We start from the raw sequence: 57,671 nt of genomic DNA, 5'->3' as shown, positions 1-57,671 counted from the left end.
ATTGAATACGTTGGAAACCGGATACCAGAACATTCATCAGCCAATAATAGACCGTTGCTTGTTAGGAGACAGAGCAGCGCAATACGAGTTGTACAAGCTTTACTCAAAGGCTATGTACAATACCGCCTTGCGTATTACGGGCAATCAAATGGATGCTGAAGATGTGCTGCAAGAGTCTTTTGTAAATGCATTTAGAAAGTTGAAGTCTTACAAAGGAACGGCCTCTTTTGGTAGTTGGCTAAAAAGAATTGTGGTGAACAATGCCATTAACTTGGTGAATAAGAGAAGGCTTGAAGTTGAGCCTTTGGAGAGCCATGGGGTCGAAGAAGAGCTGGTAGAGCAACAAAACGATAGAGATTTAACTTACGATGTGACAATGGTTAATCAGGGTATTATGCTTTTGCCAGAAGGTTATAGAATGGTTTTAAGCCTTTATTTACTTGAGGGCTACGACCACAAAGAAATAGGAGAGGTGTTGGGAATAACGGAGTCTACTTCTAAGTCCCAGTTCAACCGATCTAAAAAGAAGTTAAGAGAGATTTTGAAGGAGGAATTGAAGTATGCAGGATAAGGATGAATTAGAACAGTTTGTAACTGCGAATAAAGAACAATTCGATTTAGCAGAGCCAAATGATAAAATTTGGGGTGGCATCGCCAATGAGCTGGAGCCTGTAGCGACAAAAAAGGATGCTCCTCAGATGCTGTGGTATTGGAAGGCCGCGGTAGTCGTATTGCTTGCTGCCGTTACTTTTTTAATGGTAGATAAATTCACGGCTAGCGGAGGTTTGATTGAAGAACCATTAGCCGAAGAAATGAGCCAGGTGGATACCTTTAAAGACATGGAGGTTTTTTATACCTCTATAATTAATAAAAAGAAAGAACGCCTAAACGAAGAATTGAAGGGGCAAGAAGCGCTGAATTATTTGGAGGCTGATATTGCCGAGTTGGACAAACTGTATCAGGAAATGCGCGAGTTCTTTCTGGAAAATCAATCATCGCCAGAGGTAATGGACAGGCTTATGCACTTGCTACGCCAAAGGCTCCACCTCATCAATAGTCAGCTCGATATTTTGGAGAAGAATAAGCTGCCGGAAGAGATCAAAAACAACAACGTGGAGTTGAGTATGTGATCTCATCATTGTTTACAATGAGTATGTGCGAATGGTCGATTTCTCGCCTTTGTTGGTGTTGTCACCAACAAATCTCGAGGGATATGTTTAATTGGTTTTGTACCTAAAGGCACAACGGTTGTTGTACGATTTTAGGCTACCCATGGCTAGTCCCTACGGGACAAGTTTGAGTGGGAGGTTACAGTATTCTCATCCTCGTTTGTAACGAGGATGTACGAATGGTAGATTTGCAATTGACATTTAGCTGTTGGTTGCTGACTCCTGTTTTCTGGTTAACTGATATACCGATAACTAATTCACGTATCAACCAACTGCTAATTAGTTGCAAGGCCGATGGGGGATACCCTGCCTTTGGCAGGCAAGCTCGCTGCGCTCTGAATAACGAGGTGTGATTGGCTTAGGCTGTTACCGCAGCAGAGTCTTCTAGCTGCCCGTTAATGCAAGTGATTGTACGCTTCGGATAGTTTTCTATTAACTTAAAATCATGTGTAGCCATCAATATGGCTGTTCCACTATTGTTAATAGATTCGAAGGTTTTAAAGATACCATCCGACACTTCAGGGTCCAGATTTCCTGTTGGCTCATCGGCTATCAGTAGGGTCGGTTCGTTCACCAAGGCTCTGGCAATTACTACACGCTGCTGCTCGCCACCCGAAAGCTGGTGCGGATATTTAGTTGAAACAGCACCTAGTCCCACTTTCATAAGCAATTCTTGCATACGCGATTTCATCTTTGCCCTGTCTTTCCAGCCGGTGGCTTTCATTACAAAAAAGATGTTTTCGGCTACAGTTCTGTCGGGTAGCAATTGAAAGTCTTGAAAAACAATGCCCAGTTTTCTACGCAGCATGGGCACATCTTTACGCTTAATGGACTCTATTTGAAAGCCTGTGATTTTAATACTCCCCATTCTAAGTGGCAGGTCACAATAAAGTGTTTTCAGCAATGAGCTTTTACCACTTCCGGTTCGTCCCACTAGGTAAACAAATTCACCTTTGCCTACTTGCAAATTGATGTTGCTGAGTACGGTATTCGCTTCCTGAAAAATGCTGGCATCGCGAATATCTAAAATGGGTTCTCCGGAAAATGACATTAAAGTTCTAGTTTTTGAAGTTTACCAAAAGGCAAGTTATCGATTACTTCTTTCAACGCAACTTCCTTTCCGTCTAGTCCATATTTTTCTAGTTTTTTCAATGGACGGTCAGCTCTGAAATAGGCTATCAGCACAAAATTCTCATCTCGTAACTGAATATAATCTGGGATTTTAGCCTTTCCTTTTACCTTGATGATATACATTTTGTCAAAAAGCTTCGAGTTAGTTGAATAACCCGAAGCTTCTGTTAATGTTTTATCCATTTGCCTTTGCGTGATCAGCCAAGAATTGCGCTAATCCTTTATCGGTTAACGGATGGTTCAATAATCCGGTAATTACTTTTAGTGGGCAAGTCACCACGTCAGATCCAATTTCGGCACACTGAATGAGGTGCATGGTGTGGCGAATAGAAGCTGCCAATACTTCGGTTAAGAAACCGTAGTTGTCATAAATCTCTACAATCTGCTCAATCAACTGAAGGCCATCGTAAGAGATATCGTCTAAACGGCCAATGAATGGTGAAACGTAAGAGGCACCTGCTTTAGCAGCTAGCAAAGCTTGGCCAGCAGAGAATACCAAGGTACAGTTGGTTCTGATTCCTTCGTTGGTAAAGTACTTAATTGCCTTAACCCCATCTTTAATCATCGGAATTTTCACTACAATCTTATCATCGATTTTGGCTAGTTCAGTTCCTTCTTTAATCATGCCTTCGTAGTCCGTAGCAATAACTTCGGCACTTACGTTGTCATCTACAATATCGCAAATGGCTTTGTAGTGTGCCATTACGTTTGCTTGGCCGGCAATGCCCTCTTTGGCCATTAACGATGGGTTGGTGGTTACACCATCCAAAACTCCTAAATCGTAAGCTTCTTGAATCTCACTTAAGTTGGCGGTATCAATAAAGAATTTCATGATTTGCTCCTGGGTTTATGTTTATCACAAAGCTAGTGTTTTTTGTCATTTTCAGGCAGTACTGTAGCATATGTTTGAATCGTAAGATTTATGTGTTTAAACCTCAAATTTGTGATTGTATAAAAACAATAAAAAATTATACTAAACAATGATTGTTGCGTAATTTAGTATTGAATAAAATGGGTTGGAATGGCAGCGATTCGAGTAAGCCTGAAGAGGCGGTTGAAGGCTTTTAGAGAGCCAGATACCAGAAAGAGAAGCGTTGGGTATGCAGAGGGTACTTATGTTATTCATGATAAGCGCAGGAATTACCCGACCGAAGACACTGATTATGTACAGATTGAACACCCCGATTTAGGAGAGGTGTGGCTTTGTACAAGATGGATGCAGACAAGCTATGCTGAGTTTCAGGAGATAGCCAGGAATAGCAAAGTAGAAAACTCTATATCGAAGGCTATTAGCCAGGCGCTGGGTCAGATTGGCGCAAATGATACCAGCCACGAGGGAAAGCTCTGTATTGAGGAGCGAATGATAACTGACCTACTGCCAAATTTTGGAGCCTTCGTTCATAACCTATCGAATACCACTTATCCTTTTCCTATCAATGGGCTAAACATCAAGGTCGGTCCACCTTACCTTAACAACTGCTGTGCGTTTGTAGAGGCTTTGTTGGTGCAGGCTTGGAGTGCCAATTGTGCTGGTTTTAAATGGAGCGCAAGTAGACATGCGCAAATGATGATCCTTTCCGATTCGGATTTCTTTTCTCCAGTGTCTGCCGCGGTAGAAAGCGGTATGGCTAGGTTGAACCCAAACTTTGGTGTTTACCCAGCTCCGTGGAGTTTGTTGCAGGTTTGGCGAGAGAAGTGGAGCGAAGGCCAGACCATGCTGATAGTGGATTGTCATTTAGAAAGTGGTAAAGTGTTGGTGCTAGAGTCTAATGATAAGTATGGTTTGAACGGTGTTGGTTTTAGGGGGATTGGAATGCTGCGGGATATGGATTCCCGTCCGCCAACTAATTGGTGGCAATTGCCAGATGTTTGGACATGGGATCAATTAAAGGCTGCTTACCCGCTCAGGAAAATGGCAGCTTTAAAAGTGAAAGACCGAAGTTGGTCGGGCTTATAAAGTTTCTTCCTTTCTTTTTACCAAAACGAAGTAATCGTTTTCTAATGGTAGGTATCCGTATTCATAGCAGAAGTAATAAACAGCACCAGCTTTGGTGGTATAGGTACTGGTGTGGTAGGTAAAGTCGAACCCCTTTTCTAGTAATCTTGCGCGAGTTGTTTTGGACTTGCCATCGGGGTTTAACTCTTCCAAAATCCTTCGGTTCTTCCTCAAAAGGTTATGCACATTCCTAATCAGGTTATTGCTATCTGCATTTTGTTTGTTGTTGAAGGCGTTGCGGCACTGGTCATCGCAAAACTTTTTATCGCTACGACCTACCACTGTTTTACCGCACTCTAAGCATGTTTTTTCTTCCATAGCGTGTGTTTTTGTAAAGTAATATACACAATTGTAAGCGTTTACAAATGGATAATAAACGACTACAACTGCTTATAAACCGACTTTCGATTTAGCAACCCGCTTACTTTGCTACTGTCGATTTGGAAATGCAATCGGCTGAAAATCAGAAATGTTAAACTAAAAAATCATAGTCATGCAAAATTTAAGAAACCGCGTACAGTTAATCGGAAGATTAGGTCAAGATCCAGAAGTAAGAACGCTAACAAGTGGAAAGAAGCTCACCACATTTTCAATTGCTACTACAGATAGCTATCGCAATGCGGCTGGTGATAAAGTGGAAGAAACACAATGGCACAATATTGTGGCATGGGGAAAAGTGGGCGAGATAGCCGGAGAGTACTTAACAAAGGGGCAGGAGGTTGCGCTTGAAGGTAAGCTCACACATCGTTCTTACGAAACCAATGCAGGCGAAAAGCGCTACGTTACAGAAATTAACCTGAATGAATTGCTAATGGTTGGGGGTAAGAAGTAGACCCTGCTTTCAATAGACAAAAAAATGAGGCTCTCAAATGCTGGCTGTCATTCCCGACACCGATCGGGAATCCCTTTAATTGGCTCTTAAGTCCGATAGAGATTCCCAGTCAAGCTGAGAATGACGAAGTTGATAGCATTTGAGACAGCCTTATTTTTGTTATGATTATGGAGTATAGTCTACCTCCATTTACTCATTACGGTCACCCAAGCACCGTCTCCATGAGTAACACAGTCGAGCTTGAGGTCTTCATTGTCGTTCTTAATCAGTTTGTCCATTGGAAAATCAGCCGTTTTATTCCAGCGTTGCATGTAGTTGCTAGAGTTTCGATCTTCATACTCTGTCATAACCAAAAGCCACTGACCGTTTAGGTATTTTAAGGTGGTTATAAACCAGTCTTTGTCCCAGTATTCTTTGATTTTGTCCTTCGGAAATTCATCGTACTGACCGTACATTTGATTGGTAAATGGCTCGTAATTACCTGTTTTGTTAAAGATAATGGCCCACTTTCCATCACCATAGGCTGCCTCGGTTATGTAGTAGTCTTCCTCCCACGATTCTTTAATCTTGTCTTTCGGAAACTCACTGTTGGTGGTCCAGCGTTGTTGAATAAACTTGTCGTCAAACGATGTCATGGTAAGGTTCCACTCCCCATCAAAGTAATCTAAACTGGTGATGATTGAATTTTTTTCGTCCCAAAGTTCAGATATCTCATCTTTAGGGAATTCTTCGCGCCTTCTGTAGGCTTGCCAGCCACCAAAGCTTTCGCGCATAAAAACGTACCAGTGGTCATAATCATAAACTGCAGCCTTGTAGTTATAGCCAGCACTCCAAGAGTCGGCAAGTGTTGGAAAATCATCAGACTGAATAACATCGTGATAGTCCATTGATACGGCATCTGAAATCTCCACATCAAGAGAAGCCACATCAATACGTTCTGTTCTTTCTGGTTCAGGGGTCGAGGTTGGTGCGTTGTTTACTCCGGCAGCATCGTTCCATCCTTCTTTAATTGCATTCAGCCTTTTCCATTTGGCTGGATGGCTTGAATAGCGATCGTCTTCTGGGTGGCCAAGGGCATTCATGGCCGCTTGGGAGTCATTGAGCGTTGCACCTAATTTTTGCAGTACAAAACCAGAAAACCTATCCGCTTCTAGTTCCATTTTTCTAGACTCTTCGTTGTCGGTTCTTCTAAGCGTATGTCCTTGAAGGTGGTGCCCAATTTCGTGAGCGAGAATACTTATAGAGGTCCAGTCGTTGCTAGCCGTATTCGAGATTTGCTGCATAAAGTCCTGGTCGTAAACGATGTAGCGAAATCCGTCATTCAAGGTAACAGCAGCACAATTGTCTATATTTGGACAAGGAACCATTACAAAGTTTGGCGCCAAGCCTAGCACACTCAAAATCTTTTTAGTAGCACCACTGGCATCTGCTGAGCTGGAAAACGAGCGCTGCATGTCCATGCATAGCAAATCTGGCGTGCCTCCTTCTCCATAAGTACATACAAATTGCGTTTCCAAAGCCGATTTGGATACACGTTGTGGTTGTTGTACAGGAGTGGTCTTAGATGTTGGCTTTCGCATTTGCTGTGAAAATGCAGAGAAGCTCAAAAGCAGAAGAAAGGGTAGGATAATACGTTTCATACCGGACTTTTTTTGATGTTTAAAAAATCAAAATTGTAATCCAATGGGTAGTTGAGTCTGCGATTCAGTTCTTCCGAGGGGTAGTTTTATTCGGATTAACTAAAGCTAATATACGAAACCGAAATCAATTTATTTCCAGACTCTTACATTTATCCAGAAACTTCCTGTCAACTTCCAAACCAAGGCCTGGGCTTTCCGGAATTCTTATTTCCCAATCATGCTGATATTCCATTCCGCCAATTACCGGATCGGTTTCGTGAAAGAGGGCACTATCGAAATCGTAGTGTTTAACAAGGTCCGAAGTATGGGCCAAGTGGCAGTTGGCGGTAAATAAAATGCGCGACTCTAAAAAGCCACCAATCTGCATGGCAATGTTAGCCGCCTCAGCTTCTTGAATGATTTTTTGCGCTTTTACAAGTCCGCTAGATTTACCCAGCTTGATATTAAAGTAGTCCACGTGGTCTCCCTTTACTAGCTTTCTTGCATCGTAGTGGTCGTGCAGGCATTCATCTGCCATTATTTTAATAGGGCTGCTCTTTCTTACCTTCTTTAGTTTAAAGTAGTTGTGCTTGTTGATAGGCTCTTCGCAATACTGAATATTGGCGCCATTAATTGCCTGAAGCGTGGCAATGGCCTCCTTTACTTTCCATCCTTGGTTAGCGTCTATTCTTATGCCTATATCATTGCCAACAGCTTCGCGAATGGCTTCAATCCGTTTTACATCTTGAGGGCCACCATCTCCCAACTTTACCTTTATTACAGGAAAACCTCGCTCTTTCACTTCTATGGCATCTTCTACCATTTGTTCAATGGTGTTAATACTTACCGTATAGTCTGTGTATATCTTCTTGTTGATTTTTCCGCCTAAATGAAGGTAAAGAGGTTCATCGCAGCTTTTGGCGGCCAGGTCGTGGCAGGCTATGTCTATGGCCGATTTTATGCTTGTGTTGGCATAAATGGTTTTGTCCATAAGAGCGGAAAGTTCTGCTGTTTCGCGCGGGTCTTCACCAATAAGCCTTTGTGCCAGCATTTTGCCTACCACAAAACAAGTGTCTACCGTTTCGCCATTTATCAATGGATATGGAGAACATTCGCCCCAACCGGTAAGGCCAACATTGGTATTTATTTCAACAAAGATATTGTTGGCGTGGTCGCGAAAGCCTAGGGAAGTAATAAACGGCTTTCTGAGTTTTAACTGGGCGTGGTAAAACTTAATGGAGGTAATTTTCATCGGTTAGCAGGGTGTAGTGTTAAGCCCTTCAATATAGAAAATTGTAGAGATGAGTAGGTGACAGCGGAGCTTTTTCATTGTACAAATTTAGAGGGGTATTAGGAGTCTAGGTATTTGATGCAAAGTAGCGGGGTGTTAAACGCTATTGTGTTTTTGGGTTGTTTACCTCTAATAGTATGCTGAAAGATTATAGACCTTAGCAATGTAAAAAAGGAATAAGGAAGCAACCGATAAACACGATAAAGAGGTTCTTCTGAGTTCTGGTAAATAATTTTTAAAAACTATAAACACACACAATTATGGGACAAGTAAATGTTTTAATCGCTGTTGATGGGCAGAAGCTCGCACAACAGGTTCAAGATGGTTCTTTAAGTGCTGGTTCAGAATCGGCACCAACCAGTCTAGGGTCTTATGGAGAGTCTGATGTTTTCATATCAATGATCGCGCAGCATGGTATTGCGACCAACGAGCAAGGGAAATCGGAGCTAAGTATTAATGTGGCCTCAAATGATGAGATTATTTGGACAATGACCACATTTGGGAACAATACTGATTATACGGCTTATTTGTATGCCAGTCAGTTTCATCCGAATGACATTACAGGGCCACTTTTTTCCAACTCGGAAGTAGAAGTGTTCTTGCCGCCATCAAGTACGCCAACGGCAACTCCTCAAGGCTTTACCAATACACTTTATACGGTTACAGGTATTGTAAACAAGGTAAATGTAAATATGCAGTACACTTTGAGCTTTATTTTGGCTGATAACAAGAATAATGGTGCCGTGATCGGTTACTTCACTTGGGATCCGTTTATCAATGTAAATGGATAAGATGTTTTAGTCAGCATTTTGACACTTATAAAAAGGAGGGAGCTTAGCTTTCTCCTTTTTTTGTTTAACCGTTAAAGGTTTGGGGGCGTTAGTAATATTATACGAGTAGAAAAATGAGGTCTGCGATTACCAGAACCTGAAAAACAAACGCCAATGTGCTAATCTTCTTTTTGTACTTAAATGCAGCTGCAAAAACAATAATGGCAAGCAGTGGAAGCACTAGCCCAGAAACGAGCCTCAAAGAATATATGGATCTGTTGTTAGCGGAGGGGATTTTGTACCAGTTTACCTCTTTAAAAATGCTGGAAACCGAGTATTCGATCTTTTGATTGACTTGTACGGACTGAGCAAATGCTTCGGTAACCGGAAAGGTGTGTGCATTGGTGGTTATGGCGTAGGAATAATGGGAATTGCCACCGGCATTATAATACTGTTGGTGCGCACTTTGAATGTCTACAATTTTATGGCTTACCAATTTACCAGGCAGCGCAAAATCTATGAGTATAAGCAATGCGGCTAATGAAAATATGGCATTGAATATCGTGAAAGGTGTTGGATTGGTCATTTTAACATTAGCTATGCGCCACTGTGGTGGCAGTTATAAATGATATATCTAATAAAAACCTCCTGATAGCCCTGAGTTTCCCAATGCTATCAGGAGGTTTGCAGGTTAAATTGTATAATCCAATTTATCTAGTGAGGATTGTGTTTTTTCTATCCTTTGTGTGTAATATGAGTATAAATTTTCACAAACTCGTTAGTATTGTTTACCAACGAGTTTGTGAAAAGTAGTAGCTGTTAATCAAGGGCGCAACAGTGGTACAAAGCGATGTATCTCTCTCTCGTGATTTCCATAGGCCCCATTGGAAACGGCTCTGAATACCTTGCTTTAGTAATGACTTACTACTTTTACTCCGCTCTAAGGCTATCCACAGGATTTTGTCTGGCTGCTTTTAAGGTCTGTATGCCAACGGTTAACCAAGCCAAAAGCATGGCAGAAATAGCTGCAACAGCGAATATCCACCAGCTGAGTTCTGTGCTGTAAGCGAAATTCTGAAGCCAATTGTTTGCTACGTAATACCCAATTGGCACAGATGTGAGAATGGCAATAGCCACCGTTTTGGTAAAGACATTTGTCAGTAATTGGAAAATAATCAGTTGGCTTGCACCAAGTATTTTGCGGATTCCTATTTCCTTGGTTTTTCTTTCGGCTGTAAAAGCGGCTAAACCAAAGAGACCCAAGCAGGAAATGATAATGGCAATTCCGGCCATGTAGTTCGAAAGGTCAGCCACTTTGTTCTCAGAATCATACAGGGACTTATAATCGTCAGCCAATAGAGTTGGGCTGAAAATCTGACCGGGAAATATACCCTGAAATACCTTTTCAATCTGAGCGATGGTTTCTGTCTCCGAACCTGGTCTGAGCTTTACAAAATATTGCTTTCCTCTTTCTCTGAACTGAATAATGAGTGGTTCAATTTTCTTGTGTAGCGAGCCATATTGAAAGTCTTTAATCACTCCAATTACTTCCATTTCACGGTCATCGCCCCAGTCAATCTTAGTTCCAATAGGGTTTTCAAGCTCCATATATTCAACTGCCGCCTCATTTAAAATGATGCTGCCTACACCATCATTGAAGTCTCTGGAGAATGATCTTCCTTCAACTATTTCGAGACCAAGTGTTTCAATAAAGTTGTAGCCTACTTTGGGTGAGTCGAAGAGGTGGTTATCGTCATCTTCTGTGCCTTCGATCCATGAAAAACCACTATTGTTATCATCGGCTGCTAAAAAGTCACCCGACATGTTGGCTGTACTGAGCACTCCCGGAATCTTCATCAGTTCATCGAAGAAGGGTTGTGGACTACTATAGTCAGAACCTCCTTCTCTGAAAGTAATTATTGCATCCCTTTCATAGCCTAATGACTTTTTCTGGGTGAAATCGATTTGCTTATTGATGACAATGACACCAATAATAAAGATAACCGAAAGGCTAAACTGCACAATTACCAACCCTTTTCTAATCCACTCTTCGCCCTTCAAATTAGATACTTTGCCTTTGAGCACCGCAACAGGCTTAAATCTGGACAAGTAAAAGGCAGGGTAGCTTCCCGCCACAAAACCAGTCAACAGAACAAGTAACAGAGTTGGCAAAATGTACTCTTTCCAGCTTAATACTAATTCTTTGCCGGAGATAGTATTGAACTGCGGCAATACAAGCTTCACCAAACCAACGGCTATAACAAGTGCTATGATAGAAAGAAGGATAGATTCACTTAAAAATTGAAATATCAAAGCAGTTCTATTGGCTCCAATGGCCTTTTTTACTCCAACTTCTTTAACTTTTTTGGATGCCTGAGCCGTAGAAAGGTTCATGAAGTTGATGCAGGCAATGGCCAAAATGAATATGGCGATATAGGTAAAAAGTCGAACGTTTTCTATTCTTCCCCCAGTCTGAATGCCGCTTTCATACTTTCCGTAGAGATAGTTTTTAGAGTATTGCTGAACGAACAAATGGAATCTGTCGCTGTCAGTGTTGATGGTTAAGTAGTCAGCTATTTTAGCATTGAATGCGTCAATGTCCGTTCCTTCCTTGAGGACTACATAAGTCTGTGCATAACCACCATTCCAGTGATCGGCCCAACGGTCTGCTTCGATTAAGTTGTCATAATTGAGCACCACATTGAACCTCTTAGAAGCATTTTTTGGAGGTGCTTTGAAGACTCCCGTAACAATGAATTCTTTGCTAAAGATTCTATTGTCCCAGGAGATGGTTTTTCCCACCGCATTTTCAATGGTACCGAAAATGCTTTGGGCATATTCATCAGAAATGACAACTAAACCCTTATCGGTAATTACGTTTGCAGGACTGCCAATAAGCATCTCATAGGTCATTACTTCAAAGAAGTTCGGACTAGCGAAAAGTCCGTTTGCTTCAAAATAGTACTCATCAAACTTAATAGTACCTCTGGGGCGAAAGAAGCCATTGCCAACTCGTACAGCATCTTCAACTTCTGGAAAGTCATTTAGCAGGGCTTCGGCCAATTTGCCGGAGGTATAGTCCCATGTATTCACATCATTGTTAATGGAGAAATTCGACATCACCCAATACAGTTGATCGTCTTTTTCATGAAAGGTGTCAACCGACTTTTCGTCTTCTACCCACAGGAAGATTAATAATGCTGCAGCAAGGCCAGTAGAAAGCCCTAAAAGATTGATTAGAAAAGTGGTTTTGTATCGCTTAAAACTGCGAATTGAGATTAATAAGTTGTGTTTTAACATGCCGAAGTTGTTGAGTTTTTGACTACCAGAGAATTTTCTGACTAGAGAAGGCCTGATCAGTTTCAGTACTTCCAAATGATATAATCTGCTGGCTTTTGACTTTGAATATTTACTGAGCAAGTCGTGATAGACTTCCTCTAAATCGCCCTCGATTTCCTCTAAATATTGACCTCTTAGGAAATATTTTAGCAATCTGGTTGACCACTTGGGTGGGCCAATATGTGCCTCGTGACTACTCATTAGGCAATGGAAGCCCAAAGTAGGGTTCGAACCTCTTTTATTTCTTCCAATGTTTGAATGGCCAGGGGAGTCGCTGTATAGATTCTTTTTCTCTTTCCACCCCTTACCGCAGTAGCTTCTCCAAACTCAGACTTTAGAAAGCCTTTTTCTTCCATACGCTTAAGAGCCGATTGAATGGAACCAACGCTGAGAGTTTCATTGAGCCTTTCCTCAAGCTCACGTTTAATTTCCACACCATAGGCTTCCTCCTTCAAAACAATGACTGTGAGCAGAACCAACTCTTCAAGCTCACCCAGTTTGGTTTTCTTCATGATGATTAAATTCGTAATTGCAGTAAATATAGAGAAATATATTATTCGTAATTGCAGTTTTTATTGAAAAGTTGCAAGTCGGAAGACCGAAGACGGGAGTGAGGAAGCATTATCTTTAACTATATAGTCTATTAGAGGATGATTTTTGACTACATGTTCAAGGTTTTGCTATAATTCCTGAATCTGAATTTTCAAGTGGGTTAATTCCTTATAAACATTGAAGACTTTAGTTAATGGTAGAAACAAAAAAAACCAACCTGAATGATCAAGTTGGTTTTATTAAGTCTATCGTCTAATATCTAAACTCTCTCAGCTACCCAATCCTTAGCATTCACAAATGCCTGAATCCACGGGCTCAATAGGTCAGCCTTTTGTTCTGCAGGGTAGTTACCCCAGTTCCAAGGGAAGATTGAACGCTCAAAGTGAGGCATAATCGCTAAGTGACGTCCGTCCTTGCTGGCCAAACCGGCTACGTGGTAGTCAGATCCGTTTGGCGATGCTGGGTAAGCCTCGTAACTGTACTTGGCAATTACATGGTAATCACTCTCAGCTTCTGGTAGTCTGAAACGACCTTCACCGTGAGCAACCCAAATCCCTAATCTCGTGCCTGACAATGAGCCAAGCATTACCGAGTTGTTTTCAGGAACAGTCACGTTCACAAAACCCGACTCGAATTTATGGGCAATGTTATGGTCTAATTTCGGGTGTACTTTGTGCTCAGGGTAAAGCAAACCAAGTTCGCCCATTAGCTGACATCCGTTACAGATACCTAATGAAATAGTGTCTTCACGAGCGTAGAAGTTATCTAGCGCTGCTTTTGCTTTTTCGTTATAAAGGAATGCACCGGCCCAACCTTTGGCTGAACCCAAAACGTCTGAGTTTGAGAATCCACCTACAAAAGCAATGAAGTTTACATCGCTCAAGTCCTCACGGCCTGAGATCAGATCAGTCATGTGAACATCTTTTACATCAAAGCCGGCTAGGTGCATGGCATAAGCCATTTCTCTATCGCCATTTACGCCTTTCTCACGAATAATGGCTGCTTTGATTCCCGTAGGCGTTTTTCTGTTCGGGTCAAGCCCTAGCGCCTCATACTGACCGCTGAATCCTTCAGGGAATTTGAATGCTAGTGGCTGCTTCTTATAGTTTTCGAAACGTGCTTTGGCCAATTCCTCACCCGACTGTTTTTGGTCTAGTAAGTAAGAGGTTTTGTACCAGGTGTCTCTTAGGCTAGCAATGTCGAGCAGGTAACTTTGCGTATTGGTTTGAACCGAAAGAATTGGCTCTCCAATCGGGCTGCCTATTGCATAGTAGTTCGCTCCCAAACCTTCAAGGTTAGCCATTACGGTTGGAATGTCCGTGTTTTCAATTTGAAGCACCAACGCTGGCTTTTCAGAGAAGAATACCGAAATATCATCCGCACCAGTAATGTCTTTCAAGTCTGCTGAAATACCTAAATCTACCTGAGCGAAGGTCATTTCTAACAAGGCCGTGATCAAACCACCGGCAGAAACATCGTGTCCGGCTAGTACTTTTCCTTTCTTAATAAGGTCTTGCACATAATCGAAAGTAGCCGCAAAGTTTGAAGCACTTTTAATGGTAGGTGCGCTTGTACCAATTTTGCCAAGTACTTGAGCGAATGATGATCCGCCCAACTTAAAGTCATCTCCGGAAAGATCGATGTACAATAAAGTTGAATCAAAGTTTGGCTGAAGCACAGGCTCCACCACTTGCTTCAGGTTGCTTACTTCGCCAACGGCAGAAACAATCACTGTACCTGGTGCATACACCACATCGTCTTTGTATTTCTGCGTCATCGACATGGAATCTTTTCCAGTCGGAACGTTAATACCTAATTCGCAAACAAAGTCAGAAAGTCCTTTTACAGCATCGTACAAACGAGCGTTTTCGCCTTCGTTTTTCGCAGGCCACATCCAGTTGGCTGAAAGTGAAATTCCTTTCAAACCATCGCTAATTGGCGCGAAGATCATGTTGGTCAATGATTCCGCAACAGATAGCTGCGAACCTGCCACTGGGTCGATCAGTGCCGAAACAGGCGCGTGACCAATTGTAGTGGCGATACCTTTTTCGCCACGATAATCCATAGCCATTACGCCCACATTGTTCAATGGCAATTGAATAGGCCCTGCAGTTTGCTGCTTAGCCACACGGCCAGTTACACAGCGGTCAACTTTGTTGGTTAACCAGTCTTTACATGCCACAGCTTCTAGCTGAAGCACAGCATTTAGGTATTGCTGAAGCTGTTTTATGTCGTAAGAAACATCGTCATATTGGGCTTGTGCCGATTTATCTTCCAAAATGGTTTTTGGAGATGAACCAAACATATGCGCCAAGTCCCAATCCATTGAGTGCTGATTGGTTTCTTTGTTTTCAAATTTGAAGTGATTATCTCCGGTAATGTCGCCTACTACATACATTGGTGCGCGCTCACGCTCGGCCACCTTTTTCATGTAGTCAATGTCTTTTTGCTTCATTACCATTCCCATTCTCTCTTGAGATTCGTTACCGATAATCTCTTTGTCGGAAAGGGTAGGATCGCCCACAGGTAGTTTCTTTACGTCTATGGTTCCACCAGTTTCTTCTACCAATTCTGATAGACAGTTAAGGTGGCCACCAGCACCGTGATCGTGGATAGAAACGATTGGGTTTTTGTCCATTTCGGCCATGGCACGAACGGCATTATAAACCCTTTTCTGCATTTCTGGGTTAGAACGCTGAATGGCGTTCAGCTCAATGCCAGAAGAAAACTCGCCAGTATCAACAGAAGACACTGCACCACCGCCCATTCCAATGCGGTAGTTGTCACCTCCCATCACTACTACTTTATCGCCAGTTTCAGGCGTGTCCTTTAGGGCATCGGCTTTTTTACCGTAGCCAATACCACCAGCCATCATAATCACTTTGTCGAAGCCGTGTTTCTTACCGCCTTCTTCGTGCTCGAAAGTAAGTACCGAACCAGCGATTAGCGGCTGGCCAAATTTGTTACCAAAGTCAGAAGCACCGTTAGATGCTTTGATAAGGATGTCCATTGGTGTTTGGTATAACCACTTGCGCTCAGGCATGTTGGCCTCCCAAGTTCTGCCATCTTCCAAACGAGAGTAAGAGGTCATGTAAACGGCTGTTCCGGCCAAAGGCATAGAACCTTTTCCACCTGCCATTCTATCTCTAATTTCTCCCCCTGAACCGGTTGCTGCACCATTGAAAGGCTCTACAGTGGTAGGGAAGTTATGAGTTTCGGCTTTCAGTGAAATTACCGATTCAAAGTCTTTCGTTTCGAACCAATCGGCTTTGTCTTGCGACTTTTGTGCGAATTGTTCTACAACAGGGCCTTCAATAAAGGCTACGTTGTCTTTGTAAGCAGAAACTAGCTTGTTTGGATGTTCCTCGGAGGTTTTGCGAATTAGCTTAAATAGGGATGAAGGCATTTCTTGCCCATCGATAATAAATACTCCGTTGAAGATTTTGTGTCGGCAGTGTTCAGAGTTTACCTGCGAAAAGCCAAATACTTCGCCATCGGTAAGGTTTCTGCCTAGCTTTAAGCTTACTTCTTTTAGATAGTCAATTTCTTCCTCGCTAAGGGCTAGGCCCTCTACCATATTAAAGGTAGCAATGTCTTCAATGTACTTTACAGGCTCAGGTGCAGCATTAATTGTAAACAAATCCTGATCTAGGCTTTTGTAAAGCACCTGTAGCATTGGGTCGTAAGCTACATTTTCGCTTGCAGCTTGCTCAAATTCCTCAATGCGGGTAATGCCTTCAATACCCATGTTTTGAGTAATTTCTACGGCATTGGTACTCCACGGAGTAATCATTTCCTTACGAGGGCCAACAAAAAAGCCCTTCAGTTCACTGCCTTCTATAAGAGAAGCATTTCCGAAGAGCCACTGTAGTTTAGGTAGGTCAGCCTCTTTTACTGCAGATGAGCTGCTTACCGCATAAATTTTGCCTGAACCGGCATCGAAGAATTGAATCATTAGAACGTACGTATTTGGGTACTACTTACGGCCGCAAAATTAGTAAAAGATTTGGGTTTGAATGGTAGAAAGCTGCTTACAATATGAAGTAAAAATTAGAAACGTTACTTGACAGCTGATTTATGTTGAAAAACGAGTTGTTCTACGTGCCTTTAGGTGTAAACCACTATTTATAAAACCACTACTAATTACGCTTCATATTAATGTGTGTTTGATGCACATTTGTAGTGTTATTTGGAAAGACAAATAATGTTTAGGTATTCTCTTGCTATTGTAAACACACACTGCCTTAACCTGGCTAAAAACTCGAGACAGCAAGAGTATCGGAAGCCCTGGTCTTGATTGGTCAGGGCTTTTCATTTTGTGGCTGACATGCTAATGCGTAAAAATACGTGTTTGCCAAAAACCAGCATTACCACGCTAGTAGCCCAGTGAGTAACCCGCCATCTTTACATCATAATCATACACGATACACGCAATAGACACCAGCCAGCTGAAGTGTTGCGCACACAGCACTTTGGCGGACGCGCCTACAAAGTCTTGAAAATATTGTAGGAGAACCACACACAATGTAATTCCCTGTTTGGCAGGGGTTGATTAGTAGAGGTCGGGGAGGCCCGACCTCTTATTTTGAATTATCCAGATTAAGATTACATAATTCAATAGGGTTTATAAGAACGGATTATTTAGCTTTAGACTGACCAATTAAAAACTTAAGAATAATAAACTGATCAACCATGCAACTTATAGCAATTGATACGGCCAAAGAGCAAATGCTGAATTGGCAAAAACTCCAACAAGCAGCCATTCCTTCCATGATGGAGGTGTTTGTAGAAAACCCAATTGACAAGATGGGTGAGTATAACAGAATTACCTATTTGGATTTCGGAACTGCTAATAAAGAAATCGCAGAAAAAATTAGACAAGTAGATACTTCTAAAGGTGACTCAATGAACCTTTGCTTAGGTATTAAGCGATTAGATGAATTTGATTGTGATGCCTTTACCTTATTTTTTGAAGTGACCCTAGGAGGTGAAGAGTTCTATTTTGAAGCTGAAAAGTATGGTTTCGATACGATAATTAGCCCAATTGACGGGCGATTCAAGCCACATGTTGGTGTTTCTGTAGAATACAAAAATGAAGTTTGTGCTGACTGGGCGACAGCGCCTTTTTTTGAATTGAACGAAGCGTTTTATAGCACCACCGATATGAAAACACAAGGTAATGGAGGTGTTGAATACCATGTGAAACCAAGAAGAGTAAGGAAGTTCATCCTTCCAGAAGATGATATTTCTGCCATAAAAGGAGTTATAGAAAGTAACTCACATTTGCACGTGCACTTTGGTATTAACTATAGCCATGTAGTGCGCAATATGGCAGGTTTTACGCCAGTGTTAGAAGTTAAGAATATAGCGCAGGGTAAGGTTGGCTATGCTGACGGTGAGGAAGATGATACTTACTTAGACTTTGTAGTGCCTTGTCCACCAGAGTGCAATCCAGGAGGGAACAATAACAATTAATTTGATTCATATTGGATTTAAAAACACTTTCTTCTTTAAGCATCGTTGCTCCGGCTATTGTTGCCATTGTAGCTTTTAAAAGACTACCCAAGGAAGCTAAATACTTGGCATGGCTAACAATAATATCGGCCGTTGTAAATCTCATTGCCAATTACAAATTGAACTTCTTTGTTAATGAAGTTGACAGGATGAACGTGCAGTATTTTAACCTATTCGCCATAGCACAATATGTTTTGTTGAATAGGTTATTTTTCTTGATACTTAAAAGGGGAGCTTGGAAGAAAGTGTTAAATGGGCTTTTAGTCCTTTTTTTAATTTTTGCTGTAGTAAATATCATTTTATGGCAACCATTCAATACATTTGGTTCAAATGTTATATGGGTAGGGAACATTAGTTTTGTAGGTTTTTCTCTCCTGTATTTTAGTCAGTTGTTAAGCAGTGAGAGGTATCATAATCTTACACAAGACTGGGTGTTTTGGTTAAGTGCTGGTTTATTGTTGTACAATGCTAGTGCTTTCGTACTTTTTTTAATGACCAGTTATATTGTAGAGGCGAATAGGGATATTTATTATGCGTCTAATCGTTTAAATGCGATATTTAACTTAGTGCTTACCGGGTTCTATTTTGTGTCCTTATTTGTTGCAGCAAAACGGTACAAATTGTCTCAGGTTGATGATGCTTAGCCGTTATTTCCTAGTTTCGTATTGAATGGAAGATTTTGCATTAACGGAGTTAATCGTAGGAGGCATGTCTATGATGTTTCTTGCTGCGGGTGGAGTTATCGCCTTTTTTATTACTTACCAAAAACGACTGCTTAATCAGCAATTGAAACATAGGGAGGCTGAAAAAGCACACCAGCTGGAGCTGCTAAATGCCAACTTTCAGAGCCAAGAAAGAGAACGTAACCGCATTGGTAGAGACTTGCATGATGAGGTAGGGGCTCTTTTAACTACAGCGAAGCTTTATTTTAGGTACCTAGATGCAGCCCAATCTTCAGAAAAGTTCGAAGAACTTAAGGATAAGGCCATGGATGTTTTGGAAGAAACCATAGCTAGCGTTAGACGTGTATCGCACGATATGCGCCCTGTAGTGCTCGAGCGATTAGGCTTGGTAGACGCCATAGTGGATATGGCCGATAAAATCAACGATTCGGGCGAAGTGAAGATTGTGTTTGAGCATAACCTTACACAAAAGCTTGATTTCGAAATGCAGCTGAACTGGTACAGGATTACACAAGAGCTTATAAACAATGCTTTAAAGCATGCTAATGCCAGTGTAATTACAATTCGATTTCATGAAAAGGGCAACACCTTGATAATGGACTATAAAGACGATGGTGTTGGCCTGAAAAACAATGCGGTTAAAAGCGGTATTGGATTGCAGAATATTGAGAGTAGGTTGAGTTTGATGAAAGGTAAAATGGAATTTCCGAAAGGGGAGAGCAAAGGCCTTGCATTGAGTTTGACCTCCAAAATTGCTTTGAATAAAACTAAAGAAAATGATTAAAGTAGCGTTAGCAGACGACCACAAACTTTTTAGAGAAGGAATAAGGTTTATACTCGGGCAAATGGAGGGGTTAGAAGTGCTCTTTGAGGTGTCGAATGGTGCTGAATTGCTAGAGACGTTAACCGAGGAAACTCCAGATGTGGTGTTGCTAGACCTAGATATGCCTGAGTTAGATGGTATTGAGGTACTTAAGAGTTTGCGACCTGAGAGGACTGATATTAAGATAATTATTCTGTCTATGCACAGCGATCAGAAAATGGTGGCGCATTTAATGGAGTTAGGGGCTAATGCTTACTTGTTGAAGGATACAACGCATGAAGAATTAGAAAAGGCAATTAAGTCTGTAGATGCAGAAGGTCACTATTTTAATGAGTTTGTCTCTCAGGCTATGTTGAAAGGGTTAATGAGTAAGACTAAAACTAAGCCAACCCTTAAATACAATGTAGATCTTACTCCTAGAGAAATTGAGGTTCTTGAATTGATATGTCAAGAGTTTACAGCTAAGGAGATTGCTGACAAACTATTTATCAGCCACAGAACCGCTGAAGGGCATAGGAAAAACTTAATTGATAAGCTCGGGGTAAAAAATACTGCCGGACTTGTAATGAAGGCTATTAAAGAAGGAATTATTTCCGTTTGATGCGGACCGAATTGAAAAAGGGAGGTTGATCAACCTCCCTTTTTTTATGCCTTAGTCTTTTTTAGTAGTAGGATAACTAATGCCAAGTTGCTCCAAATATGTGCTGTACTTGGTCTCATCGTAATAGAACTTCTTCATCTCAGGGCGAAACTGCTCCATAATGCCTTTGTTAAGATAAGTTGGTGGCATATCATCTTTACCAATCATAGGCTGGTACTTTGTTTCTTTACTTTGAACATTGTTAAAGTAATCCCAAGCTTGGTCAACCAATTCTGGTTTAAGAAAGAAGTCCAAGATGGTCATGGCTTCGGCACGAGCGCCTGCCGTTGCTCCTTTATGGGCTATAGGTGTGGCCATGGCAATGGCATTGCTCCAGTGGTGGCCTTGTAGTCCCGGAATATTAGATGGGAACCTCATTGTTACAGTAGGTACAACCCAGCTAACATCGCCAATATCATCAGAACCGCCACTGCGAGGGGTAGTTACCGGAAGCCCAAGGCTAGAAAGATCGGTAGCAAGTCCGCGAGGGTTGGAGCCTACTTCTTGCTGAACGGCTTTTGCCAATGTTTGGTCATCTTCGGACCATTCTGGCAAGCCAACTTGCTTAATGTTTTCATACATGGTTTCAGCGATCACTTTATTAAAGTGGCGTGGCCAGGCGGTACCCAGAATGCGAGAAGTCATTTTGGTATCGGTCATTAATGCGGCTCCAGCTGCTATGTTGTTAGCGTCTTCGTACATTTCCATAATGCCCTCATAGGTTACATCTCTAAAATAGTACCATATAGATGCTTTTGACGGCACAACATTAGGCTGATCGCCAGCATCGGTAAAAATTGAATGAGACCTTTTTAAGGGGTGCAAATGTTCTCTTTTGTAGTTCCAGCCAACATTCATTAGCTCAGCCGCATCAAGGGCGCTTCGGCCTCTCCATGGTGAGCCAGCCGAATGGGCCGCTTCTCCTTCAAACGAATATTCAACAGAAATAAGTCCTGTTCCACTTGCCTGACCGTACGATACGGATAGGTTGCTGCTTACGTGTGTAAAAATGCATAGGTCAATATCATCGAAAACGCCATCGCGAGCGTACCATGCTTTGGCTGCAACGAGTTCTTCAGCGATTCCAGGCCAGAGTATTAAAGTGCCGCCAATGTTTTCACGCTCCATTATTTCCTTTACCGCCAAGGCTGCGCTAATATTAAGTGGAATACCTGCATTGTGACCTTCTCCATGGCCTGGTGCACCTTCAACCATTGGTTTGTGGTAGGCTACCCCAGGGTATTGCGATGCTTTCGGTATGCAGTCTACATCGCTACCAAGGGCAATGGTAGGGCCTTCTCCGTTGTTCCAGGTAGCCAACCAAGCGGTAGGGATACCTGAAATGCCTGTTTTTATTTCAAACCCGTTTTGTTCTAACAGCTCGGTAAGGTATTTGGAAGATTCGTATTCTTGAAAACCCAATTCGGCAAAGCTGAAGATCTTATCGACCATTACTTGGGTTTGTTTGTGGTTGTTCAGCACGATTTCTGAAACCTCATTTTTGAGCTTCTCAATTTGCTTTTTGCTGTATTTTTTTTGGCCAAATGCCATTCCACTAATGAAAAGCATGGCCACAAAGAAAGTGGTTGTTTGTAGTAGTTTTTTCATGATTAATTCGGTTCTAACTCAAAATATGAAAAACATGAGTGGAATGAGTTGTCTTTTATAACAGTGGTCCAAAACCTATTCAATGCTGTTTTAACCTATGTGTTTGCTGGATTGATATAACTGAAATTCAGCATAAAAACTGGTTAATTCTGTTGTAGTAGCTTGTGCTAAACCACTCGTCCTTTGTGGTGTAATTGGAAGGAAATGAAAAAGATTATTCTTTTTATAATGGACAAACAGAGTAGGGCTGTGGGGACGGTTTTTATGACCATGGCCATAATGTTTGGAGCTTGGGTGGCCAGGTTGCCCGAGATCAAAGATCAATTGGGTTTGAGTGAAGGACAGTTAGGATTAGCCCTATTCTTTATGCCTTTAGGAGCTACTATATTGCTTCCTTTTTTCGGCAGAATTAGTGCTGCATTAAAAGAGAGAAGAAGCACAATGTTGGGGATTTCTGCTTTTCTTTTAACCGTTGTCTTGCCTGCATTAGCCACTAACTATCTAATGCTTACAATAGCATTACTGTTTGTCGGGTTTGCTATGGGGTTGGCCAACGTGGCTATGAATGCCTCCGCTGCTGCAGTTGAGCGAACGGAGCAAAAGTCTATTATGTCGGCCTGCCATGGTTTTTTTAGTTTGGGAGGAATGATTGGGGCGGGTACCTCATCGTTGTTTATCCAGCTGGGGGTAAGCCCATTTTGGCATTTGGTGTTTTGGGCTATTTTAATGGGGAGTGCGTGTTTTTCTTCATCTAAGTATTTATTGGAAACAGAGGTGGAGGAAAAGAAACGAGAGAAATTCTCTTTGCCACCTAGGTCCGTTTTAGGGTTCGCACTTGTTGGTTTTTGTATTATGACGAGTGAGGGAGCTATAACCGATTGGAGTACTATTTACTTAAAAGAAACACTTTCAGCACCAGGTACTGTTGCTAGTTTTGGCTTTGCCATATTTGCTGGTTTTATGGCCTTGGGTAGGTTTTTTGGTGATCAGTTGATTGCCGTTTTTGGTTCTAATCGCATGCTCGTGGCAGGTTGTTTACTTGGGCTGTTTGGTTTATTGGTACTCCAGCACGGATATTATGGGTTTGCGCTTATTGGCTTTGGGTTGATTGGCCTAGGTTATTCTATCATCATCCCTACATTATTTAGTCAATCGGCCAAGCAAGAAGGTGTAAAGGCTTCAGTTGGTATTGCCTCAGTTGCGTCCTCAGGTTACATTGGCCTACTACTTGGGCCGGTAATTATAGGCTTTGTTGCCGAACATTGGGGGCTTGGCAATGGGTTTATGTTTCTTACCGGACTTACTGCTATAGCTTTGGTAGTGGTGTTTTTAAATTCGAGCCGAGTAAGGTTCAAGTAGAATTTTATAGATGGATTTTCTGCAAGAGTGGAATAAATCAATTAACTTATTCATCGAATTCGATGTACAACGATTAAACACACTAAAATGGCAATTAAACAAAGCTTAGAAGCAAATAAGCAGTTCATCTTAGATTCATTACCTACTCAAGAACTAAAAGATGAATTTCTAAAGAACCTAGAATCAGCCCCTGAAACTGTAGCTCAACCAAGTGTTCAAGAGCAAATCAAAGAAGCTGAAGCTCCTGATTACGTTACGGAAGAAATGTATGCAGGTATAAAAAAGGAACTTACAGATATGACGCCAGTGCCTAAAATGACACCGGCAGAGGAAAAGGCTGCGATTGAAGAAGGGCTTAAAAACCCGCCAAAGGAAACAAATCAGGAAGATGAGGCCGCTCAATAGTCCTCTTTAGAATGAGATTTGAAAGCCACTCAACTGAGTGGCTTTTTTGTTGAAGATCTAAATTGGTTTGATTCAATTGATTAATTCTTTTGGTTTTTTGTACTTAATGTGTTTAAAGATTGTAGGAGTCTTTACTAGTATTTATCTTCCCAAACCTATAAATACCAACAACCATGTATCTTAAAAACACACTGACTCTTCTTTTGCTAGTGGGGTTCTTTTCAAAGGCCACCGCTTCATATTATTCCAGTGACCCCAATTTTGCCAATTTAAGTACGGAATTTTTTTATGCTATTGAGGGTACTGAGGTGGTGCGTTTAGACAAGTTTATGAATGCAGAACCGATTGGTGTAACGGTGTGCGAAACATGTTTGATCGGGGTTTCTCCAGTAGGAGAACTCTACGTGATTAATGTAGATGAAGGTTTTGTAGATAGAATGGACCCAGAAACCAAAGAAACTTCAAGGGTTGTCGATTGGGAATGGGGAAACGAAACCTACGTTGGCAATAGAATGCCGGTTGATTTTCAGGGAGATACAATTAGAATCCCGGGTTTTGAAATTAATCTACAAAACCAGATTCTGACTAAGAATAACGAGGGTTTTTTTAGCGGGAATATTGATGGTGGAATTAATATAGATGATGTTTCTTTTGACCCTGTTCTGTTAAAAAAGGTTTTCATCAAAACTGATTATTGGAGTGGTGGTTCTCAGTCGTATTTAATTAAAGAAGATGAGGAAACCGATTTTCCTTCTTCTGATGGAGTAGAGCTAGATAGGCGTTTTCTCGGGATTTTTTACAATAAGAGTGGTCAATTATATGGGTATGGGAGAAATACAGGTGACGGAGAAAATCTTTATGTAATTAACCAAAAAACTGGAATATCCACTTTAGTCAATAGTCAGTTTAAATACCGAAGTATTACTGGGAATGCGAATTTTGAGAATAATGGAGTTATTTCAAAAATAAATTCTTTTGATTTTGGTCTAAGAAAAGTCGGCAGTGAACCAGTTAGTTTGGCTTTTGAATTGATTAATAATTCAGGTGAAACGGTAGTGTTCAGTGGGTTTGATGATGCGAATGATTCTAGCCTTGAGATATCAGATAATAGTGGCGAAAATATTCTAGTTGGAGACACATTGAAGGCTATAATTGAATTTTATCCATCGGAGCTGAATGAGCTTTCACTGTATAAGAAGTACAAGTTTGTACTTCAAGGAAATATAATTGAAGATAGTGTCTCTATTAGCGCTAGGTCATTCGATTTTACGAATATTGAGACTGAAAACATATGGAAACTTTATAGTAATGATAACCATAACTTATTTTTAGGTAAGCTCGATGAGGAGTTTGAACAACAAGAGTTTATCAATTTGAATGAAGCTATTGGTGATGTAGCTATTACCCCGGAAGGAGGGCTTTATGGACTGTCTGCCGGTAAGGTTTATAGGATCGATCAAAGATCCGGAGGAACGGAACTTGCCTTGGTCTTAGGGGAAGAGGTTTCTAATTCTACCACTCAGAATCATTATTTGAGCATTACCTTTACCTCAGAATCTTCTGGTTATGCCATTAAAAGGTCTGCCGCTAGGTCGGGTGGAACGGGCTGGAGTTATTCTCAAAGAGTAGTTAGTTTTGATTTGAATACTCAAGAAGTTACTTCTTCCAACAACTTGAATTACTTTCAGGGGTTAAGTGCCTTAACTTTTGATCCTTCAATTATAAGCTTTTATGCTTTCGGTAGGGCTGAAGAATCATCAGCAGGAGTGATTAAAGTAATTTCAGAAAATGGTGAGTTGTTAAAAGAGATTGAATATCCCGAATCCATTTACCCCAAAGGTTTTTTTGTTACAGAGAGTGCTATTCCATATCTATATGATCACAGTGGAGTTCTTTATGAAATGGATGTTTTTGAGGGGGAGTTTACTCAGGTTGGCGAAGTGCTTGGAGCTACATCTTTAGTATCAAAGTTGCCGGAATTCGGAAGCACTCCTAATTTCGATAATGTAGTTACTTCTACGAATGAAGACTTATTCGCTAACCTATCGATTTACCCTAATCCTGCATCTGGCGAAGTTCTACTAAGGGGCTTGCCTAATAATCTAATTGATATAGATATTGTTGGGCTTGATGGTAAGGTGCATAAGCTGCCTAACAATAATGAAGGTTTCGATCGAATTGATATCAGCAACCTCAAAAAAGGGCTCTACCTATTTCGTTTTTGGTCTGAAAGTGGACTTCTAGCTAAGAAGAAGTTTATTAAACATTAAAACTCTTCCCCATTTAAATAAACCTTATCAATCCAGTTTACACCAAAATTGTAGCTAATGGAATTGAGGGTTTTGTCTTTTTTGCCAATTATAAAGTTGGCCCTTTTGCCTTTGGTAATGCTACCAACCTCGTTTTCTAATTCAAGGGCAAAAGCGGCATTAAAAGTGGTTGCATTAAATGCTTCCTGAGGTAGTAATTTCATTCTTATACATGCCAGGCTATTTATGGTGCTCATGTTAAAGGATGGGGCAGAGCCGGGGTTAAAATCGGATGCCAAGACTAGTGGTAAGCCATTATCGATCATCTTTCTGCCTGGTGCAAAAGGAATATTCAAATAGAATGAACAGCCAGGTAGTGCAACAGGCAAGGTGTCCGAGTCTTTTAAGAGGGTGATCTCCTCGTCAGGCAATACTTCCAAATGGTCGACAGAAAGTGCGCCAAACTCAATGGCGTTTTCTATTCCGCCAATAGCATTGAATTGATTTACATGTACTTTGGGCTTTAGATCGAATTTTTGTCCAGCTTCAAGTATGGTACGCATTTGGTCTACCGAATAGTAGCCTTTCTCGCAAAAGCAGTCGATGTAATCGGCCAACTGGTTCGAGAAAATTTCAGGTAACATCTCCTGAATAATGGTTTGCATATACCGCTCTTTATCTTCGGTAGGAAAGGCATGTGCTCCTAAAAATGTGGCCTTAATTGGTATTTTAAAATCTTGCTTTAAATGCGCGATTACTTTTAGCATTTTTAATTCAGCCGTTGTGGTTAAACCATAACCACTTTTAATTTCAATGGCTCCGGTTCCTGCTTTTATAGCTTCATTGAGTCGAGCGGAGGCCCTTTCCACCAATATCTCTAGGGGCGTCTCTTGCAGCTTTTTTGCCGAGTTAAGAATACCGCCTCCAGCTTGTGCAATAGACTGATAGTCCATGCCTTTGATTTTCATTACAAACTCTTCGTCTCGGTCTTGGGCAAAAACCAAATGTGTATGCGAATCAACAAAAGTAGGGGTGATTATGCAGCCTTTAACATCAACGGTTTCTTCGTTTTCTGAAGGAACAAAATCCTCCATTTTGCCAAAGTCTTCAATCAGACCGTCTTTTACGGTCATCCAAGCATTTTCCAGAAAAGGTACATCGGCCATAATTGGCCCTCTTAGTAGGTTTGTACCCTCTGCACGTACTTGGTAAAGTTTGCCTATGTTGATAAAGGATTTTTGCATAATGTTAATTTCTACCTTTTCAAGTGGTATTTCAAGTTGTGGTCTGAATAGTTTAAAGTAGGTTTTTTAAAACCTCATCATCAACCAAGTTTGGTTGCGTTACTTTTAGCTTCGGCTCGGCTTGCATAGCGCGTTTTATGGTGCTTATAGCATGTGGGTTGCGCGCCCAGTTTCTTCTGGCAATACCGTTATTTACATCCCAAAATAGCATGCTTTCTAAACGTTCATCTGATTCTACAGAACCATCTAGCAACATGCCAAAGCCTCCGTTTATTACTTCGCCCCAGCCTACGCCACCACCATTGTGTAGCGATATCCATGTGGCACCACGAAACGCATCGCCCACAAAGTTCTGAACGGCCATGTCGGCAGTAAATTGAGAACCATCGTAAATGTTGGAGGTCTCCCTGTACGGAGAGTCCGTGCCTGATACATCGTGGTGATCTCGGCCAAGTACTACCGGGCCTATTTTGCCTGCTTTTATGGCTTGGTTGAATGCTTTTGCAATACGTATTCTTCCCTCGGCATCTGCATAAAGTATCCGCGCCTTTGAACCAACTACCAGTTTATTTTCTTTGGCCTGTTTTACCCAAAGTAAGTTGTCTTGCAACTGTGGTTTGATGTCGGCTGGTGCTTCTTTCAACATTTCTTCAATTACCTCTGCGGCCAAGGCATCGGTAAAGTCTAAGTCGGCTTGCTCGCCAGAGGTACACACCCAGCGGAAAGGCCCAAAACCGTAATCGAAACACATTGGCCCCATGATGTCTTGCACGTAGCTCGGGTATTTAAAGTCGATGTTGTTTGCTGCCATTACATCGGCACCAGCACGGCTGGCCTCCAGTAAGAAAGCATTACCATAATCGAAGAAATATGTGCCTTTGGCTGTATGGTTATTTATGGCAGCGGCATGTCTTTTAAGTGAGTCTTGAAGTGCGGTTTTGAATGCCTCTGGATTGTTGACCATCAGCTCATTTGCTTCATCATAACTTAAACCAACCGGGTAGTAACCACCTGCGTAAGGGTTGTGCAAAGAGGTTTGGTCGGAACCTAAATCAATTGTGATGTTGGCTTCGTCAAAAGCCTCCCAAACTTCCACTATGTTACCCAAGTAAGCGAAGGAGGTTTTTTCTCCCGCATTTCTAGCAGCTGTTACTTGAGCTTTTAATTCTTCTATATCATCAGTCACATGATCTACCCAGCCTTGCTCGTGGCGCTTATAGGCCGCTTTAGGATTCACTTCGGCTGTTACCGAAACTAAGCCCGCAATGTTAGCCGCTTTTGGCTGCGCGCCACTCATGCCGCCAAGCCCCGAGGTTACAAATAGTAGCCCCTTAAAGTTACCATCTGGGCGTTTCATTCTAGCTGCATTCAATACGGTAATGGTGGTGCCATGGACTATGCCCTGTGGGCCAATGTACATATAAGACCCCGCTGTCATTTGACCGTATTGGCTTACACCCAAGGCGTTCATCTTTTCCCAGTCATCGGGTTTGGAGTAGTTAGGAATGGTAAGACCATTGGTGACCACCACGCGTGGCGCATTTTTACTAGAAGGAAAAAGTCCCATTGGATGGCCTGAATACATTACCAAGGTTTGCTCATCCGTCATTTCGGCTAAGTACTGCATGGTAAGACTGTACTGTGCCCAGTTTTGGAAAACAGCCCCATTTCCACCATAAGTTATCAGTTCATAAGGGTGTTGCGCTACTTTATGGTCCAGGTTGTTCTGTATCATCAGCATTATGGCCTTTGCTTGCTCAGAATTTCCTGGGTAGTCGGCAATGTTTTTGGCTTCAATCGGCTCTTTCGGCATAAAGCGATACATGTAAATACGGCCAAAAGTGCTCAATTCATTTGCGAATTCATTGGCCAATGTTTTGTGCCATTCGGCCGGGAAGTAACGCAATGCGTTCTTTATCGCCAGTACCTTCTCTTCTTTAGAAAGGATGTCTTTTCGCTTTGGAGCACGATTTACATCGCGTTGAAGTGCTGGCGCTGTAGGCAATTCGTTTGGTATACCATTCAGGATTTCTTGGGCAAATGCTTTCATGACTAGTAAACTTCAAATAGGTTTTTGAATGGACTTGGTGCTTCGCTTTGTAGTGGAGCGAAAATATTGGTTAAGGCTCTTTCTTGAATAATACCGTGTGCTTTCTGAATGTCATCAGCAAAGATTCTGTCTTGCTCTGCATGGTCAATTCTGGTTCTCACAAAAGCGTGGCAAGCCTCTAAAGTTGCCCCCGATTTAAGTGGTCTTCGGAAGTCGAATGCCTGTGCCGCACATAGTAGTTCAATTGCTAGTATGTGCTCTAGGTTTCGAATTACTTGCAGTGCTTTTCTGCCGCTAATTGAACCCATGCTTACATGGTCCTCTTGTCCTAATGAGGTAGGTACGCTATCGGCACTGGCAGGAAAACACAAGCTTTTGTTTTCGCTTACCAAGGCAGCAGAGGTGTATTGCGGCAACATAAAACCACTGTTAATGCCTGTGTTATTCATTAATAAAGTAGGCAGGTCTTCAATTTTACCTTCAAGCGAAAGGTAGATTCTACGGTCAGAAATGTTGCCAAGCTCGGCAGCGGCCAAGGTGGCGTAATCTAGCGGTAGCGCCAATGGCTGACCATGGAAATTTCCACCGCTAATAGTATCTTCAGCGCTAAGTACAATCGGGTTGTCGGTAACCGAATTCAGTTCGATTTCTACTAGTTCCTTCAGGTGTAGCCAAGCATTTCGCGAAGTGCCATGTACCTGCGGAATGCACCTTAAAGAATAAGGGTCCTGCACGCGGCTGCAGTTCAGGTGGCTGTCGAGAATTTTAGAACCTTTCAGCAGCGATTTTACATTTTGCGCCACATGAATGTTGCCTTTGAAAGGGCGGATGTTGTGCAATTCATCGCGAAATGGTTTGGCAGAACCCAATAGCGATTCGATCATCATAGCGCCAATAATATCGGCATGCTGCAAACAGTTGTGCAGTTCGTCAACCACAGTAACAGCATGTGCAGCGATAAACTGCGTGCCGTTAATCAGGGCTAAGCCTTCCTTGGGGCCAAGTTCGATTGAAGTGAGGCCGGTTGTCGCAAATAGCTCAGCCGTTTCCATCCGTTTACCCTGATAGTAAACTTCGCCTAAGCCAATAAGGGGCAGAAAGAGGTGCGCTAAAGGTGCTAAATCGCCAGAAGCCCCAACAGAACCTTTTTCTGGCACTACCGGAATGGCGTTATTGTTAATGTGCCAAACGATTCTTTCTAAGGTAGAAAGTTGAATGCCTGAAAAGCCCTTGGCCAATGAGTGTACTTTCAAAATAAGCATCAGTTTGGCAATCTGCTCGTCAATCGGGTTGCCAACTCCAACACTGTGACTTTTTAGAATATTGTATTGAAGCTCTTTGGTGTCGGCAGCAGAAATTTTGGTCGTGCAAAGTGGTCCAAAGCCTGTATTTATACCATAAACAGTGCGTTCACTATTGGTGATTTCTTCTACATAGCTGGTGCTTCTTTTTACAATCTCTTTGGACTGTTCCGAAAGAATTCCATTCGTTTGTCCTTTTGCTATTTGTAGTGCTATGCTACTCGTAAGGTGGTCTACACCATATTGAAAGTTATGTTCTGCCATTGGTACACTGTTTAGTAGAACAAATTTACTTTCAATTGTTAATTCCTATAAATGATTTATATTCATTGATTAATTACTATTGGGAATTAATGGAGCTTAGATTACTCAAGTCATTTTTGGTGTTAGCGCAAGAGTTGCACTATGCAAAAGCTGCTGAAAAGCTATTTATAACACAGCCTGCGCTTACCAAGCAAATCAAGCAATTGGAAGATGAGCTGGGCGTAGTGCTGCTAAACAGAACCAAGCGTCAGGTTTCGCTTACTGCTGCGGGAGCATACATGATGGACGAAGCTGAGTTTATCCTGAATCATATTGCTAATGTGGTGGTAGCCACCAAACGTAAGGCCGAAGGTGAGGAGGGGGAGATTCGAATTGGTTTTGTTGGATCTGCCATGCAAAACGTTATTCCTGCTTTGTTGGAAGCTATGCGTCTCAAATTCCCTACGATCCATGCTTCTTTGGAAGAACTGAATAACAAAGAGCAGATTTCGGCTATTGCCCACGACAAGCTGGATATTGCTTTTGTACGGCTGGAAAGTGTGAGAAAGGGCTTTGCACATAAAGTCGTTTTCGAAGATTCTTTCTCTTTGGTAGTGCCAAAGTTTGGCTCCGTAAAGGCAGAGAATTTCAAAAGCCTAAATGAATTTGAAGACGAGCATTTTATTCTGTTTTCAAACGACTATAGCCAAGAATACTACGATAATGTGATGAGTATTTTTGAAGACCATGGGTTTGAACCAAAGGTTTCGTATCGTTCTGTTCAGGCCAATAGCATATTTCGTTTGGTTGAAAAAGGTTTGGGCGTGGCCATAGTGCCTTCTGCTTTACGGCATGGTGTTGATTTAGGTATCGACTTTATACCATTGAAGCACTTAAGGCAGCGGACCAAGCTATTAGCTGTTTGGTCGGAGAATAATAGAAACGTGGCTTTGGATAAGTTTTTAAACCTAATGGTTTGATTACGGTTGTAAGTACTATTTAATGTTAAAATTATTTTAATTTAAGGAGTTAAGTAATTCTCAACGTGCAAATGCGACATATACTTTTAGCTACCGTTTTGGTGTTTTGTTTGAAAAGCTTGAGCGCTCAAGACGGTCATTATTGGTCGGAACAGTACGGGAACCGTTCGCTTTTGCTTGCTGGTGCCGTTGTTGGTAGCGTGGAGGATTTGGGAGCGGCATTTTACAATCCTTCGAGGTTGGCCTTAATTGATAACCCAAGTTTTTTGCTTTCGGCTAAAGTCTATGAGTTTCAGTCGTTAAAAATTGAGGATGCGTTGGGCAGCGGAGATATTATTAAGAACGATGAATTTAGCAGTAGCCCAGCATTGGCTGCGGGGTCTTTTAGGTTGCCTTTTGCCGAGGGACATCATTTCTCTTACGCTTTTCTTACCCGTTACCAATCCGACATAAACATCTTTTATAGAACGGAAATAACCAGAGATATTTTTGATGAGTATCCAGGGCAGGAGTTGTTGATTGGTACGCTGGATTGGACCAAAAGGCTGCGCGAAGAGTGGTTTGGTGGTGCTTGGTCTTACTCGCCCAAAAAGAATTTCGGTATTGGCGTGAGTTTGTTTTATGCCCAAAGAAAACAGAGCAACTCGCTAAATGTGCGAATGAATGCCTTGAGCCAGTCAAATGAAGGAGCCGACTATTATAACGATGTGAATATGTCGTACGCGGCTAAGGGCTTAATTACAAAAATTGGAGCATCTTGGGTGAAGGGGAGAACCTCTTACGGTATAACCATAACACCGCCACGTTTGCGCTTGGGCGGCAAAGGCAGCTTTCGCTATGAGGAGTTTATGAATGGCGTGGATAATTCTGGAGACTTTGTTGACGATGATGTGTTCATCTCTAATAGCCAGAGCGATTTAGACGCAGCGTACAATTCTTCACTGTCCATTGCAGTGGGGGCTGGTGTAAAATTGGGGCAAAGAGAACAGCATGGTGTTCATTTTTCGGCCGAATGGTTCAGTAAATTGGATGCTTACCAAATTATGGATCCAGCTCCATTTGTTGGGCAAAGCACTGGCTTGGAGATTAATGCGGTGCTTTATGATGAACTGAAAAGTGTGGTGAATTTTGGTATTGGTGGTGAACTCTATTTCTCAGAACACTTCAATACCTACGTGGGTTTCTCTACCGATTTTTTGGCGCAATATGATAATGAGTCAACCTCAATTCTCAACGAAGAGGTGTACAATGGTAGCTTTTTGCGCTCTAATCTCTTTCACTTTAGCTTTGGTGGGGTGCTCGATACCAGTATTGCCGATATCACTTTTGGGCTTTTGTATACCGGTAGTTCCGAAGAGCTTTCGAGGCCAATTAATATACCTGATAACCCTGGGGAAACTTTCTTTAATAGTGATGAGACTTTTATGGTGGACTATACCAGGGTAAGGTTTGTGTTTGGTTTTACTTTCCCTTTTGCAGAAGATGTGGAGCAGAAAACCATGGAGGCACTAGGGCTATCGGGCAAAAAGAAAAACAGAAGATAGTAACTACTTCTGGTAGATAAAGGCTTGGTGGACTTCCTCATAAACCGGCTTTGCTAACTCGGTTTTCATCGGGTTGATTGTTTGCAAGTTTAGACCAACACCATAGCCGTCAACCCAAAAGTACTCGTCATCTATATTTACAGGTATACCGAGATTCGAAATTTTGGTTTCAATTACTAACAGTTGCTTATCATAGGTTTTAACTAGGTTTTCGAAAGCTGTATAAACTTGCGTGTAGGCTATTCTAAGCGCAGTGTTGTCAATTAGCAATTCGTATTGGTCTGGGTAGTCGAGCTTGGCTTTTAGCAGGTATTGAAGCAGAAAGTACTTGAACTCATAAAAGGCCGCCACATCGCTCGAAATGTTTTGAATGTATTTTTGGTAGGCTTCCAAATCTTCAGAGGCTTGGGTTTCATAGTACGCGAACATGTCGTGGGTCATCAACATGCCTATGTAGTAAGCGTTAAATTCGCCCAATAAACCATAAAAGCCTTCTTTTTGACTTCCTATGCCGCTTTTGGGCGCAATATATGGTGTGTAGCGATATGTTCTTAAGTCTTTTGGAATCTCATTTTTAAGCTCGTTGCTATTAAAGCATACGGTGTGTTTTACCACATAAGTCCGTGCTGAATCGAGAAAGTAGGCCGTATAGTCGCCCAGCTTAAAATCTTCTGGAGAAGATGCTTGCAGCACATTGAAAGGGTAAATAAACTGAAAGCCATGTGCACTTTCGTGTGCAACCATGCTTAGGTTGTCTACTAATTTACTTTCAGTACTGCCTGAGAGCCAAGTTTCTGGCGGCTGATGCCTACCGGCACTTACTCGCATGCCAGCGATTCGATAATTGCGGGGTAGGCTGGCGCTAGTCTTAATCATATAGCTTATTGTGGGCGAATACTCATGAATAAGCCTGTACATTGTCTCTATTTGTGCTTTTCTTTCCAGTTTTTGGGCTGAGACAGCACCGCACGTGAATAGAAGAATGCCGATTAAAACTGCCTTGGTCATTTTTTGCTAGGTATGTAGGCGATGCACTCAACTTCTACCGCTGCGCCTAAAGCTAAGCCATCAGCGCCCAATGCCGAACGAGCTGGTTTTTTGTTTGGAAAGTATTCCACGTAAACCTTATTGAAGTTGGACCATTGCGCGATATCGTCTATAAACACAGTGAATTTTACAGCATGGTCGAATGAGCTGCCGTTGGCTTCCAGCACCGTTTTAATGTTTTCCATTACCTGTTTGGCCTCAGCTTCAATTCCACCCTCAACTAAGTCCAAAGTGCCCGGCTTATTACCTACTTGTCCGCTTAGGTAAAGCATATCGCCAACCCTAACTGCTTCAGAAAACGGCAAGTTAAGTTGAGCAGTTTCTTCGCTTAAGTAATGGTTTACTTCAAGCTCGGTGGGTTTCTGTGTACATGAAAAAATAAAAAGGGATAGAATAAAAGCGAAAGTAAAAGTCTTTGCCATTGATTTTTAGTTGGTTGAATAAAAAGCATAAATTAGGTAATCCACGAATAAATATCACCTATGTCAAAATATATCATAACAATCGATGCCGGAACCACGAGCGAGCGAGCAATCATCTTCAATAAAAAGGGAGAAATTGTAAATACTTCGCAGCGTGAGTTCGAGCAGTTTTATCCCAAACCCGGTTGGGTGGAACATACCCCGCTGGAGATATGGGAAACGCAGAAGTTCACTATAAACGATGTGATGGAAAAGCAACGAGTGGAGGCTTCGGAAATAGCTGCTATCGGAATAACCAACCAGCGTGAAACTACAATGGTTTGGGACCGGAAAACGGGTAAAAATCTGTATAGAGCGATTGTTTGGCAAGATAGGCGTACAGCCAGTTATTGTAATAAGTTAAAGGCTGAAGGACATGAGGCCATGATACAAGAGAAAACGGGGCTGTTGATTGACGCCTATTTTTCTGCCTCCAAAATTCGCTGGATCCTTGACCATGTGGAGGGCGCCCAAGTGCGTGCTGAAAATGGTGAGTTGGCTTTCGGAACAGTAGATACATGGCTGCTTTGGAAGTTAACCGGTGGCAAGGTACATGCAACAGATGTAAGCAATGCCAGTAGAACCATGCTTTATAATATCCATTCGCTGGCATGGGACGATGAGTTGCTTGATTTGTTTAACATTCCAAAAGGAATGTTACCCGAAGTAAAGGCAAGTAGTGATGATTTTGGCAAAACTGATCCTGAACTTTTTGGAGCTGCCATACCCATTGGCGGCATTGCGGGTGACCAGCAGTCGGCACTGTTTGGGCAAATGTGCACTGAACCCGGCATGGTAAAAAACACTTATGGTACCGGTTGCTTTTTGGTGATGAATACGGGTGACAAGGTGATTAAGAGTGAAAACAAATTACTTTCTACAATAGGCTGGAAAATTGGTGATAAAGTGAACTATGCGCTCGAGGGAAGCATTTTCATTGGCGGGGCCATCGTGCAGTGGTTGCGTGATAATGTACACTTTATCGATCAGTCGGCCGATGTGGAAGCCTTGGCGAAAACCGTAAAAGATAATGGTGGGGTCTACTTTGTGCCAGGGTTTGTTGGCTTGGGTGCACCACACTGGGACCAGTATTCTACCGGTGTGATGATAGGCTTATCGCGAGGAACCCAGAAAGGACATATTGCTCGGGCAGCTTTGGAGGCTTTGGCATTACAAAGTATGGAGGTGATTGAAACCATGGCATTAGATTCCGGTATAACCCTGAAAGAATTGAGAGTAGATGGCGGTGCTTCTGCCAATGATTTGCTTATGCAAATTCAGTCAGATTTTACAGGGCTCGATATTGTGCGACCTGAAATCACTGAGACTACAGCTCAAGGAGCAGCCTTTTTAGCAGGTTTGGCAGTAGGCTATTGGCAGTCTCAAGATGAGATTAAGGCGCTTTGGAAAGTGGATAAGAAGTTTGCCCCTAGCGGCAAAGACAATAGCAAGATTAAAAAGAATTGGAGCAGGGCCGTGGAAAGGGCTAAGGCTTGGAATGAAGAAGACTAGTATTCTACACTTATGAAAAGAGAAAAAATGCTAAAGCGCCTTAAAAAGCGCAAGGAACCTTGGGATATAGTGGTAATTGGCGGTGGTGCAACCGGTTTGGGTATTGCGGTAGATGCGGCTTCTCGCGGCTATGCCACCCTTCTATTGGAGCAGCACGATTTTGCCAAGGGAACCTCAAGCAGAAGCACTAAGTTGGTGCATGGCGGAGTGCGCTACTTGCAGCAAGGCGATATTTCTCTGGTGTTAGAGGCGCTGAAAGAGCGCGGGTTGATGATTCAGAACGCTCCTCACTTGGTGAAAAATCAAGCTTTTATCATTCCGAATTACGAGTGGTGGGATGGCCCATTTTATCAGGTCGGACTTAAAGTCTACGACCTAATGTCTGGTAAGCTGGGGATTGGTTCTTCTAAAAAACTTTCCAAAAACGAGACAATAGGCCATATCCCTACAATAGATCAAAAAGGATTAAAGGGTGGTGTGGTGTATTACGATGGGCAATTTGATGATGCTCGAATGGCGCTGAGTTTGGCGAAAACAGCTCGCCAGTTCAATGGGGTGGTAATCAATTATATGAAAGTTACCGGCCTTTTGAAAAATGATGAGGGAATTATAAATGGCCTAACCGCAACCAACCTCGAGTCGGGCAAGTCATATGATATTGAAGCAAAAACAGTGATTAATGCCACTGGTGTTTTCGCTGATGCGGTTAAGAAAATGGATGAACCAGATGTGAAGGAGATGATTCAACCGAGTCAGGGTATTCACTTGGTTGTGGGTAAGGAGTTTCTGCCCGATAAATATGCCATTATGGTACCGCACACAAAAGATGGCCGCGTAATGTTTGCCGTGCCATGGCACGATAAAGTGGTACTGGGAACTACCGATACCATGAAGGAGAAGCCGGAACTTGAGCCTAAAGCACAGGAGGAAGAAATAGATTTTATTCTAGAAACTGCCGGCCAGTACCTAACCAAGCAACCTACCCGTGCCGATGTACTCAGTGTCTTTTCTGGTCTCAGGCCTTTGGCCAAACCAGAAGGGGATGGTAAATCGACCAAAGAGATATCAAGGCACCACAAAGTGATGATTTCTCAATCGGGCTTAATTACCATAATTGGTGGTAAGTGGACTACCTACCGAAAAATGGCTGAAGACACAGTGGATAATGCCATTTTGATTGGTGCTTTGCCTGATCGGAAATGTGTTACTCAAACTTTGCCAATTTATGGCTACGATAAAAACCTAGACATCACAACCGACCACCTTGCGGTGTACGGTACCGAGAAGTATCAGCTGCTGGAGTTAGAGGAAGAGGAGCCTGAGCTTGCCGAATTTATTAGTGAAAGTTTACCACTAAGAAAGTCGCAAGTGGTTTGGGCTGTGCGCCACGAAATGGCCAGAACAGTAGAAGATATGCTGGCTCGCAGGGTTAGAGGCTTGTTTTTAGATGCCCAAGAGAGTTTTAGAGTTGCTCCTGAAGTAGCTGCAATTATGGCCCGTGAGTTAGAAGAAGGCGAAGCGTGGGTGAGTAATCAGCTCGAAGCCTTCAATAAACTAAAATCTCACTACCTAATTTAACTGGGTGTAATGTGCTAAGTGCATAAAAACCAGCTAGTAATAAGTTTTTTCTCTCCAAATAGAATTTTGAGAAAGTGAGTGATGCTGCACTGGAAATGTCGCATTCATGACAAAATATTTTTCCTTAAAACACTTTAGTTGTCCAGACCAAATAAAATTTGGTTAAGTATAACGATTGCATATCTGTCTATTAAAAAATATTTCACTTTTCGGGAACAATTCTGCCTAAACGTGCGTCTATTGCCCAGTGGAAACTTTGGGTACTATTGAAGTTTCCGTAGTTTTGCAAGCCGATGGAGCTAAGAGATAAAATAATAGAGCATACAGGAAACCTGATGATACAGTTTGGAATTCGAACGGTAACCATGGATGATATATCCAGGGATTTAGGTATTTCTAAAAAAACCATCTACCAGTATTTTAAGGATAAGAAGGACTTGGTGAACAGCATTGTGAGAGAGCATATTGATGAGGACATCAATCACTTTAGACGCGCAATGTCTGAGGGCGAAAATAGTATTCATGCCCTAATCATCGTGTCACAATGCTTAAGAGATTCTTTAAAGGATATTAAAGCCAATATTATGCACGAGCTGCATAGGTTTTATCCCGATGCATGGATGATGTTTGAGGATTTCAAAGTAAATGTAATGAAGGAATCTCTCATCTCAGTAATCAGGCGAGGTCAGCAAGAGGGGCATTTTAGACCAGAGATCAATGCTGAACTAATGGCTTCGCTCAGGATTGAGCAAGTGCAAATATTTATGATGAACAAAGATCTTTTGCCTAGAGACCAAATCTCTTTAGGCGAAGTGCAATATCAGTTATTCGACCACTTCATACATGGGTTATTTACCCTAGAAGGTTATCAACTTTTTAATCAGTACAACATCAACAACAATCAAAATGAGAAGCTTACTCAGAAAAACTAGTATTACTTTACTACTAGCGCTTACAGTCGTGGGGCTTAAAGCGCAGCAGGAGTTCAGCTTGGAGCAGGCCATAGCATATGCCCTGAAGAACAATGAAAACCTGAAGAACGCGCGTGTGGCAATTGACGATGCCGATGCGCAGGTTTACGAAACGCGATCTGACGGTTTGCCTCAGGTAAATGCGACTTTCGGTTACACAAACAATGTGGAAATTCCAGTGAGCGTTTTGCCTGCTTCCACTTTCGACCCTAGTGCGCCAGAGGGAGAAACTGTGGCTGTAAAATTTGGTGTGCAACATCAGAGTAACTTGGGTGTAAACGCTTCTCAAATGATTTTCGATGGCTCCTTTTTTATAGGTTTGAAGGCCGCTAAAAAGCTGAGAGAGAAAGTGGTTGTGGACGAGGCCAAGGAACAGGAAGATGTGCGTGAGCAAGTAATGAAAGCGTACTATCTGGTATTGGTGAACCAGATCAGAACAGAGCTGGTAGAAACCAACATTGCTACACTTGATAGTACTCTAAAAGATACAAAAGCGCTTTACGAAAACGGCTTTGCGGAGAAGATTGATGTTAGCCGTTTGCAAGTGCAAATGAACAACCTTTATGCTGAGCGCAGCGCAGTTCGTCAGGCCATATTTTCTGCCAAAAACCTATTAAAACTTACCATAGGTATGCCGGTAGAAAATCCAATTGAGATCAGTGGTGAGCTGGAAGGTTTCGATTTTACTTATAGCCAAGCCGAGGTTGAAGCCTTTAGCGTTATAGACCGATTAGAGGTTCAGCAGATTGAATATTTAAAGCAATTGGCCGAACTAGACGTGAAAAACGTAACCTCTCAATACATTCCAACAGTGAATTTTACAGCAGGCTGGGGGCGTAACTCTGCCAACGATGTGTTCAATAATCTATGGAATAACGACAGAGAGTGGTTTAGTAGTGCCAATATTGGTGTGAATGTGAATATTCCGATTTTCGATGGTCTAAGAAAGAAGTATTCAATTCAGCGAAAAAGATATCAATTAGAAACACTCAACAACCAATCGAGCCTATTGGTCAACAACTTAAGACAACAACTTGATAACTCTAAAGTAGCCCTTGATGTAAATGTTGAACGCTTAGAAGTTCAGCAAGAAAACATGGAATTGGCGCGCGAGGTAATGGAAATTACACGCGAAAAATATACTGAAGGTGTAGGCTCAAACCTTGAATTGGTTGTGGCCGATCAGGATTTTAAACAAGCCGAGGTGAACTACCTAGTGGCTCTTTACGATGCCATAGTGGCTAAAATCGAATTAGACAAAGCACTAGGTAAACTCAATTAATTCAAGATGAAACAAAGAACTACAAATAATCATAACAACATGAAAGTCAACAGCATAATCGCCATATTTCTAACGTCACTTGTGGTGCTGGCATGTGGCCAAAGTAACGATGACTCCCTGGAAGGGAAGAAGGCATCCTTAGCAGAAGCTAAGAAAGAGTTAAAGGCATTGGAACAAAAAATTGGCGATTTGGAAAAGCAAATTGCTGATGAAGATCCATCATTTGGTAAGGCCAATGTAAAGAGCACATTGATCACTACCGTGCCTGCTGCAAAGACAACATTTGAGCACCAAATAGAAGTGCGCGGAAATGTTGAATCGCGTACCAACGTATTTGTTAGCTCAGAAGTAATGGGCCAGCTTATCGAGGTAAATGTGGTGGAAGGTCAGAAAGTGTCCAAAGGTCAGGTGATTGCACGTGTTGACTCAGAAAACCTTGAAAAGAGCATTGATGAAGTGAAGACTCAATTGAGCTTTGCTACTACGATTTTCGAAAAAAGAGCTCGACTTTGGGAGAAAAACATTGGTACTGAGGTGGAATACCTTCAAGCCAAAAACAACAAAGAGTCTCTTGAAAATCAACTATCTACCCTTCAAACCCAACTGGATAAAACACAGATTAGAGCACCTTTTACGGGTTCTGTAGAAGATGTGCCGGTTAAAGAAGGTGAAATTGTACAGCCAGGTAGCCCTGTTGCTTTTATTGTAAGCAACGCTAATATGTACATAACCGCTGAGGTTTCTGAAAACTACATTGGCCGATTCGAAGTTGGCGATAAAGTTGAAGTTGAGCTTCCGGCAATGGGTGAAACTTTCACTAGCACAATTTCATCAGTAGGTAATGTGATCAACGCAGCTAGCAGAACATTTACGGTTGAGGTAAAGCTTCCTCAGGTTGCCAAGTACTTAAAAACAAACTTGGTAGCGCTAGTTCATATGACTGATTATCGTGCTGAAGAAGCGGTAGTTATTCCTTCTAGAATTATTCAAGAAGACTTTGAAGGAAACTATGTGTTCTTGCTTGATAACAAAAAGGCTAAAAAAGTGCACGTAAAACTTGGTCAGTCTTTCGATAACCAAACAGAAGTAGTTGCTGGCTTAAGTGGTGGCGAGTCTGTAATTGACAAAGGCAACAGAGCAGTTGCTGACGGAACTACTGTAGAAGTACAAAACTAAATCCAGACGAATAATCATATGGATCAAAACAAAAATCAACAAGTTGTAGATAAGGAGTTTGGTTTAACCTCCCTGTCTCTTCGAAATAAAATCACGGTGTATGTAATTACATTCATCATCGTGGCTGCGGGTATCTACTCATACATTACCCTGCCAAAGGAGAATTTTCCTGAGGTAGAGCAGCCTACGGTATATGTAAGTACGGTGCACCCGGGTAACTCTCCTGAAGATATGGAGAACCTGATTACCCGAGAATTGGAAAAAGAGATCAACACCATTGAGGGTGTAGATAATATTCAGTCAACTTCGGTACAGGATTACTCGGCCATTGTAGTTGAGTTTCAGGTTGGAATTGATGTAGATGATGCTGTAATCGATGTAAAGGATGCAGTTGATAGGGCTAAGTCTGAATTACCAAGTGACCTGAAAAGTGACCCTGAGGTAATCAAATTCAGTATTTCTGAAAACTTCCCAATCCTTAATATCAACCTTACCGACCCAACCAAAACATTGGATGAGTTGAATGACATGGCAGAATACCTGGAAGATGAGATTGAGAAATTCCAGGAGATTTCTAAAGTGAACATTGTAGGGGTTGATGAAAAAGAGGTGAAAATTAAGGTTGATCCTTTCAAGCTTGAAGCAAGAAAAGTGACCTTTAATGATATTGAGAATGCCATTTCTGCAGAGAACGTGACCCTTTCAGGAGGTAACGTAATTGCTGATGGAATTCGTAGAAACGTTAGAATTATTGGTGAGTTTGATGATCCTAAGCAAATGCTAGACATCATCATCAGCAATGAAAATAACAACATTGTTTACCTACGCGATGTAGCTACTGTAGAGTATGACTACAAAGACAAGCAAAACTATGCTCGTTTGGACCTCGACCCTGTGGTAAAGGTGGATGTAATGAAGCGTAGCGGTGAGAACCTTTTGGTGGCAACCGATAAAATTATGGCTGTAATTGCCGAAAGTAGAGTGAATGGAGAGATTCCTGAGTCTACTAAGGTTACCATTACAAACGATCAGTCTAAGGATACGCGCGAGCAAGTAAGCTCGTTGGGTAACAACATTATTTTCGGGGTAATTCTGGTAGTTACCGTATTACTATTCTTCTTGGGAACGAGAAACTCACTTTTCGTGGGTATGGCTATTCCGCTATCTATGTTTATGGCGCTAATGATTCTTGGCTTGGCCGGAATTTCTATTAACACCATGACACTCTTCGGTCTTATTATGGCTTTGGGAATGTTAGTAGATAACGGTATTGTGGTTGTTGAAAACGTTTATCGTTTGATGGAAGAAGGGCTTAGCCCAATGGCAGCAACCCGTAGAGGTGTTGGCGAGGTGGCTTTACCTATTATTTCGTCTACAGCCACTACTTTGGCGGCATTCATTCCTTTGGCCTTCTGGCCAGGTATTATGGGAGACTTTATGATGTACCTGCCATTGACATTGATCATTACTTTAGGTTCATCGCTATTCGTGGCATTGGTTATTAATCCAGTATTTATTTCAAGCTTTATGCGCTTAGATGGTACCCGCGTTATCGATAACAAAAAGGTGCTTATCAGGTCTTCAATTGCGCTTGTACTAGGTATTGTGTTTGCGTCTGTGCTTGGTGCAGTAGCTTTTGGTAACCTACTTATGATGATTGGTGGTCTTACACTATTAAATGTGTATGTGCTTAATCCACTGTCGAAAAGGTTCCAGGCGGGTTTCTTGCCAGTACTTGAAAACCAATACGAAAAAGTGCTTAAAAGAGCGGTAAGAAGCCCAATGCTTTACTTAGGTGGTGCTTTTGGTTTGTTGATCTTCTCTTTGGTATTGTTCGGAATTAAAACACCACAAGTGGTTTTCTTCCCAGAGAATGAGCCGCGTTATGTAAACGTGTTTATCGAATTCCCAGTAGGTACTGATATTGATGCGACTAACGATTTTGCGGTAGATATTGAACAGCAAGTAATAGAAATTGTAAAGCCATACGAGAGTATTGTTGAGTCTATTACAACCAACGTTTCGCAGGGTGCTGGAGATCCAGGCGATCCAACGGCCGTAGGTCAAAGTGAGGAGCCGCACAAGGCGCGTATCACTGTAAACTTTATTGAAAGTAAACTGCGTGGCGACATCAATACGCTTGAAGTGATGGAGGACATTCGTGCTAAGGTTAAACTACAGCCGGGTGTTACCCTTACAGTAGATAAGGATGCAGCAGGGCCTCCAACAGGTAAGCCAATTAACTTGGAGATTGCCGGTGAAGACCTTGAAGTACTCATCGGGATTTCTGAAAGAGTAGTACAGAGAATTCAAGAGTCGGGCATTCAGGGTATTGAACAGCTTAAAAGCTCATTGGAGCTTGGTAAGCCCGAGTTGGTGGTTGATATTGATAGGGACAATGCCAGAAGGTTCGGTTTGTCTACAATGTCTATTGCTAACGAGATTCGTACCGCGCTTTTCGGTAGAGAGGTTTCTAAGTATAAGGAAGGTGAAGATAGCTATGAGATCAATGTTCGTTTGAACCAAGACTATCGATACAATATTGATGCACTTCTGAATAAGAATATTACGTTTAGAGATCAGAACTCTGGTCAGTTGGTGCAAGTGCCTATTTCATCGGTTGCCGATGTGCACTATAGCTCTACTTACGGTTCAATCAAGCGTAAAGACTTGGACAGAGTGGTAACGCTTAGCTCGAACGTTTTGGGTGGTTTTAACGCCACCGAAATCAACGAGCAGCTAAAAGTGTTAATGGAGGACTTTGAAATGCCAGCGGGTTATTCTTACGCCTTTACTGGTGAGCAAGAGGAGCAGGCTGAGAACATGGCTTTCTTAGCAAAAGCACTTTTGATTGCCGTGTTTATGATCTTCCTAATCATTGTGTCACAATTCAATAAAATCACAGCGCCATTCATTATCATGGTTTCTGTATTGCTAAGTACTATTGGTGTATTCCTTGGCTTGGTAATCTTCAATATGAAGTTCGTAGTGATTATGACAATGGTGGGTATCATTGCCCTAGCTGGTATTGTGGTAAACAACGCCATTGTATTGATTGACTTTATTGAACTGACAAGAAAGCGTAAGCGCGAAGAGCTTGGCTTGGAAGAAGGTGCAAGATTGCCAATGAACGATGTAATTGAGTCAATCATTATTGCTGGTAAAACAAGGTTGCGCCCTGTGTTATTGACGGCAATTACTACCATTTTGGGACTTGTGCCTCTCGCGGTGGGATTGAACATTGACTTTATCGGATTGTTTACTCAGTACAATGCAGATTTTTATGTTGGTGGAGATAACGTAATCTTCTGGGGACCAATGTCATGGACGATTATTTTCGGGCTTACGTTCGCTACGTTCTTAACCCTGATTATAGTGCCAACCATGTATTTGATTGCCGATAAGATAATGTACCGTATAGACAAGTTCAGAGGTAAGAACGATCTATCGGTAGTAGATATGAGCAAACACAGCGAGTCTTAAGTTTTTGGCAAGGTGTTTGTAAAGATATTAACTGTGGTGATTATGATGTTCGGTAAAACGAATATCATTCATAGTTAAGGTTGATTTGGTGGCTCCCGGGGTGGTTCCCGGGAGCATTTTTTTTGACGTTTTTTAAGAAACAAAAAGAACGAAGCACTCACAAATCGGGTTATAAATTAGATGCATATTCCACTCCTAGTAAAGCTCCTTATTCTACTGTTTTTAGCTTGGCTCGATGTTTACGCATATCAGGCTACTAAAACCCTTTTAAAGCAAAAAGACAGGCGTTTTGCCAAGTGGGTAAAATGGGTATACCTAGCCCAAGGCATTGTTATGTTTGGCCTTTCTACCTACCTGTTCTTCGTTCAAAGAGGAACGGTTTCCTTTATGTTTTTGCTAAGCATTGTTTTCATGAGCTACGCTGCTAAGCTTTTGGCCGTACTCTTTGTGTTTCTGGATGATATTAGGCGTGTGCTCATATGGTTTTTTCAGGGTAGAAAAAGACGATATGAAAAACGTGTGGAACGTGGTCAGAAAATGCCTCGTTCTAAATTTTTGGCCAGAAGTGCCGTTGCTGTAGCCACACTGCCCGTTGTTACCATGAGCTTTGGTATTGTAAAAGGAGCTTATGATTACAGGGTGAGAAGAAGGAGGGTTTACCTACCAAACTTACCGAAGGCATTTGAGGGAATGAAGGTGGCGCAGCTTTCCGATATTCATAGTGGTAGTTTTTTTGATAAAACGGCTGTACAAGGTGGTATAGATTTACTGCATGCTGAAAAGCCAGATGTGATCTTTTTTACGGGAGACCTTGTAAACAACCAGACAAAGGAAGTAAGCGATTACATGGATATGTTCTCCAAGCTAAAGGCCGATTTTGGGGTTTACTCCACACTTGGTAACCACGATTATGGAGATTACATGCAGTGGTCATCGCATGCTGCTAAGCGCAATAACCTGGAAGATATGATTAAGGTTCATGAGCGCATGGGGTGGAGGCTACTGATGAATGAAAATGAAACCCTAAAAACAGGCACTGACCAGATAGCTGTAATTGGTGTTGAGAACTGGGGCGCGGGGCGCTTTGCCAAATACGGTCAGTTGGATAAGGCCGCTATGGGTGCGGAAGGTGATGTGAAATTGTTGCTTTCTCACGACCCAAGCCATTGGGATGCCCAAGTGCGCTCGCAACAGCCAGATATAGACCTAATGTTTGCTGGCCATACCCACGGTATGCAATTGGGTGTTGAAATTGGCGATTGGCGCTGGAGCCCGTCAAAGTACATGTACAAGCAGTGGGCCGATCTATACAAAGAGGGAAATCAGTACCTTTATGTTAATCGCGGTTATGGCTTCTTAGGCTTCCCCGGTCGCATAGGGATCTTACCTGAAATTACCGTTCTAGAGCTTACTTCAAGGCCGCTAGCTTAAGCAATCTCTCCAGAGCCTATTAGCTCATTATCATCGTACCAAGCCACAAATTGGCCAGGAGCAATGCCTTTCTGATAGTTATCGAAGATAACGTATAGGCCATCAGGCTCGCAAAATATTTCAGCACCCTCAAGTGGTTGTCTGTAGCGAATACGGCTCATGTAGCGTTTGCTTTCACCTACATTTAATGCCAAGTCTTCACGTACCCAATGCACTTCTTCGTTCGGTACAAAAAGCCCTTTTCGTAAAAGCCCTGGGTGGTTTTCGCCTTGCCCCGTATAAATTACGTTGGCATCCGTATCTTTTTCTATTACAAAAAGTGGCTCCGGTGTGCCGCCCACGCCAAGGCCTTTGCGCTGGCCAATGGTGTAATAGTGCGCTCCATTATGTTCGCCAACCAATTTGCCATCGGTAGGTGTATAATCGTATGGTTGCGTTAAGAACTCCAGTTCTTCGCGCTTTGTCGCAAATTGCTGGTCGCCATTCAGGGCAAAGTTTGCGAAGTTGGTAGCATCGCTGGTTAACTCGCGTATCTCGCCTTTTTTAGGAGATAGCTGTTGCTGCAAAAAGTCTGGTAAACGTACCTTTCCGATAAAGCAGAGGCCTTGAGAATCCTTCTTTTCGGCTGTAATCAAATCTGCTTCTTTGGCAATGGCACGTACTTCTGGCTTTTGTAAATGGCCAATAGGGAATAGCGCTCTACCAAGTTGTTCTTGATTTAGCTGACAAAGGAAGTAACTCTGGTCTTTGTTAGGGTCTGCGCCAGCCAATAATCTGTGTACCTCTTTACCATCTTTTATAATGGTTTCTTTCTGCACGTAGTGGCCAGTTGCTACATAATCGGCTTTTAGCTTTAATGCCGCTTTTAGGAAAATGTCGAATTTAACCTCTCGGTTACAAAGAATATCCGGGTTAGGTGTTCTGCCTTTTTCATACTCTCTAAACATGTAGTCTACAATACGCTCTTTGTACTGCTCGCTTAAGTCGATTACATGAAAAGGAATGCCAAGTTTTTCGGCTACAGCTAGGGCATCGTTGCTATCTTCTACCCAAGGGCATTCTTCAGAAATAATTACAGAATCGTCTACCCAATTGCGCATGAACATACCGATTACTTCGTAACCTTGCTCAAGCAACAGGTGTGCGGTAACACTTGAATCAACTCCTCCAGAAAGACCAACAACTACTCTTTTGCTCATTTTATTCTCCTCCAATAGGTTCGGATAACAACGTTTCTGCAAAAATAGTTGAATTCATTCAAACAAAATGAATTAGCCTAGCGATACTCCGGATTTTCAAAGTTCCAGCGGTTGCCGTTGTCCCATTCTTTGCGCGAGTTGCCATATGCGGGGTAGCCATTCTTTTCCTTCAGCATTTTGGCCAAATGAAGCAGGTTGTAGGTCATGAAGGTGGTGTTTCGGTTGGTGAAGTCATTCTCCTGAGCGCCAGATTCCTTATCCAGATAACTTGGTCCTGGCCCCACTTCTCCGATCCAGCCTGCATCGGCTTGGGGTGGTATGGAGTAGCCAATGTGCTGTAGTGCATATAAAATCCCCATGGCGCAATGTTTAACGCCATCTTCGTTGCCAGTAATAATGCAGCCGCCTACTTTGCCGTAGTAAAGGTATTGGCCTTTGTTGTTTTGCTTTCCGCTCATGCTGTATAGCCGCTCAATAAGCTTTTGTGCTTCAGAAGATTTTTCGCCTAGCCAAATGGGGGTACCGATAATGAGGATGTCTGCGGAAAAAATACGCTCGAACAGGGTAGGCCACTCGTCTTTCTCCCAACCATGTGCTGTCATGTTGGGATATACACCTGAAGCTACTGCATGATCTATTAATCTTAGTTCTTCAACCTGCACACCTTCTTTGCGCATTATGTTTTTAGAAACCTCCATAAGGCCTGCGGTGTGGCTTTTTTCTGGTGTTTTTTTCAATGTACAGTTAACATACATTGCTTTTAGTTGAGAGAAGTCCTGTTTTTCCATGATCTGAATGTTATGCCTAATTAAACAACGGGCGAGAACTCAACAATTGTTTTGAAAAATGTGAATCTACATTGTTGGTAGTGAAGTCAACAATAGCAGGGACTTGGTTCAATAGGGCTATAAACGAAAAAAGCAGCCCAAATTGAGCTGCTTTTTTACAAGTTAAGGTTGGTTTTATTTCTTCTTGATGTCGATAACCGGTTTGGTTTTGTCAACGCCAGGAGTTCTGTTTAAGAACTCATCGTATAGTCTGATTTGACGAGAAGTCATTGGGATTTTGTAGCCATCAATGAACAAGTCAGTGATTTTGCTAGCTGTTTCAAATGGATCGCCAGTAGAAACAAATACGTTGGCTTTTTTACCTACTTCAATTGAGCCAATTTGGTCAGAAACACCTAGTATTTCGGCAGCATTAATAGTAATAGCTTTTAATGCTTCTTCTCTACCCATACCATATGAGGCTGCGAAACCAGCGTGGTATGGTAGGTTACGGCTATTTTCAGCATCCATAGTTCTAATGGCTACCTTAACACCTGCTTTTTGCAATACACCGGGGTTGGCGTAAGCCACATCGTAACGGTCCGAAGCACGTGTTGGAATTGCTTGAACAGGCCCTGCGATAACCGGAAGACCAGACTTAGCAATTTCCTCAGCTACTCTCCAGCCTTCAGAAACGCCTGTTAGAATTACTTTTTTGTAACCTCTTTCCTTCACCCAGTCAAGTGCGCTTAGAATATCGTTGGCAGCATTCACTTCAATGAAAAGAGACATTTCGCCTTTAACAACTGGTACCAAAGCTTCTATTTCTGGGTAAGAACTTAAGTCCTCAAGTTCAGCGTAAAGTTCGGCTTTGTCCCAAGCATCGTTCACAGTTTTAAAAGCTCTTTCAAGTGCTTTCTTTTTCTGCTCTTCGTTCATTCTGCGTGCTCTCCAGCCTGTTGGGCTAGAAGGGAAATTCATAACGATACCTTTTGAACCAGCAGACATTTGGTCTGGCGTATAGCCAAATAGGTTGATGGCAGCCGCAGTACCTGGTAGCACACCGCCCTGAGGCATTGTCCATACCGTGGTAATACCACTTACTCTGGTAACCGGAATTACAACTGAGTTAGGGTTTACTGCGCTAAGCGCTTGCATTTGCGGTGTAAGCGTACCGTGCTCTCTAAAGTCATTTGCTTCTGCAATACTTCCGATTTCGGCTAAACCTACACGCGTACCACTATCAATCATACCTGGGTAAATTTCTTTACCCTTACAGTCAATTACTTCTGCATCGGCAGGAATATTTACGTTGGCACCTACAGCTTCAATAATTCCATTGCTAATTAGCAATGTACCGTTTTCGATTATACCATTGGTTACGGTATAAATTTTAGCATTGGTAAGGGCGAACTTACCGCTGCGGGCCTTCAACACCTGATCATCCTCTTGGCCAAATGACAAAAGAGGAACCATCATTACGATGAGGGTAGCCATTAATAAGCTTTTTAATAATTTCATTTTTTATCTTTTTGACGTTGAGAATAATTCTTCAAAACTCAAAGCGCCTTCCATACACCTGTGCATGTCGTGTCTATCGAAGATAGTTACTTCTTCAATATTAGACTCTGGGTTGATGTAAATACGCTGATCTGCTTTATCGTTTTCTCTATCGAAGTACTTCACTCCATCTACAAACGTCATCATTGGGATGGCGTAAACAGATAGCGGGTGACCTTCGAAAATAGCGATGTCTGCATCTTTTCCTTCTTCCAAAGAACCAACTCGGTTATCAACACCTAGTTGCTTGGCAGGGTTTAAAGTTACAAGTGCAAGTGCTTCATCGTCAGATAAGTCACCGTATTTTTGAGTTTTAGCAGCTTCGTGGAAAAGGTGTCTGATCAACTCTCCTGAATCGGAGTTGATTGATGTAAGTACACCGTTTTCTGTAAGAATGGCCGCATTGTAGGCTGTAGAGTAGTAAACCTCAAGCTTATATGCCCACCAGTCTGCAAATACAGATGCTGTAGCACCAAATGCAGCAAGCTCAGGGGCTACTTTGTAGGCCTCGTTGGCGTGCTGGAAGTTGATTCTATCGATACCGAAATCGCTGAATACTTTTAAAAGCATGTAGATTTCGTCTGCACGGTAAGAGTGGCAGTTCACCCAAACTTCTCCTTCAAGAATATCTACCAAAGTTTCCATTCTCAAATCGTACTCTGGGGCAACTTTTCTGGCGCTTTTATTCGCGTTGTAAGCGTCCCACTTTTTCTTGTACTCTTGCGCTTGCGTGAATGAGTTTCTCAACATCATTTCCACACCCATACGGCTTTGAGGCTGAATACCTCTTGCACGACCACCACGTGTTGGGTTTTCTCCCAGCGCGAACTTGATGGTTCTTGGAGCTCCCTCAAAACGAAGGTCGTCAGGATTGGTACTGCCGTAACGTAACTTCATGGTTTCGTTCTGGCCACCGATTACGTTGGCAGAACCGTGCATTAAGTGAATGGAAGTAACACCACCTGCTAGTGCACGGTAGATCGAAACATCCATTGGGTCTACCACATCTTCCATGCTTACTTCGGCAGTTACTTGGCTGGTACCCTCGTTAATTGCAGAACCTGCAATGTGTGAGTGAGCATCAATAATACCTGGCATTACAAACTTACCAGTGGCATCTATTTCCTGTACACCTCTTGGGGTACGAATTCCCTTACCAATTTTAGTAATCTTCCCATCTCTCACCAACACATCGGTGTTCTCCAATGTACCATTGGTTACGGTAAGTACCGTTCCGTTCTTAATAAGAACGTCTCCTTTTGGGGTTTGAGCCCACGCTGTGCCAATAAAGCAGAAGAGGGCTAGTAGTGTATATAGTTTTTTCATCGTTCTCATTACTTTCCGTCTTTAGTAGCGCTAATAGGCGTTGAAAAATCGAACTGGTCTACTGTAATGGTGCCATCGAAAGTGCTACCGGTAACGGCACCCGTAACGTTTAGTACAATGCTTTGTCCGCCTGCATCAAACTCTAGGTTAAACGAAAGTTCTCCATTTCTAAAAGATACATCTCTAAGGTCTGAGTCTGGCTGACCATCGTTAAATGTCATTACACCAGTATAACCACCGTCTATTTTAGAGAATACAAATGTGCCTTCAGAAACTCCTTGAGGGCTTTCGAAGCTGTAGTTCCAAGTACCAGCAAGTGCATCGCCACTTGCATCGGCTGAACTATTACCACCTTTTTTAGCCTCTTTCTTTTCGTACTCATACTTTTCGCCATCAACGAACATGTATCGTACTTGTGAGTCTTTGGTAAAATAAGGAGCGCTTGTAACCATAAGGTTGGCCACTTTGCCTGTTTGCACCGTGCCCGCTATTTGGCTAATGCCTAATATGTCGGCAGCATTGGTTGTAAGTGCAGCTAATGCGGCATCTTCAGACAAACCGTGCTCAATCATTGTGGTTAAGTTTTTCTTAAGGTCGCCACCACGAATGCCTTTGGCAGAAAAGCCAAACTTAATACCGGCTTTCTCTAGCTCGGCAGCTTGACCTACGTGTAGGTTATAAAACTCCATTCTTCTTGCTTCTAAAGCTTCAACCTCTTCCGAAATGTCGTCACCTTCTTTAGCGTTTTTAGGCTCTTTAGGTAGGTCGAGTGACAAGAAGATTGGCGTGTTTGTAGACTTTAGTTCGTCAATTAATGTCCATGATTGCTCTACACCAGCTACAATTAGTTTAAAACCTAAGTCCCTCTGAAGTCTCATGGCGCGTCTTACTTCTAGCATGCCGTCCACATCGAACATAACAGACTTGTCTTTTGTAAGTACCGGGTAGAAAGCCATAGAAACCCTGTCGTTAGTTGGTCTTGGTAAACCTGAAGGGTTTTCGGCAAACATGTCTGCGTGAGACTTATCGTTTACTGCATTAGTGTATAGATTTCTCCACTTGGCCATCATACCCAAGATATTGCCTGGGTATGCACCAGGAGCTCCTACCCATTGTGCGTAAAGCGCGTTGTCTTTTTCCAGCACCAACTCATCTACATGGTCGGCATCTTTTAGTATAATTAGCGATGTGCTGCCTGGTAGCATTCTGCCGTAAGGAGCAGCATTCGAAATACCAAAGCCAGCTTCGCGCATTTGGGCAATGGCACTGCTTTCAATGCTTAGTTGGTCTACCACACTTCTTTCTGGTGTAATACCCGCATAGTCGTTTGGCGGGTCTGGTGTAAACAGGTCGCGAGGACGCTCAGGATTGTCTGGTCTTTCAGCCCCAGTGTTGCTCATGCCGTCAATAAATGCTGCATAAACATAAAGTCCGCTGGCGTCAATTACTTGTGCATCGGCAGGAATAGAAACATTCGAGCCAACGCCCATAATAAGGCCGTTTTTTACAACAACAGTAGCGTTGGTTAGTTGGCTGCCCGGAGCGGTAACAACGGTGGCATTTGTCAATGCATAGGTGCTTGTAACCGCAGACTCCCCAGATGGGTCGCTTTGGGCAAAGGCCACAACATGACTCATGCATAGCACTAACAAAACCGCCAGTTGAAAACGTATTTTGTTCAATTTCATATTTAAGTTTTTAGCTATGGTTAATTCAAGCAGATAATATATGAGAAAGCCTCTGCTATTTCAAAGCCAAATATGGGAGTGGTTAGATTTTGATTCTGAGGGTTGAGAAAGCTTTACTTGTTTCGGTTTTTTTTATACCTTATTAGCGTTCCAAGTCCCCCAACCAAGCATATTCAAGCTGTAATAAAACCCTAACGTGAAGTGTGTAAATGAATTACAGTTTAAAGATTACGAAAATATTCATTCTATCTCTTTTGGTAACTGCTTACCAAAACTCACTTTGTGCTTTTCAAAAAGAACCAGATGTTGAGTTAAAAGCCAGGTACGATTCGTTAAACGAAGATTTTAACAGGTATTTTTTTTCGAGCACTCCGAGTTTGAGTGCCGAAGAGTTCGGTCTTTCATTTATCAGTGAGGCTGATCGTTTAATGAAGGATGTGGATAAGCATGAAAGGCCCGATCTTTATTTTTCTGTTAAGGATATAGTTTACTATTACTACACTTTTCAGAAAGACACTATTATGTCTTTCACTGTTCTCAACGAGATGATTCGTGAATCTAAGGAGCTTGGACTGCCAAGGGTTGAGGTAAATACATTGAATAAGAAAGGAGTGGAGTACATGGTGTTAGATGCGCACGATTCGGCACTCAGTAATTTCAACAAAGCAGTTTATTTGGCAAGACAAAATGGGTTTGAAGAGCTTTTGGGGTATACCTATAACTCAATGGCGATTGTTTACCAGAAGATGTTTGATTTTCAAGGGGCTATGAGAAAATTTCACCAAGCCCTTATATACCTAAGTCCTAAAAAGAATTTAGGTATGGTAGCGGTTGTACATGGTAATCTAGGGGGGATTCACAGTTACCTACAAAATGGGGATAGTGTGATCTATTATGCTGATAAACTTCAGGCCTTAAATAAACAGTTGAATTCGGATAGGCATACTTCAGAGGCTTTAGGGTTGTTTATGGCGGGATCTTACTTGATTAAGAACTATAAGCAAGCTTTAGCATATGCCGATAGCGTGGCGGGAATGATTGAAAATGGGCGTTATACGGGAGCGCTGTATAATGCAAAGTACTATTTGTCTAAAACTATGTTTGAGTTGGGTGATAGGGATGCAGCATACGCGTTGGCCAAGGAGGCGGTTGATCTCGTGCATGCAAATGGATATACGCGTGGAGAAATCCAATATGTAAGGTGGTTGATTGAATTGGATAAGCATTTTGGTGAGTATGAGATTGCCTTAAATCGTTCAGAGCTTCTTGCGGGGGTTTTAGATAGTCTGAATAGCTTGAGAAGTGAACAAAGGTTACAGCTTTTGCTGATTAATAATGAACTTGAGAATAGGGATAAGGATATAACTGCGCTAAATACTCACTTGCGAATAGATGAGCAGCGTATTTATTATCAGAACTTGTTAATCGTTTTGGGAGGTTTGTTTTCGGTGCTTTTGTTTACTGCATTTTTTGTCTTTTATAGGCGTAGAGTGACCTTGCAAAGGGTGTTGGCAAAAGAGGCGCAGAGTAGGCTGTTGTTGTCTCAATTAGAGCCTCATTTTGTATTCAATGCCATGGCATCTATTCAGTATTACCTACTGGAGGGAAATAATGTCAATCTCGCTTTGGGTTACCTTCAGAAGTTTTCAAGGTTGATCAGGAAGGTGTTGGAGAGTACCAGGAGTAACCTGATTTCTTTACAAGATGAATTAGATACACTTAACTTCTATTTGGAGGTTCATCAACAACGATTGAATCACTCTTTTACATTCTATTTTGAAGTTGACTTAGAGGATGACGACTACTCGTTGCTTATCCCTCCTATGTTTGTTCAGCCGTTTATTGAAAATGCAATAGAATATGGTGTGAAAGGTAGTGGGAAAAATGAGATAATCGTAGGGTTTTGTCAGGAAGGCGACATGCTAATTGTGACAATTGACGATAATGGTCCTGGCCTTGGGAATAGCCATGTGAAAAGTAAGGATCATAGGTCTCAGGCCACGCAAATTACTCTTGAAAGAATTGACGTACTCAAAAAACTGCATAAGCGAGAAGCGAGCTTTTCTGTTGTGAATCGTCAGGATAATGAGGGCGTTGTTACAGGGGTGAGAGTACAACTTAAATTACCAATTTTTAATAATCCGATATGAAGGCAGTAGTAGTAGATGATGATGAGAAGTGTATTTCGGTGGTTAGTTCTTTGTTAGAAATTTATTGCCCAGAAGTGAACTTGGTCGGCAAAGCAAATTCGGTTGCTACCGGGGTTTCATTAATTCACGACCTAAACCCTGATATAGCATTTTTGGATGTTGAGATGTCTGATGGTACAGGTATCGAACTTGTGGAAAAACTGAATGGTGTAAATACCAAGATTGTATTTGTAACTGGATATGACAAATATGCGATCAATGCTTTTCAGTTAAGTGCGGTTGACTATTTACTAAAACCAGTTGATGCGGATGGTCTGGTGAGTGCAGTGGAGAAGTGCCAGATGCAAATGGGCTTAGATTTTAACAGGCAGCAGATTGAGTATTTGAAAGCAAGCTATGAGAGGCCATTGACAGAAGTGAATAAGATTGTTTTGAGTGACAATGAGAGTATTCACTTTGTAAAGGTTGAGAATATACTTTGGTGTGAAGCAAGCGGTGGTTATACAAATTTCAAGTTGGCAGACGGGCAGAGTATACTGGTTTCAAAAAATTTAAGGATTTATCAAGATATACTTCCGAAGAGTATGTTTTTCCGTTCGCATAATTCTTACCTGATAAATGTTGTGCAAGTAGCGCGCTTTAATCGCTATGATGGAAGTGTAATAATGGTGGACAACAGCAGTTTACCTGTTGCGATCCGCAAAAAAGAAGCTTTATTAGAGAGGCTGCGTTTGCAGTAGTACTTTACACTTATAAAAGATTTGTCGACAGTTATCAAATACTTGTTGACGTCTATTTGTTTTTAAAAATCCCGAGCTAAGGGTTTGGTAGATTCGCTTTAGTAATCAACCAAACCCTTAGCTTTTTTATGCTCAATCTAAGAATTGATGTGCCTGAGCGGCAAGATAATACCCACCACTTACCAAGCATTCTTACTTCTGAATATGCTGGTGCTTTACTAATCAATCTCTCAATGCTTAACCTTCATTCCTTAGTCCCTAATGCGCTTTAGGGGCTTTGGATGTATTTAACCTGGTTAAAAATATTAGGAAAGAATTAAAGTGTGTATGGAAAAGGCAATTCGTCAATTTGTGTTTTTACTGGTGTTAATAACTGCGCTGCCACAGGTAACTAATGCTGGGATATTGAGTACTTTAGGTCTAAAATCTTTGGTGCCAGTAATGACATTTATGCAGCCTACTCCTCCTCCTGGGCTGCCTTCTGCCCCGTGCAGGACTTATTCTGTATATGTTACCCACAGGCATATTGGTGTTCCGTGTAATGATGTGAACTACGTAGTAAATCACGGTGGTACTCAGATCTCGGCAAACTTAGATCAAAGTGTAGACCCGAGTACTTCCGATTATACCTATAACTCGTTTCATTGGAAAAAACTGGCCACAGGTGTTATAACTGACGCTTCAGGACAATTTACTGTTAGAATGCGTCCGAGTGTTGCGGCAACTACCTGTGCGTCAGGTTATATTTTGGCAGACGCAATTATGATAGTTGATGACTTGGGTAGAAAATATGTAATAGATGATACGCAAGGAAATGCCGTTGTGGCTTCAGGGTCTGGGTCATGGACTACGGAGACGAGAGCCGATGATTATAACGGACAGGCGACTTTTGTAACAAAGGCTACGGCCAACGGTGGTAATTTTTATTTCGACTGGACTTTTGATGCAGCTAACTATTTTACGGATCTCGATGGTGATGGTATTTATGATGATTGCGATATAGATGATGACAATGATGGAGTGCTGGATGCAGATGAAATTACTTTAGGTAAAATTGCGAATCCTTTTACCAGTTTAGAGCAGGCAAGAGCAAATGTGTTTAAAGCTGGCAGGTACTATTTTAACCTTTCTGGAAATAAATTCTCAACCTATGTAAATGAAGCAGGTTATGTGTTAGTAGCAGTAGACTATGGAGATGGCACAGGTGCGTTGGCTACCTCTACAAAGTTAGGGCTAACCAAGGCCACTTATGGGCGGGGAATTCTTAATACTACCACTTTGGCCGCTTTGGGTACTGTTTCTGAACTGAGGATTTCTACTAACTCCACAAGTGCTGGGGGGGTAGATGTAACCACATCAAATAGTACCCTTATTAATCGAGTTAAAGCCAATCAATCATTACATAGGGGAACCGCAGATAATGCCATTAATGAAAACTGGTCAGGCATAAATCAGGCTTATCTAAGGGCGGATGCAACGTCAACCACTTCGACAGCAAATGATCTAAGTAATAACATTATCCACCCTTCAGGGAATGGTAGTGCCTTGACGTGGATTCCCGCCTCTAATTACCAAAGGGTGCGTTGGGGTTCAGGAGAAATAGCTAATGATAAATACATGGCACTTTGGGTTCGTGGGAATACATCAGGTGTAACTCAAGATTCTGATAATGATGGCACGCCTAATCACAGGGATTTAGATAGTGATGATGATGGTTGTAGTGATGCTTTTGAGGCTGGAGCTACTACTGATACTACTACGGATTATCAATTTACTGCAACGCCTGATGCTAATGAAAACGGTTTAAACGATAATGTTGAAAATGGTACTACGGGAAACATCAATTACACCAGCACTTATGCTCACTATGCGCTGAATGAGGATATAAAAGCTTGTTTGGACTCAGATGGAGATAATGTGCCTGACTTAATTGATTTGGATGACGACAATGACGGTGT

46 protein-coding genes are annotated in these 57,671 nt (G+C 42.1%); 25 read left to right on the top strand and 21 right to left on the bottom strand.

Features of this window, described 5'->3' with window-relative positions; translation table 11 throughout:
- Nucleotides 1–10 precede the first annotated feature (10 nt).
- On the top strand, nt 11–571 hold the full coding sequence (locus BMW98_RS19945; RefSeq protein WP_090261217.1) for an RNA polymerase sigma factor: 561 nt from the start codon (nt 11–13) through the stop codon (nt 569–571).
- On the top strand, nt 561–1,130 hold the full coding sequence (locus BMW98_RS19940) for a hypothetical protein (RefSeq protein WP_090261215.1): 570 nt from the start codon (nt 561–563) through the stop codon (nt 1,128–1,130). Before BMW98_RS19945 ends, BMW98_RS19940 begins: the two co-directional genes overlap by 11 nt.
- 397 nt (nt 1,131–1,527) lie before the next feature.
- Here BMW98_RS19940 and BMW98_RS19935 read toward each other — a convergent pair whose 3' ends face one another.
- From BMW98_RS19935 to fsa, 3 genes are read right to left on the bottom strand one after another with little or no spacing between them, the layout of a single operon-like run.
- A complete protein-coding gene (locus BMW98_RS19935; protein WP_090261214.1) occupies nt 1,528–2,220 on the bottom strand; it encodes a cell division ATP-binding protein FtsE in 693 nt (230 codons plus the stop codon).
- Entirely contained in the window at nt 2,220–2,423 is a 204-nt protein-coding gene (locus BMW98_RS19930) for a fructose-6-phosphate aldolase (RefSeq protein WP_090261344.1), read from the bottom strand. Before BMW98_RS19930 ends, BMW98_RS19935 begins: the two co-directional genes overlap by 1 nt.
- 52 nt (nt 2,424–2,475) lie before the next feature.
- Entirely contained in the window at nt 2,476–3,132 is a 657-nt protein-coding gene (gene fsa, locus BMW98_RS19925) for a fructose-6-phosphate aldolase (protein ID WP_090261212.1), read from the bottom strand.
- A 189-nt stretch (nt 3,133–3,321) separates the two neighbouring features.
- Between fsa and BMW98_RS20560 the strand changes: the two genes are divergently transcribed.
- On the top strand, nt 3,322–4,257 hold the full coding sequence (locus tag BMW98_RS20560; RefSeq protein WP_222843686.1) for a hypothetical protein: 936 nt from the start codon (nt 3,322–3,324) through the stop codon (nt 4,255–4,257).
- Here the strand turns inward: BMW98_RS20560 and BMW98_RS19915 are convergent.
- Nucleotides 4,252–4,614 (bottom strand): hypothetical protein, encoded by a 363-nt coding sequence (locus BMW98_RS19915; protein WP_090261210.1) that lies wholly within the window; start codon nt 4,612–4,614, stop codon nt 4,252–4,254. The genes BMW98_RS20560 and BMW98_RS19915 overlap by 6 nt on opposite strands.
- Before the next feature lie 175 nt (nt 4,615–4,789).
- Here BMW98_RS19915 and BMW98_RS19910 point away from each other — a divergent pair, with 175 nt between their 5' ends.
- Nucleotides 4,790–5,128, top strand: a complete 339-nt coding sequence (locus BMW98_RS19910) for a single-stranded DNA-binding protein (protein ID WP_090261208.1) — start codon at nt 4,790–4,792, stop codon at nt 5,126–5,128.
- Between the two features lie 179 nt (nt 5,129–5,307).
- On the opposite strand, the gene BMW98_RS19905 is transcribed toward BMW98_RS19910, so the two are convergent.
- Together BMW98_RS19905 and BMW98_RS19900 are read right to left on the bottom strand one after the other, a co-directional pair.
- Complete coding sequence (locus BMW98_RS19905; protein WP_090261207.1) at nt 5,308–6,768, bottom strand: DUF7477 domain-containing protein; 1,461 nt, start codon at nt 6,766–6,768, stop codon at nt 5,308–5,310.
- A gap of 124 nt (nt 6,769–6,892) precedes the next feature.
- A complete protein-coding gene (locus BMW98_RS19900; protein WP_090261205.1) occupies nt 6,893–7,999 on the bottom strand; it encodes a mandelate racemase/muconate lactonizing enzyme family protein in 1,107 nt (368 codons plus the stop codon).
- Nucleotides 8,000–8,298: 299 nt separating this feature from the next.
- On the opposite strand from BMW98_RS19900, the gene BMW98_RS19895 reads away from it, so the two are divergent.
- Nucleotides 8,299–8,829, top strand: a complete 531-nt coding sequence (locus tag BMW98_RS19895; RefSeq protein WP_090261204.1) for an AidA/PixA family protein — start codon at nt 8,299–8,301, stop codon at nt 8,827–8,829.
- A gap of 97 nt (nt 8,830–8,926) precedes the next feature.
- Here BMW98_RS19895 and BMW98_RS19890 read toward each other — a convergent pair whose 3' ends face one another.
- From BMW98_RS19890 to purL, 4 genes are all read right to left on the bottom strand, one after another.
- Complete coding sequence (locus tag BMW98_RS19890; RefSeq protein ID WP_090261203.1) at nt 8,927–9,394, bottom strand: hypothetical protein; 468 nt, start codon at nt 9,392–9,394, stop codon at nt 8,927–8,929.
- Between the two features lie 344 nt (nt 9,395–9,738).
- Nucleotides 9,739–12,348: an ABC transporter permease gene (locus tag BMW98_RS19885; RefSeq protein ID WP_090261202.1), complete on the bottom strand. Its 2,610-nt coding sequence runs from the start codon at nt 12,346–12,348 to the stop codon at nt 9,739–9,741.
- On the bottom strand, nt 12,348–12,659 hold the full coding sequence (locus tag BMW98_RS19880; RefSeq protein ID WP_090261201.1) for a PadR family transcriptional regulator: 312 nt from the start codon (nt 12,657–12,659) through the stop codon (nt 12,348–12,350). The genes BMW98_RS19885 and BMW98_RS19880 overlap by 1 nt, the downstream gene beginning before the upstream one ends.
- A gap of 299 nt (nt 12,660–12,958) precedes the next feature.
- The gene (gene purL, locus BMW98_RS19875) at nt 12,959–16,654 is read right to left on the bottom strand and encodes a phosphoribosylformylglycinamidine synthase (protein WP_090261200.1); all 3,696 of its coding nucleotides are present in this window, start codon (nt 16,652–16,654) and stop codon (nt 12,959–12,961) included.
- Nucleotides 16,655–17,391: 737 nt separating this feature from the next.
- Here purL and BMW98_RS19870 point away from each other — a divergent pair.
- Genes BMW98_RS19870 through BMW98_RS19855 form a run of 4 tightly spaced genes read left to right on the top strand, consistent with a single transcriptional unit; the run spans nt 17,392 to nt 20,320 of the window.
- Entirely contained in the window at nt 17,392–18,174 is a 783-nt protein-coding gene (locus BMW98_RS19870) for a hypothetical protein (RefSeq protein WP_090261199.1), read from the top strand.
- Nucleotides 18,175–18,185: 11 nt separating this feature from the next.
- Complete coding sequence (locus tag BMW98_RS19865) at nt 18,186–18,857, top strand: hypothetical protein (protein WP_090261198.1); 672 nt, start codon at nt 18,186–18,188, stop codon at nt 18,855–18,857.
- 25 nt (nt 18,858–18,882) lie between these two features.
- Nucleotides 18,883–19,680 (top strand): sensor histidine kinase, encoded by a 798-nt coding sequence (locus tag BMW98_RS19860; protein ID WP_090261197.1) that lies wholly within the window; start codon nt 18,883–18,885, stop codon nt 19,678–19,680.
- On the top strand, nt 19,673–20,320 hold the full coding sequence (locus tag BMW98_RS19855; RefSeq protein ID WP_090261196.1) for a response regulator: 648 nt from the start codon (nt 19,673–19,675) through the stop codon (nt 20,318–20,320). Before BMW98_RS19860 ends, BMW98_RS19855 begins: the two co-directional genes overlap by 8 nt.
- Nucleotides 20,321–20,371: 51 nt before the next feature.
- Here BMW98_RS19855 and BMW98_RS19850 read toward each other — a convergent pair whose 3' ends face one another.
- Nucleotides 20,372–21,967 carry an amidohydrolase gene (locus tag BMW98_RS19850; RefSeq protein ID WP_090261195.1) on the bottom strand — a complete coding sequence of 532 codons (1,596 nt, stop codon included), beginning with the start codon at nt 21,965–21,967 and terminating at the stop codon, nt 20,372–20,374.
- A 204-nt stretch (nt 21,968–22,171) separates the two neighbouring features.
- Between BMW98_RS19850 and BMW98_RS19845 the strand changes: the two genes are divergently transcribed.
- The 3 genes from BMW98_RS19845 (at nt 22,172) to BMW98_RS19835 (ending at nt 26,001) form a co-directional block, all read left to right on the top strand.
- Nucleotides 22,172–23,326: an MFS transporter gene (locus BMW98_RS19845; RefSeq protein WP_090261194.1), complete on the top strand. Its 1,155-nt coding sequence runs from the start codon at nt 22,172–22,174 to the stop codon at nt 23,324–23,326.
- 87 nt (nt 23,327–23,413) lie between these two features.
- A complete protein-coding gene (locus BMW98_RS19840) occupies nt 23,414–23,731 on the top strand; it encodes a hypothetical protein (protein WP_090261192.1) in 318 nt (105 codons plus the stop codon).
- A gap of 173 nt (nt 23,732–23,904) precedes the next feature.
- Nucleotides 23,905–26,001 (top strand): T9SS type A sorting domain-containing protein, encoded by a 2,097-nt coding sequence (locus BMW98_RS19835; RefSeq protein ID WP_090261190.1) that lies wholly within the window; start codon nt 23,905–23,907, stop codon nt 25,999–26,001.
- On the opposite strand, the gene hutI is transcribed toward BMW98_RS19835, so the two are convergent.
- Genes hutI through hutH form a run of 3 tightly spaced genes read right to left on the bottom strand, consistent with a single transcriptional unit; the run spans nt 25,998 to nt 30,839 of the window.
- Nucleotides 25,998–27,224, bottom strand: coding sequence for an imidazolonepropionase (gene hutI, locus BMW98_RS19830; protein WP_090261189.1), 1,227 nt, complete (start codon nt 27,222–27,224; stop codon nt 25,998–26,000). The two genes, BMW98_RS19835 and hutI, sit on opposite strands and share 4 nt — an antisense overlap.
- A 52-nt stretch (nt 27,225–27,276) precedes the next feature.
- The gene (locus BMW98_RS19825; RefSeq protein ID WP_090261187.1) at nt 27,277–29,274 is read right to left on the bottom strand and encodes a urocanate hydratase; all 1,998 of its coding nucleotides are present in this window, start codon (nt 29,272–29,274) and stop codon (nt 27,277–27,279) included.
- Nucleotides 29,275–29,276: 2 nt separating this feature from the next.
- Entirely contained in the window at nt 29,277–30,839 is a 1,563-nt protein-coding gene (hutH, locus tag BMW98_RS19820) for a histidine ammonia-lyase (RefSeq protein ID WP_090261185.1), read from the bottom strand.
- A gap of 89 nt (nt 30,840–30,928) precedes the next feature.
- Between hutH and BMW98_RS19815 the strand changes: the two genes are divergently transcribed.
- Both BMW98_RS19815 and BMW98_RS19810 read left to right on the top strand, forming a co-directional pair.
- The gene (locus BMW98_RS19815; protein WP_090261183.1) at nt 30,929–31,798 is read left to right on the top strand and encodes a LysR family transcriptional regulator; all 870 of its coding nucleotides are present in this window, start codon (nt 30,929–30,931) and stop codon (nt 31,796–31,798) included.
- A gap of 119 nt (nt 31,799–31,917) precedes the next feature.
- Entirely contained in the window at nt 31,918–33,342 is a 1,425-nt protein-coding gene (locus BMW98_RS19810) for a hypothetical protein (protein ID WP_139177716.1), read from the top strand.
- A gap of 3 nt (nt 33,343–33,345) precedes the next feature.
- On the opposite strand, the gene BMW98_RS19805 is transcribed toward BMW98_RS19810, so the two are convergent.
- Both BMW98_RS19805 and BMW98_RS19800 read right to left on the bottom strand, forming a co-directional pair.
- Nucleotides 33,346–34,350: a hypothetical protein gene (locus tag BMW98_RS19805; RefSeq protein WP_090261179.1), complete on the bottom strand. Its 1,005-nt coding sequence runs from the start codon at nt 34,348–34,350 to the stop codon at nt 33,346–33,348.
- Nucleotides 34,347–34,811 carry a RidA family protein gene (locus BMW98_RS19800; RefSeq protein WP_090261177.1) on the bottom strand — a complete coding sequence of 155 codons (465 nt, stop codon included), beginning with the start codon at nt 34,809–34,811 and terminating at the stop codon, nt 34,347–34,349. Before BMW98_RS19800 ends, BMW98_RS19805 begins: the two co-directional genes overlap by 4 nt.
- 60 nt (nt 34,812–34,871) lie before the next feature.
- Here BMW98_RS19800 and glpK point away from each other — a divergent pair, with 60 nt between their 5' ends.
- The 7 genes from glpK (at nt 34,872) to BMW98_RS19765 (ending at nt 46,283) form a co-directional block, all read left to right on the top strand.
- Nucleotides 34,872–36,362 carry a glycerol kinase GlpK gene (gene glpK / locus BMW98_RS19795; RefSeq protein WP_090261176.1) on the top strand — a complete coding sequence of 497 codons (1,491 nt, stop codon included), beginning with the start codon at nt 34,872–34,874 and terminating at the stop codon, nt 36,360–36,362.
- A gap of 12 nt (nt 36,363–36,374) precedes the next feature.
- Nucleotides 36,375–37,940: a glycerol-3-phosphate dehydrogenase/oxidase gene (locus tag BMW98_RS19790; protein ID WP_090261173.1), complete on the top strand. Its 1,566-nt coding sequence runs from the start codon at nt 36,375–36,377 to the stop codon at nt 37,938–37,940.
- A gap of 293 nt (nt 37,941–38,233) precedes the next feature.
- On the top strand, nt 38,234–38,872 hold the full coding sequence (locus tag BMW98_RS19785) for a TetR/AcrR family transcriptional regulator (protein WP_090261172.1): 639 nt from the start codon (nt 38,234–38,236) through the stop codon (nt 38,870–38,872).
- Nucleotides 38,847–40,193: a TolC family protein gene (locus BMW98_RS19780; protein ID WP_090261170.1), complete on the top strand. Its 1,347-nt coding sequence runs from the start codon at nt 38,847–38,849 to the stop codon at nt 40,191–40,193. Before BMW98_RS19785 ends, BMW98_RS19780 begins: the two co-directional genes overlap by 26 nt.
- A 6-nt stretch (nt 40,194–40,199) precedes the next feature.
- Nucleotides 40,200–41,369: an efflux RND transporter periplasmic adaptor subunit gene (locus tag BMW98_RS19775; protein ID WP_090261168.1), complete on the top strand. Its 1,170-nt coding sequence runs from the start codon at nt 40,200–40,202 to the stop codon at nt 41,367–41,369.
- An 18-nt stretch (nt 41,370–41,387) separates the two neighbouring features.
- Complete coding sequence (locus BMW98_RS19770) at nt 41,388–44,852, top strand: efflux RND transporter permease subunit (RefSeq protein WP_090261166.1); 3,465 nt, start codon at nt 41,388–41,390, stop codon at nt 44,850–44,852.
- Nucleotides 44,853–45,032: 180 nt separating this feature from the next.
- On the top strand, nt 45,033–46,283 hold the full coding sequence (locus tag BMW98_RS19765; RefSeq protein WP_090261164.1) for a metallophosphoesterase: 1,251 nt from the start codon (nt 45,033–45,035) through the stop codon (nt 46,281–46,283).
- Here BMW98_RS19765 and mnmA read toward each other — a convergent pair.
- From mnmA to BMW98_RS19740, 5 genes are all read right to left on the bottom strand, one after another.
- The gene (mnmA, locus tag BMW98_RS19760) at nt 46,280–47,482 is read right to left on the bottom strand and encodes a tRNA 2-thiouridine(34) synthase MnmA (protein WP_090261162.1); all 1,203 of its coding nucleotides are present in this window, start codon (nt 47,480–47,482) and stop codon (nt 46,280–46,282) included. The two genes, BMW98_RS19765 and mnmA, sit on opposite strands and share 4 nt — an antisense overlap.
- A 77-nt stretch (nt 47,483–47,559) precedes the next feature.
- Complete coding sequence (locus BMW98_RS19755) at nt 47,560–48,270, bottom strand: flavodoxin family protein (protein WP_090261160.1); 711 nt, start codon at nt 48,268–48,270, stop codon at nt 47,560–47,562.
- A gap of 174 nt (nt 48,271–48,444) precedes the next feature.
- Nucleotides 48,445–49,770, bottom strand: a complete 1,326-nt coding sequence (locus BMW98_RS19750; RefSeq protein ID WP_090261158.1) for an amidohydrolase family protein — start codon at nt 49,768–49,770, stop codon at nt 48,445–48,447.
- Nucleotides 49,771–49,773: 3 nt separating this feature from the next.
- On the bottom strand, nt 49,774–51,135 hold the full coding sequence (locus tag BMW98_RS19745; protein WP_090261340.1) for an amidohydrolase: 1,362 nt from the start codon (nt 51,133–51,135) through the stop codon (nt 49,774–49,776).
- Nucleotides 51,136–51,143: 8 nt separating this feature from the next.
- Nucleotides 51,144–52,823 carry an amidohydrolase family protein gene (locus BMW98_RS19740; protein WP_121505205.1) on the bottom strand — a complete coding sequence of 560 codons (1,680 nt, stop codon included), beginning with the start codon at nt 52,821–52,823 and terminating at the stop codon, nt 51,144–51,146.
- A 209-nt stretch (nt 52,824–53,032) separates the two neighbouring features.
- Between BMW98_RS19740 and BMW98_RS19735 the strand changes: the two genes are divergently transcribed.
- The 4 genes from BMW98_RS19735 to BMW98_RS19725 all read left to right on the top strand — a co-directional run.
- Nucleotides 53,033–54,973, top strand: coding sequence for a tetratricopeptide repeat-containing sensor histidine kinase (locus BMW98_RS19735; RefSeq protein ID WP_090261154.1), 1,941 nt, complete (start codon nt 53,033–53,035; stop codon nt 54,971–54,973).
- Complete coding sequence (locus BMW98_RS19730) at nt 54,970–55,713, top strand: LytR/AlgR family response regulator transcription factor (protein WP_090261152.1); 744 nt, start codon at nt 54,970–54,972, stop codon at nt 55,711–55,713. The genes BMW98_RS19735 and BMW98_RS19730 overlap by 4 nt, the downstream gene beginning before the upstream one ends.
- Nucleotides 55,714–55,841: 128 nt before the next feature.
- Complete coding sequence (locus BMW98_RS20530; protein ID WP_162844603.1) at nt 55,842–55,985, top strand: hypothetical protein; 144 nt, start codon at nt 55,842–55,844, stop codon at nt 55,983–55,985.
- A 55-nt stretch (nt 55,986–56,040) separates the two neighbouring features.
- Nucleotides 56,041–57,671, top strand: a 1,631-nt coding sequence (locus BMW98_RS19725) for a hypothetical protein (protein ID WP_222843685.1), incomplete at its 3' end; no start/stop codon positions are given.

The organism is Roseivirga pacifica, assembly GCF_900111145.1.
Lineage (GTDB): Bacteria > Bacteroidota > Bacteroidia > Cytophagales > Cyclobacteriaceae > Roseivirga > Roseivirga pacifica.
This window is presented reverse-complemented; position numbering and strand designations above follow the sequence as displayed.

What these genes read in the sequence shown, in the direction of transcription:
- BMW98_RS19940 (WP_090261215.1), top strand. Translation starts at nt 561, where the DNA reads ATGCAGGATAAGGATGAATTAGAACAGTTTGTAACTGCGAATAAAGAA.
- BMW98_RS19935 (WP_090261214.1), bottom strand. Translation starts at nt 2,220, where the DNA reads ATGTCATTTTCCGGAGAACCCATTTTAGATATTCGCGATGCCAGCATT.
- BMW98_RS19930 (WP_090261344.1), bottom strand. Translation starts at nt 2,423, where the DNA reads ATGTATATCATCAAGGTAAAAGGAAAGGCTAAAATCCCAGATTATATT.
- fsa (WP_090261212.1), bottom strand. Translation starts at nt 3,132, where the DNA reads ATGAAATTCTTTATTGATACCGCCAACTTAAGTGAGATTCAAGAAGCT.
- BMW98_RS20560 (WP_222843686.1), top strand. Translation starts at nt 3,322, where the DNA reads ATGGCAGCGATTCGAGTAAGCCTGAAGAGGCGGTTGAAGGCTTTTAGA.
- BMW98_RS19915 (WP_090261210.1), bottom strand. Translation starts at nt 4,614, where the DNA reads ATGGAAGAAAAAACATGCTTAGAGTGCGGTAAAACAGTGGTAGGTCGT.
- BMW98_RS19910 (WP_090261208.1), top strand. Translation starts at nt 4,790, where the DNA reads ATGCAAAATTTAAGAAACCGCGTACAGTTAATCGGAAGATTAGGTCAA.
- BMW98_RS19905 (WP_090261207.1), bottom strand. Translation starts at nt 6,768, where the DNA reads ATGAAACGTATTATCCTACCCTTTCTTCTGCTTTTGAGCTTCTCTGCA.
- BMW98_RS19900 (WP_090261205.1), bottom strand. Translation starts at nt 7,999, where the DNA reads ATGAAAATTACCTCCATTAAGTTTTACCACGCCCAGTTAAAACTCAGA.
- BMW98_RS19895 (WP_090261204.1), top strand. Translation starts at nt 8,299, where the DNA reads ATGGGACAAGTAAATGTTTTAATCGCTGTTGATGGGCAGAAGCTCGCA.
- BMW98_RS19890 (WP_090261203.1), bottom strand. Translation starts at nt 9,394, where the DNA reads ATGACCAATCCAACACCTTTCACGATATTCAATGCCATATTTTCATTA.
- BMW98_RS19885 (WP_090261202.1), bottom strand. Translation starts at nt 12,348, where the DNA reads ATGAGTAGTCACGAGGCACATATTGGCCCACCCAAGTGGTCAACCAGA.
- BMW98_RS19880 (WP_090261201.1), bottom strand. Translation starts at nt 12,659, where the DNA reads ATGAAGAAAACCAAACTGGGTGAGCTTGAAGAGTTGGTTCTGCTCACA.
- purL (WP_090261200.1), bottom strand. Translation starts at nt 16,654, where the DNA reads ATGATTCAATTCTTCGATGCCGGTTCAGGCAAAATTTATGCGGTAAGC.
- BMW98_RS19870 (WP_090261199.1), top strand. Translation starts at nt 17,392, where the DNA reads ATGCAACTTATAGCAATTGATACGGCCAAAGAGCAAATGCTGAATTGG.
- BMW98_RS19860 (WP_090261197.1), top strand. Translation starts at nt 18,883, where the DNA reads ATGGAAGATTTTGCATTAACGGAGTTAATCGTAGGAGGCATGTCTATG.
- BMW98_RS19855 (WP_090261196.1), top strand. Translation starts at nt 19,673, where the DNA reads ATGATTAAAGTAGCGTTAGCAGACGACCACAAACTTTTTAGAGAAGGA.
- BMW98_RS19850 (WP_090261195.1), bottom strand. Translation starts at nt 21,967, where the DNA reads ATGAAAAAACTACTACAAACAACCACTTTCTTTGTGGCCATGCTTTTC.
- BMW98_RS19845 (WP_090261194.1), top strand. Translation starts at nt 22,172, where the DNA reads ATGAAAAAGATTATTCTTTTTATAATGGACAAACAGAGTAGGGCTGTG.
- BMW98_RS19840 (WP_090261192.1), top strand. Translation starts at nt 23,414, where the DNA reads ATGGCAATTAAACAAAGCTTAGAAGCAAATAAGCAGTTCATCTTAGAT.
- BMW98_RS19835 (WP_090261190.1), top strand. Translation starts at nt 23,905, where the DNA reads ATGTATCTTAAAAACACACTGACTCTTCTTTTGCTAGTGGGGTTCTTT.
- hutI (WP_090261189.1), bottom strand. Translation starts at nt 27,224, where the DNA reads ATGCAAAAATCCTTTATCAACATAGGCAAACTTTACCAAGTACGTGCA.
- BMW98_RS19825 (WP_090261187.1), bottom strand. Translation starts at nt 29,274, where the DNA reads ATGAAAGCATTTGCCCAAGAAATCCTGAATGGTATACCAAACGAATTG.
- hutH (WP_090261185.1), bottom strand. Translation starts at nt 30,839, where the DNA reads ATGGCAGAACATAACTTTCAATATGGTGTAGACCACCTTACGAGTAGC.
- BMW98_RS19815 (WP_090261183.1), top strand. Translation starts at nt 30,929, where the DNA reads ATGGAGCTTAGATTACTCAAGTCATTTTTGGTGTTAGCGCAAGAGTTG.
- BMW98_RS19805 (WP_090261179.1), bottom strand. Translation starts at nt 34,350, where the DNA reads ATGACCAAGGCAGTTTTAATCGGCATTCTTCTATTCACGTGCGGTGCT.
- BMW98_RS19800 (WP_090261177.1), bottom strand. Translation starts at nt 34,811, where the DNA reads ATGGCAAAGACTTTTACTTTCGCTTTTATTCTATCCCTTTTTATTTTT.
- glpK (WP_090261176.1), top strand. Translation starts at nt 34,872, where the DNA reads ATGTCAAAATATATCATAACAATCGATGCCGGAACCACGAGCGAGCGA.
- BMW98_RS19790 (WP_090261173.1), top strand. Translation starts at nt 36,375, where the DNA reads ATGAAAAGAGAAAAAATGCTAAAGCGCCTTAAAAAGCGCAAGGAACCT.
- BMW98_RS19785 (WP_090261172.1), top strand. Translation starts at nt 38,234, where the DNA reads ATGGAGCTAAGAGATAAAATAATAGAGCATACAGGAAACCTGATGATA.
- BMW98_RS19780 (WP_090261170.1), top strand. Translation starts at nt 38,847, where the DNA reads ATGAGAAGCTTACTCAGAAAAACTAGTATTACTTTACTACTAGCGCTT.
- BMW98_RS19775 (WP_090261168.1), top strand. Translation starts at nt 40,200, where the DNA reads ATGAAACAAAGAACTACAAATAATCATAACAACATGAAAGTCAACAGC.
- BMW98_RS19770 (WP_090261166.1), top strand. Translation starts at nt 41,388, where the DNA reads ATGGATCAAAACAAAAATCAACAAGTTGTAGATAAGGAGTTTGGTTTA.
- BMW98_RS19765 (WP_090261164.1), top strand. Translation starts at nt 45,033, where the DNA reads ATGCATATTCCACTCCTAGTAAAGCTCCTTATTCTACTGTTTTTAGCT.
- mnmA (WP_090261162.1), bottom strand. Translation starts at nt 47,482, where the DNA reads ATGAGCAAAAGAGTAGTTGTTGGTCTTTCTGGAGGAGTTGATTCAAGT.
- BMW98_RS19755 (WP_090261160.1), bottom strand. Translation starts at nt 48,270, where the DNA reads ATGGAAAAACAGGACTTCTCTCAACTAAAAGCAATGTATGTTAACTGT.
- BMW98_RS19750 (WP_090261158.1), bottom strand. Translation starts at nt 49,770, where the DNA reads ATGAAATTATTAAAAAGCTTATTAATGGCTACCCTCATCGTAATGATG.
- BMW98_RS19745 (WP_090261340.1), bottom strand. Translation starts at nt 51,135, where the DNA reads ATGAAAAAACTATATACACTACTAGCCCTCTTCTGCTTTATTGGCACA.
- BMW98_RS19740 (WP_121505205.1), bottom strand. Translation starts at nt 52,823, where the DNA reads ATGAAATTGAACAAAATACGTTTTCAACTGGCGGTTTTGTTAGTGCTA.
- BMW98_RS19735 (WP_090261154.1), top strand. Translation starts at nt 53,033, where the DNA reads ATGAATTACAGTTTAAAGATTACGAAAATATTCATTCTATCTCTTTTG.
- BMW98_RS19730 (WP_090261152.1), top strand. Translation starts at nt 54,970, where the DNA reads ATGAAGGCAGTAGTAGTAGATGATGATGAGAAGTGTATTTCGGTGGTT.
- BMW98_RS20530 (WP_162844603.1), top strand. Translation starts at nt 55,842, where the DNA reads ATGCTCAATCTAAGAATTGATGTGCCTGAGCGGCAAGATAATACCCAC.